This is a genomic window from Jiella sp. M17.18 (assembly GCF_041027365.1).
Taxonomy (GTDB): domain Bacteria; phylum Pseudomonadota; class Alphaproteobacteria; order Rhizobiales; family Rhizobiaceae; genus VKMB-3413.
This window is the reverse complement of the sequence record NZ_JBFTEH010000007.1, coordinates 228,786-282,490: the sequence shown is the minus strand read 5'-3', so window position 1 is coordinate 282,490 and position 53,705 is coordinate 228,786. Positions and strand designations below refer to the sequence as shown.

The following is a 53,705-nucleotide window of genomic DNA, read 5'->3' as shown; positions in this document are numbered from 1 at the left end:
CACCTCGCACCTGCCGCTGAAGCTGAACACCTCGGGCGTCATCCCGCCGATCTTCGCGTCCTCGCTGCTGCTCCTGCCGGTGACGGTGGCGAACTTCTCCAACACGGCGAATCTGCCGGGCTGGGCGACGGCGGTCATCGCCTCGCTCGGGCACGGCCAGCCGCTCTACATGCTGGTCTATGCCGGCCTGATCGCCTTCTTCTCGTTCTTCTACACGGCGGTGGTCTTCGATCCGAAGGACACGGCGGACAATCTGAAGAAGCATGGCGGCTTCATTCCGGGCATTCGCCCGGGCGAGCGCACGGCCGAGTTCATCGACTATGTGCTGACGCGAATCACGGTGATCGGCGCCATCTATCTCGTGCTGATCTGCCTATTGCCCGAATTTCTTATTTCGGCGGCGGGCGTTCCGTTCTATCTCGGAGGAACGTCGCTGCTGATCGTGGTGAGCGTGACGATGGATACGGTCGCGCAGATCCAGGGTCATCTTCTGGCGCATCAGTACGAAGGCCTCGTCAAGAAGGCGAAGCTCAGAGGGGGGAGACGGGGAGCCAGATGAGACTGATTCTGCTTGGACCGCCAGGCGCCGGAAAGGGGACCCAGGCACAGAGACTGGTCGAACGGGAAGGCATTCCGCAGCTGTCCACGGGTGACATGCTGCGGGCGGCGGTCGCCGCCGAGACCGAGGTCGGTCTTCGCGCCAAGGCGGTCATGGACGCGGGACACCTCGTGTCCGACGAGATCGTCAACGCGATCGTCGCGGAGCGGATCGACCAGCCGGACTGCGCCAACGGCTTCATCCTCGACGGCTATCCCCGGACGCTGATCCAGGCCGACGCCGTCGAGGCGATGCTCGCGGAACGCGGCCAGAAGCTCGACCACGTGATCGAGATGCGGGTCGACGACGAGGTGCTGATCCGACGGGTCGCGGGACGGTTCTCCTGCGCCAAGTGCGGGACCGTCTACCACGACACCGATCGCCAGCCGACGGTGGAGGGTGTCTGCGACACCTGCGGCTCGACCGAGTTCAAGCGGCGGCCCGACGACAACGCCGAGACCATGCGCACCCGGCTCTGGAACTACTACAAGGATACGTCGCCGCTGGTCGGCTACTATCACTGCAAGGGCATCTTGAAGACGATCGACGGGATGCAGTCGATCGAAGATGTGACCGACAATATCGACGCCATCGTTTCGCGGTGACGTGGGCCAGGGTCGCGGAACGCGACTCGGTTGACTTGTCAAGGCCCGATGATTTATAGCCTGCGCCATTCGCGAACCGAACGCGGCTGACGCGGGTCTCTCGTTTGGGAGATCGGCATCGGTCGCTATTGGCCGTAGGCGCTCCCGTTCTTGCAATGCGTGGGCCCCGTGTCCATCTAGACCTCAGGAGACAGACGTGGCTCGTATCGCTGGCGTCAACATTCCCTCGAACAAGCGCGTCGTCATCGCGCTGCAGTACATTCACGGCATCGGCCCGGCCTTCGCCAAGGAGATCATGCAGAAGGCGAATCTCGCCGACGAGCGCCGGGTCAACGACCTGACCGACGCCGAGGTTCTGCAGATCCGCGAGCTCATCGACCGCGACTATCAGGTCGAGGGCGATCTGCGCCGCGAGACGGCGATGAACATCAAGCGCCTGATGGACCTCGGCTGCTACCGCGGCCTGCGCCATCGTCGCGGCCTGCCGGTGCGCGGCCAGCGGACGCACACCAATGCCCGCACCCGCAAGGGTCCGGCCAAGGCGATTGCCGGCAAGAAGAAGTAAGACCGCGCCGCCGGCGGGCGCTTCGAGCGTCCGCACCGAGCGGCATGGATGAATGATGCGGCGGCCCGCGACGGGTCGGCCGCGGGTGTAGCCGCCGGCATTACGGCGGTGTCGATATCGAGCAGGATAGAAGCATGGCCAAGGAAGCGCAGCGCGTTCGTCGCCGCGAACGTAAGAACATTTCGTCGGGCGTCGCGCATGTGAACTCGACCTTCAACAACACGCTGATCACGATCACCGACGCGCAGGGCAATGCGATCGCCTGGTCGTCGGCCGGTGCGCAGGGCTTCAAGGGTTCGCGCAAGTCGACGCCGTTCGCGGCGCAGATCGCCGCCGAGGATGCCGCCAAGAAGGCGCAGGAGCACGGCATGCGCACCCTCGAGGTCGAGGTGTGCGGTCCGGGATCGGGTCGTGAGTCGGCGCTGCGTGCGCTGCAGTCGGCGGGCTTCACCATCACGTCCATCCGTGACGTGACGCCGATCCCGCACAACGGCGTGCGGCCGCGCAAGAAACGCCGCGTCTAAGAGCGCTGCGGCCGCAAGGCCGGTGCCCGGCGAGCGGCCGGGCAAGGCGCTTCGGCGGACAATCAACGCCAGGCGCCAGTTTTAGCGGCGAGCGGCCATGACGGCCGCCGTCGCTTTTACCGATTTCCGAGGGTACGAGTTCGCTTGGCGCCGTGTCCCGGTTCAGACCTTTCGCCACGATTGGATGGTGGCGAGGAAACTGAGAGGCATTCCTCATGATTGCTAGCAACTGGCAAGAACTGACCAAGCCCAACCAGCTGGTCTTCAAGAACGAAGGCAGCCGCACCAAGGCGACCTTCGTCGCCGAGCCGCTGGAGCGGGGCTTCGGCCTGACGCTCGGCAACGCGCTGCGGCGCGTGCTCCTGTCCTCGCTGCGCGGCGCGTCCGTCACCGCCGTCCAGATCGACGGCGTCCTGCACGAGTTCTCCTCGATCCCGGGCGTGCGCGAAGACGTGACCGACATCGTCCTGAACGTCAAGGAAGTCTGCATCTCGATGCAGGGCGAGGGCCCGAAGCGCATGGTCCTGCGCAAGCAGGGCCCGGGCGTCGTCACCGCCGGTGACATCCAGACGGTCGGCGACATCGAGGTGCTCAATCCGGAGCACGAGATCTGCACCCTCGACGAGGGCGCGGAGATCCGGATGGAGTTCACCGTGAACACCGGCAAGGGCTATGTCCCGGCCGACCAGAACCGCGCCGAGGATGCGCCGATCGGCCTGATCCCGGTCGATTCGCTGTTCTCGCCGGTGAAGAAGGTGTCCTACAAGGTCGAGAACACCCGTGAGGGTCAGGACCTGAACAAGGACAAGCTGACGATGACGATCGAGACGGACGGCTCGATCTCCGGCGAGGACGCGGTGGCCTATGCCGCGCGCATCCTGCAGGACCAGCTCTCGGTCTTCATCAACTTCGAGGAGCCGCAGCGCGACCAGCGCGCCGGTGGCGGCGTCGGCGCGACCGACGAGCAGATCACCGAGCTCGCCTTCAACCCGGCGCTCCTGAAGAAGGTCGACGAGCTGGAGCTCTCGGTCCGCTCGGCGAACTGCCTGAAGAACGACAACATCGTCTATATCGGCGACCTGATCCAGAAGACCGAGGCGGAGATGCTCCGGACCCCGAACTTCGGGCGCAAGTCGCTGAACGAGATCAAGGAGGTTCTCGCCTCCATGGGTCTCCATCTCGGCATGGAAGTGCCGGCCTGGCCGCCGGAGAACATCGACGATCTGGCCAAGCGCTACGAAGACCAGTACTAAGACCTGACGCCTCGCCCGCTCAATGGTGGGCGGGGCGTTCCCATGACAAATCATTCAAAGGCACGGCGGCCTGTCGCCTCGCGGCAGGGACGCAAAGATACCGACCTCCGGCAACGTCCGGATTCTTGATCCGAAGGAAACACTCCCATGCGCCACGCAAAACGCGGCCGTAAGCTCAACCGTACCGCCAGCCACCGCAAGGCGATGTTCGCCAACATGGCGGTGTCGCTGATCACCCACGAGCAGATCGTCACGACGCTGCCGAAGGCGAAGGATCTTCGCCCGATCGTCGAGAAGCTGATCACGCTCGGCAAGCGCGGCGACCTGCATGCGCGCCGTCTCGCGGCCTCCCGCCTCCAGGACGACGCGGCCACCATCAAGCTGTTCGACACGCTGGCGAGCCGCTATGCCGACCGCAACGGCGGCTACTGCCGCGTTCTCAAGGCCGGCTTCCGGCGCGGCGACAACGCGCCGCTGGCGGTGATCGAGTTCGTCGACCGCGATCCGGACGCCCGCGGCGCCGTCGACCGTGAGCGCCTCGAGGCCGAGGGCGAGCAGGAAGCCGCCTGATCCTTTGCGCTGCGGCGCTTCGATCCGACCGATTCGAGAAAGGGGCCCGCGCGGCCCCTTTGTCATGTCCGGCGGCGGCATCCTTTTGCCGGCGGCGAGCCAGGCCGTCACCTTTCGCCGGACCGCGCTAGATAATCCCCTGTCTTGATTGGCGAGGGGCCGGCGGATGCCCGACGATCGCGTTCTTCTCACCGGCGTGTCCGGTTTCATCGGCAAGCATGTGGCGCTTGCGCTGCTCGGCGCCGGCTACCGCGTGCGCGGAACCGTGCGGTCGGCCGAGAAGGGGCGCGCGGCCGTGGCTGCGCTGGCCGAGGCCGGCGGCGCAGTCGACCGCCTGGAGATCGTCGAGGCGTATCTGTCGGCCGATGCGGGCTGGGACGCTGCGGCAGAGGGCTGCCGATTCGTCCTGCACACGGCCTCGCCGTTTCCGATGCGCCAGCCGCGCGACAGGCGGGCGCTCGTACCGGTCGCGAGGGGCGGGGCGCTGCGGGTGGTGCGCGCGGCGCTGAAGGCCGGGGCGGAGCGACTGGTGCTGACGTCGTCCGTCGCCGCGATCACCTACGGCCACGAGCGGCGCGCCGAGCCCCGCTTCGGCGAGACCGACTGGTCGGATACGGAAAGCCGGTCGATCTCGGCCTATGCGGTGTCGAAGACCGAGGCCGAGCGGGGTGCCTGGGAGTCCGTGGAGGGCACCGGGCTGCAACTCGTCGCGATCAACCCCTCGCTGGTCCTCGGCCCGCTGCTGGGCGGCGAGGCGGGGACGTCCGCCAAGCTGATCCAGATGATGATGACCGGGCGCATGCCGGTCGTGCCGAACGTCTCCTTCGGCATCGTCGACGCGCGCGACGTGGCGGCGGCGCATGTCGCGGCGCTCACCGCATCCGGCGCGTCCGGGCATCGCTTCATTCTTTCGGGCGGCGTGCTGACGCTCATAGAGCTCGCCGGGATCATTGCCCGGGAATATCCCGAATTCGCGCGCCGCCTGCCGCGATACACGCTCCCCGACGCGCTGATCCGTGCCGCGGCGATGGTCGTGCCGCCGGCGCGCGCGCTGGTCGGCGAACTCGGCAGGCGGAAGATCCTGGTGTCGGAACCGGCAGAGCGAATTCTGGGGCTGTCGTTCCGCAGCCCGCGCATAGCGGTGACGGCGACGGCCGAGAGCCTCCTCGCCGCCGGGCTCGTCAGGCGGCCCTGACCCGCCCTGCGCGCCGAGGACGCCGGATCGGTGCCGAGCCTCATGGTTTCCGCAAGAGGGCGTTGCGGCGTTTACCGATTAACCTTTGAAGCTTTGGACTGTGGCTGCGATGTCATGGTTCCGCGCGGCGCCGCATGCGATAGAGCGCCCTGTCACCAAATAGCCGCCGGATAATTTTGTTCGGATTGGGGCAACCAAACGCGTCGTCAGCTATTGTTTGGCCAAAAGGGGCGTGCGCCGCGCAGTCGCGGCAGAGTTTACACGGTTGAAACAACTTTCATGAATGATGCAACGACCATAAGCACCACGGGCCGGAGTTCCATGCGCCGAACAGTGTTGACCCTTCTCGGAGCCATCGCCGCCTTCGGGATCCTGACGGCGAGCTATGCGACCGCCGACCTGCCCGACGACGTTCCCGCCGTCCATGCGGCCAGGACGGCGAGCGATCTCGGCTGACGCCGCTCACCTGACGTGTTGCGAAAGAGGGGCCCTGCGCGGCCCCTTTTTTGCGTCGCCTGTCTGGTCTAGACGCCGTCGCTACCTATCGTGCCTCAGGCGAAGACGAGACAGGAATCCATGCGCTCCATAACACTGGCACTATCCGCGGTCGTGATCGTCGGGGCCGCCCTGGCCGGCTCGCATCTGGTCAACGGAGGCGGGATCTGGGGGCTTCGCGGCGGCACGCCCGAGAGCGCTATGAACGGATCGCCGCCGGCTCAGCCTTTGCCGCCATCGTCATCGCAGTCCGCGGGTGATGCGGCCCGGCAGACGGCCGAGGCCGCGGGAGCGGGCGCAAGGCAGCCCCGGACAGACAAGCCGGTACCGGTCGTGCCGGTGCCGTTGAACAATCCGGCCGCGGACCAGGTGCCCCAGAGCCGGGCGCAGATCCATCTGAGCTTCGCGGCGCTGGTGCGCGAGACGGCGCCCGCCGTCGTCAACGTCTATGCGGCGCGCGCCGTGCCGGCGCAGCAGTCGCCGTTTGCGGGCGACCCGTTCTTCCAGCAGTTCTTCGGCCAGCAATATCGCAGTCGTCCCCGCATGGAGGCGTCCCTCGGCTCGGGCGTCATCATCGACAGGTCCGGCCTCGTCATCACCAACAACCACGTCGTCGAGAACGCCGACGAGGTGAAGATCGCCTTCTCGGACGGGCGCGAATACGAGACCAAGATCCTCCTGAAGGACAAGGACGTCGATCTCGCGGTCCTGAAGATCCAGGGCGGGAAGGGGCCGTTCCCGGTGATGCCGATCGGCGATTCCGACAATCTGCAGATCGGCGACCTCGTGCTCGCCATCGGCAATCCGTTCGGAATCGGCCAGACGGTGACCAACGGCATCGTCTCGGCGCTGGCGCGCAGCCATATCGGCGTCGACGACAGCGGCTTCTTCATCCAGACCGATGCGCCGATCAATCCGGGCAATTCCGGCGGCGCGCTGATCGACATGAACGGCGACCTCATCGGCGTGAACTCGGCGATCTTCTCCCGCTCGGGCGGCTCGAACGGCATCGGCTTCGCCATCCCGTCCAACATGGTGAAGGCCTTCATCGCCGCCGCCAAGGCCGGCCATCCGTTCGAGCGACCCTATGTCGGCGCCGACTTCGCCACGGTCACGCCCGACATTGCCGAGGCGATGGGCCTCAGCGTTCCCACTGGCGCGCTGGTCCAGTCGGTGACGAAATCCGGGCCCGCCGCTTCGGCGGGGCTGAAGGTCGGGGACGTCGTCCTTTCGGTCGACGGGCGCACGGTCGACAATCCGGACGCGCTGGCCTACCGGCTGGCGACCACCGGCATCGGCAACAGTGTCGGACTGGACGTGCTGCGCGGCGACAGGCATGTCCGCCTGACCCTGCCGCTGCAGACGGCGCCGGAAACGCCGCCGCGCGACAAGCGGACGCTGACGGGCAACGAGCCCTTTGCCGGGGCGACGGTGTTCAACCTGTCGCCGCGCGTCGCGACCGACTTCGGCCTGGCGACCGACAAGACCGGCGTCGTGGTGGCGTCGGTCACGGCCGGGTCGCTGGCGCAGCGCGTCGGCCTCAAGCGCGGCGACATCATCCTCTCGGTCAACGGCAATCCGGTCGATTCGACGGCGACTCTGGAACAGCTGGCCAATGCCGATTTCGGCCGCTGGCAGTTCGACATCGAGCGGAACGGCCGCCGGCTGACGCAGGTCATCCAGTGAGATGAGCGACCTGTTCGGCAACGATCCGCCGCCGCCAAGGACAGCCGCGCCGCGCGCCGCGCCGGCCTTGACGCCCGCCGTCGACGACGCGTCGCGCCCGCTGGCGGACCGGCTGCGCCCGAAGCAGCTCGCGGACGTCGTCGGCCAGGAGCATCTGACCGGCGAGGGCGGCGTGCTGTCGCGCATGCTGCAGACCGGCAGCCTCGGCTCGCTGATCTTCTGGGGGCCGCCCGGCACCGGCAAGACGACCGTCGCGCGGCTCCTCGCCGGCGAGGTCGACTACGCCTTCGAGCAGATCTCGGCGATCTTCTCCGGCGTCGCGGATCTGAAGAAGGTGTTCGAATCGGCGCGGCTGCGCCGCTCCAACGGCCGCCGGACGCTGCTCTTCGTCGACGAGATCCATCGCTTCAACCGTGCGCAGCAGGACAGCTTCCTGCCGGTGATGGAGGACGGAACGGTGGTGCTCGTCGGGGCGACGACGGAGAATCCGTCCTTCGAGCTCAACGCCGCGCTCCTGTCGCGCGCCCGCGTCCTGACCTTCCGTTCGCACACGCCGGAGAGCCTGTCGCGGCTGCTCGAGCGGGCGGAGACGGCGATGGGCCGCCCGCTGCCGGTCGACGAACAGGCGCGGGCGGTGCTGCTGCGGCTCGCCGACGGCGACGGCCGGGCCATCCTGACGCTCGCCGAGGAGGTCTGGCGGGCGGCTCGTCCGGACGAGATCTTCACCGCCGAGGACGTGCAGCGCATCGTCCAGCGCCGCGCGCCGATCTACGACAAGAGCCAGGACGGCCATTACAACCTCATCTCCGCCCTGCACAAATCGGTGCGCGGTTCGGATCCGGATGCGGCGCTCTACTGGCTCTGCCGCATGCTCGATGCCGGCGAGGACCCGCTCTATCTCGGCCGCCGGCTGGTGCGCATGGCCGCGGAGGACATCGGGCTCGCCGACCCGCAGGCGCTGGCAGTCACGCTGGCGGCCAAGGACGCCTACGATTATCTCGGCTCGCCGGAGGGTGAACTCGCACTCGCCGAAGCGACCGTCTATCTCGCGACGGCGCCGAAATCGAACGCGGTCTACGTTGCCTACAAGGCGGCGATGCGCGCCGCCAAGGAGCACGGCTCGCTCCTGCCGCCCAAGCACATCCTCAACGCGCCGACCAAGCTGATGCAGAGCGAAGGCTATGGCGGTGGTTACGAATACGATCACGACACGCCTGACGCGTTCTCCGGCCAGGACTATTTCCCCGAAGCGATGGGGCGGCACGAGTTCTACCGTCCGACGGAGCGCGGTCGGGAGAAATTACTGGCAGAGCGCCTAAGGCATTGGTCGGAAATACGGAAACGTCGGGCCGAGAGGGGTTGAACCACAGCGGCAGACGCGTTTTAACCGGTCCAGACGTTGCCGGAGCGCCGAAGCGCCCCACAATCGTGGCAACAGCAAGGCGCTGCGCCGGCTGGAACTGTCCGCCGTGCGCCGCTTCACCCAATTCGCGCCCGTGAGGTTCCGATGTCCGATGAAGCCGGCCAGCTGGCCGAATATTCCGTGACCGACTACGAGGTCGGGCAGGACAACCTGCAGAAATTCGGCCTCGATATCCACAACCCGGTCTTCCCGATCTCGGCCAGCGTCATCATCGCGCTGGTCGCGTTCACGCTGCTGTTTCCCGGCGTTGCGGACGGCTTCTTCGGCTGGCTGCGCCCGGCGATCACCTCGACCTTCGACTGGGTCTTTCTGCTCGCCGGCGACGTCTTCGTCCTGTTCTCGCTGGCGCTGGTCGTCTCGCCGCTCGGCAGGATCCGGCTGGGAGGCGAGGGCGCCGAGCCCGAGTTCGGCTATTTCGGCTGGTTCGCCATGCTGTTCGCCGCCGGCATGGGCATCGGCCTGATGTTCTACGGCGTCTCCGAGCCGGTGACGCACTTCTCCGCCTCGCTGGCGGGCGGCCCCGATGCGCCGCTGATGGGCGCCGCTGGCGACACGGAGGCGGCGCGACGTCTCGGCATGGCCGCGACGATCTACCATTGGGCGCTGCACCCCTGGGCGATCTATGCAGTGGTGGCGCTGGCGCTCGCCTTCTTCAGCTACAACTGGGGCCTGCCGCTGACCATGCGCTCGGCCTTCTATCCGCTGTTCAAGGAGCGGATCTGGGGCTGGCCGGGCCATATCATCGACATCCTCGCCGTCTTCGCGACGCTGTTCGGACTCGCGACCTCGCTCGGCTTCGGCGCGGAGCAGGCGGTGGCCGGCCTGAACCATCTCTTCGGCATTCCCGACACCATGCTGTCGAACATCGTGCTGATCGTGCTGATCACCGGCGTCGCCCTGACCTCGGTGGTGGCGGGCCTCGACAGCGGCGTGAAGCGGCTGTCGGAGATCAACATGGTGCTGGCGCTGCTGCTTTTGCTCTTCGTCTTCTTCGTCGGGCCGACGCTCACGCTGTTGCGCGGCTTCTGGGGCAACACCATCGCCTATCTCACCGACATCGTGCCGCTGTCGAACCCGTTCGGCCGTATGGACGACGGCTACCGCACGGGGTGGACGACCTTCTACTGGGCCTGGTGGATGAGCTGGTCGCCCTTCGTGGGCATGTTCATCGCGCGCGTCTCGCGCGGGCGCACCGTGCGCGAGTTCATCACCTGCGTGCTGATCATCCCGACGGTGGTCTCGATCATCTGGATGACCGTCTTCGGCGGCACGGCGCTGACCGAGACCATCGGCGGCTTCCACGGCATCGTCGAGGCGGCGCTGGAGCTGAAGCTCTTCGTCATGCTGGAGCAGCTGCCGCTGACGACGATCACCTCCTTCCTCGGCATCGTGCTGGTGATCGTCTTCTTCGTCACCTCGTCGGATTCCGGCTCGCTGGTGATCGACACGATCACCGCCGGCGGTAAGGTCGACGCGCCGGTGCCGCAGCGCGTGTTCTGGGCAAGCTTCGAGGGGCTGGTCGCGATCACGCTCCTGATCGGCGGCGGGCTCGGCGCACTCCAGGCGGCGGCGATCGCCACCGGCTTCCCCTTCGCGCTGCTCCTCCTGGTGCTGTGCTGGTCGACCCTGCGCGGCCTCATGCAGGAGCGCCGGCACCCGTTCCTGCNCGGCGGCGATCGCCACCGGCTTCCCCTTCGCGCTGCTCCTCCTGGTGCTGTGCTGGTCGACCCTGCGCGGCCTCATGCAGGAGCGCCGGCACCCGTTCCTGCAGAATGCGCGGGCGGAAGCGGCGGCCGAGCCGAAGCCGGCGGAGTAGGGCAGGCAATCCCGGGGCGGCGCCGGCAATCCGGCCGCCGCGCCGACGCCTCACTGCCCGTCTCGCCCGGCGGTCCTGGCTTTGACGCGAGGCCGCGCCCGGCTATAGGGGGGGCATGCTTCAAGTACTCATCGTCGCGGCGGGCGGCGGCCTCGGAGCCGCGCTCCGTCATCTCGCCGGTCTTGCCGCGGTCCGGCTCCTGGGCGCCGGATTTCCCTGGGGAACCGCCTTCGTCAATGTGGTCGGCTCCTTCCTGATGGGGGTGCTCGTCGAGACCTTGGCAAAGCGTCTCGGGGCATCGGCCGAACTGCGGCTGTTCCTTGCCACCGGCTTCCTCGGCGGCTTCACCACCTTCTCCTCCTTCTCCCTCGACACCGCGGTGCTATACGAGCGCGGCGATCTCGCTCTGGCGGCGGCCTATGTCGCGGGGACGCTGCTCCTCGGCATTGCGGCGCTGTTTGCGGGGCTCGGACTGGTGCGCGCCATCGGGTGATGCCGATCCGCCGCCGTGAACGGATAATCTCCGCCCGGCAGCATCGGCGAGTCTCGCTTTCGCCGTGAAGACGCGGCAAGGACCTGCCGCAAGGCCGCCAATCTCCAAGGACGTTCCATGACCCGCAAGCAGAAGAAGGCGATCCGCCGCTTCGCCATCGCCATCCCGGTTCTCGTGCTCTGCCTGTGGCTGATCCCGATCGTCGCGCTCGTCTGGATCGCGGCCGGCCTGATCGACGTCGCCCGCAACAAGGGTAAGACGAAGCTGATGTACAGCCGCTACTTCATGGGCAACGGCATCCCGACCTGGCTGCTGTCGCCGTTCAACCTCCTGATCGACCTCGTCAGCTATCGCAATCCGGGCGTCTGGACCCTCGACGACTTCCCGCCGGCCTGGCGCGAGGAGATCGAGACGGTGCTGAACACCTTTCGGACCCGCAAGAGCGAGATCATCGCCGACATCGATTCGCAGTTCGCCGAGGGGCGGCGCGGCATGTATGTCTACCAGTGGTACGGCAAGCACTTCGTCGACAACGTCCCGGAGTTCAACCGCGACTTCAAATACGTCCGCACCATCGCGGTCTCGGTCTTCTCCGGCAAGGAATCGACCACCTGGCACTACGGCCCGCTGCGGCTGACGCTGCGGGTGCTCTTGAACCTCGCCCCGGCCGACAGCGACCGGGTGTTCATCGAGTGCAACGGCCGCAAGCACCTGTGGCGCGACGACCCGCTTTACATCTTCGACGACACGCTGTTCCACCAGTCGGTCAACGAGGTGGACGCGCGCCGCTACAACGTCTTCATGGACGTCATCCGCCCGAGCCCGGTGCCGGGCCTGCTCTCGGCGCTGCTCAGCGTGGTGTCGCTGATCGCCGACAAGATCAAGACCATGTTCTACAAGAACTGGAAGATGATCGACCGGCGCCGCGAAGCGGCGAAGACGCCGGCCTGAGGGGGCGGAGGCCGGAAGGCCGGCACGGCAGAAGAGACCGCTGCCCGCTTGCTTTCCCGAGGCTGCGATTTCGGTTAGAAGGTTGCCATGGACGATCTTCGAACAGAAGAGCTCGACGGCTTCCTTCAGCCTCTCCCCGATGGGCAGGTGACGCCGGAGCATCGGGCCTGGATGAACGAGCAGATCGACAGGACCCTCGCCAAGAAGGCGCAGGGCGAGATGACGTACACCTCGCTCGATCAGGTGCGCCGGACCTTCGACGTGGATGCATCTTAGGCTTTCCGACGATGCGGTCGCCGATCCGCAGATCCTGCGCGGCTATCTTCGTCCGCGCAGCCCGCAAGGCTATCGGCGCATCGTGAGCGCGATCTTCGCCGCCTTCGATCAGCTGGAAGTCTTTCCGCTCCTCGGGCGGGACGGCGAGGTTCCGGGAACGCGGGAATTGACGGTGCCGCGGACGCCGTTCCGCATCGTCTACAGCCTGCCCGATGCCTACCACATCGATGTGGAACGGGTGTTGCACGGGCGGCTGAGATATCCGCCGGACGACGTGTAGAACGGGTCTCGACAGGTCGGGCGCTTCTCATGAGACGGCCGGTCGACCGTCGCGGCGATCAGTCCGGTGGAGCAGCGTTGCCGATTGCTCCTCGCTTGGTTAGGACACGGCGCTGACACCGGGAGCAGCGGCGACATTCCGCGTCCGGCAGGACAGACGAGCAAGGCGGACAACGGATGGCATCGGTCGAGCAGCGACGGGTCGAGGAGGACGAGGCGGGGCTGCGGCTCGACCGCTGGTTCAAGCTGCATTATCCCGGCCTCGGCTTCGGCCATCTGCAGAAGCTGCTGCGCTCGGGCCAGATTCGCGTCGACGGCGGCCGGGCGAAATCCGACACGCGGGTCGAGCCGGGCCAGATGATCCGCGTGCCGCCGGTCGGCTCCGACGCCAAGGACGTTTCGACCAGGCCGCTGACCGCGAACACCATGCGCGACCGCCACGACGGCGACGTGCTCTCGCAGATGCTGATCTACGAGGACGACAAGGTCTTCGTCTTCAACAAGCCGGCCGGCCTCGCCGTGCAGGGCGGATCGGGAGTCTCGCGCCATGTGGACAAGATGCTGGAGGCCTGGCGCAACAAGAAGGGCGAGAAGCCGCGGCTCGTCCACCGGCTCGACCGCGACACCTCCGGCATCCTCGTCGTCGCGCGCACCCGCGGCGCGGCGGTGGCGCTGACCAAGGCGTTTCGCGAGCGCGACACCAAGAAGCACTATTGGGCGATCGTGAAGGGCGTGCCGGCGCCGCACGAGGGGCGGATCTCGACCTATCTCGTCAAGGAGCAGACGCCGGACGGCGACCGCATGCGCATCGCCAAGCACGGCGAGCCCGGCGCCGACCACGCGCTGACGCACTACCGGGTGGTCGACCAGGTGGCGCAGAACTTCGCCTGGCTGGAGATGGAGCCCTATACCGGGCGCACCCACCAGCTGCGCGTCCACGCGACGCATCTCGGCCACCCGATCCTCGGCGACCCGAAATATTTCGAGGCCGACACCAACTTCGAATTTCCCGGCGGCGTCCAGAAGCGGCTGCACCTCCATGCGCGGCGGATCGTCATCCCGCATCCAGACGGCGGCGTCATCGACCAGATCGCGCCGCTGCCGCAGCACATGGTGCAGACCTTCAACCTCTTCGGCTTCGACGAGGCGGAGCTCGCCGACTGATGAAGGCGATCCTGTTCGACTGCGACGGCACCATCGCCGACAGCTTTGCGACGATCTGCACGGTGATGCGCCGGGCCTTCGCCGCCGAGGGGCTGCCCGAGCCGGAGGATGCGGCGACGAAGGCGATCATCGGCCTGTCGCTGGAAGTCGCGATGGCCAGGCTGCATCCGGATGGCGTCGATGCGGATCATTCGCGGCTCGCCGCGGCCTATCGCGAGGCGTTCCACGCGACGCGGGCCGAGGCCGGGCATCGAGAGACGCTGTTTCCCGGCATGCGCGACCTCATCGACCGGCTGGCGGCGCGCGAGGACGTCGCGCTCGGCATGGTCACCGGCAAGTCGCGACGCGGCGTTGCCGCGATCTGCGAGGAGCACGGCATGGGCCACGTCTTCATCGCCTCGCGCACGGCCGACGACTGCCCGTCGAAGCCGCATCCGGCGATGGTCGAGGAGTGCTGCGCGGAACTCGGGCTCGAGACGACCGATGCGCTGGTGGTCGGCGACTCGATCTACGACATGGAGATGGCCCGCTCGGCCGGCGCGGCGGCGCTCGGCGTCGCCTGGGGCACGCATCAGGCGGACCGGCTGCTCTCCGCCGGCGCCTTCGCGGTCGCCGAGGATGTCGCTGCTCTCGACCGGCTGATCGGAGACTGGCTCGCCGGCGCCCGGACAGCTGCGACGGCTTGAGGGCCGACGCAGACGGTTCGTCTCGGGTCTTCGAGGCGGAAAATGCCGTTGCATCCCGGCGGCCTGTGCCGCAACGCTGACATTCCACGCGAACCGCAGAAGAGGTGACCGAATGTCCGAGATCGCCCGGCCGGAACTGCCGAAGCGCTTCTACCAGTCGGCGGAAGCGGCGGAGGCCGAGGGCGGCTTCACCGTCCGTCTCGACGGCCGCCCCGTGAAGACGCCGGCCCGCCAGCCGCTGGCTGTGCCGGTGCGCGCGATTGCCGAGGCCGTCGCTGCGGAGTTTGCGGCGCAGGAGGAGCGGATCGACCCCGCGACCATGCCGATGACCCGCCTCGTCAACACGATCGTCGACGGCATCGTGCCGAATCCGGACCCGGTCCGGGACGATATCGGGCGCTACGCCGAGACCGACATGCTGTTCTACCGCGCCGACGGGCCGGAGCGGCTGGTGGAGCGCCAGCGGCAGCGCTGGGACCCGATCCTTGATTGGGCGCATGACGCCTTCGGCGCGCGGTTCCTCCTCGCCGAGGGTGTCATGCATGTGGCGCAGCCCGAAGCCTCGCTCGCGGCGGTGCGCCGGCATCTGGCGGCGGAGACCGAGGCATTCCGCATCGCCGCGCTGCACCAGGCGACGACGCTGACCGGCTCGGCGCTGATCGCGCTGGCGCTCGCGGGCGGCCGCGTCTCGGCCGAGGAGGCCTGGGAGCTGGCGCATCTCGACGAGGACTGGAACATCGAGCAGTGGGGCGCCGACGAAGAGGCGATGGCAAGGCGGGCGCTTCGCTGGGAGGAGATGCGCGCGGCGGCGCTGATTCTCGAGGCGGTGTGACCCGTCTCATTGCTTGGCATAGCCGCCGGGGCCGAAAGTCGGTACCGGCCGCGCCGCCCGCAGCCTGTTCTTTCAGCGGCTGCTCTACGACGCCCTCATCGCCCTGCCGGGCACTTCTCCCCCCGGGGGAGAAGAACGCGGTGTCGGCCGTGGCGCCACTGCCTGCTGCACCTCATCCCCGGATGCGCTAGACAGACGGCGGAGCATGGCGTCTCTCCGCAACGGAGACGCTGGACACGCGGAGGAACGGGCGAATGCGCGACATGCTGGCGGAACTGGAAGCGCGGCGGGAGCGGGCGCGGGCGGGCGGCGGGGAGCGCCGCATCGGCGCCCAGCACGAGAAGGGCAAGCTCACCGCGCGCGAGCGCCTCACGGTCTTCCTCGACGAGGGCTCGTTCGAAGAGTTCGACATGTTCGTGCAGCACCGCGCGACCGACTTCGGCATGGCCGAGCAGCACGTGCCCGGCGACGGCGTCGTCACCGGCTGGGGCACGGTGAACGGGCGCACCGTCTTCGTCTTCGCCAAGGACTTCACCGTCTTCGGCGGTTCGCTGTCGGAAGCCCATGCCGAGAAGGTGCAGAAGGTGCAGGATCTGGCGCTGCGCAACCGCGCGCCGATCATCGGCTTCTACGATGCCGGCGGGGCGCGCATCCAGGAGGGCGTTGCGGCGCTCGGCGGCTATGCCGAGATCTTCCAGCGCAATGTGCTGGCCTCCGGCGTCATCCCGCAGATCTCCGTGATCATGGGCCCGTGCGCCGGCGGCGACGTCTATTCGCCGGCGATGACCGACTTCATCTTCATGGTGCGTGACACCTCCTACATGTTCGTCACCGGGCCGGATGTCGTGAAAACCGTGACCAACGAGACGGTGACGGCGGAGGAACTCGGCGGCGCCTCGATCCACACCGTCAAGTCCTCGATCGCCGACGGCGCCTATGACAACGACGTCGAGGCGCTGTTGCAGATGCGGCGTCTCATCGACTTCCTGCCCTCGTCGAACACCGCGCCGGTGCCGCAGCTGGAATACAGCCAGTCGGTGACTGCGGAGGACGCCTCGCTCGACACGCTGGTGCCGGACAACGCCAACAAGCCCTACAACATGAAGGAGCTGATCGCGAAGACCGTCGACGAGGGCGACTTCTTCGAGATCCAGGCGGCCTTTGCGAAAAACATCGTCACCGGCTTCGGCCGCATCGAAGGCCGCACCGTCGGCATCGTCGCCAACCAGCCGATGGTGCTCGCCGGCGTCCTCGATTCCGACGCCTCGCGCAAGGCGGCGCGCTTCGTGCGCTTCTGCGACTGCTTCTCCATCCCCGTCGTCACCTTCGTCGACGTGCCGGGCTTCCTGCCGGGCACGGCGCAGGAGCAGGGGGGGCTCATCAAGCACGGCGCGAAACTGCTGTTCGCCTATGGCGAGGCCACCGTGCCGAAGGTGACGCTGATCACCCGCAAGGCCTTCGGCGGCGCCTACGACGTCATGGCCTCCAAGCACCTGCGCGGCGACGTCAACTATGCCTGGCCGACGGCGCAGATCGCCGTGATGGGCGCCAAGGGCGCGGCCGAGATCATCTACCGCAAGGAAGCGGGCGATCCGGAGAAGCTCGCCGCGCATACCCGCGAATACGAAGAGCGGTTCCTCTCACCCTTCGTCGCCGCCGAGCGCGGCTATGTCGACGAGGTGATCATGCCGCATTCGACCCGCCGCCGGATCGCCCGGGCGCTGGCCATGCTGCGCAACAAGGATCTGGACAACCCCTGGAAGAAGCACGACAACATTCCGTTGTGAGGAGAGATGGCGGAGTTCAATCCTGCCAGTCTCCGACATATCTTTCGAGGCTCGGAGGGGCATCTTCGGGACACGCCGAGCAATCGGCAACTGCTGTTGGACACGGTCGCTCCTCGCTTTCTGCTCGGATCGGACCAATTCGGATCCACATGGTACGCCCGCGTGATCGGAACAGGGCAGGTTTGGGTTCTCGTCAGGAATGGCTATATCCGCAACGGTGGCATCAACGAGAAACATCGTTCGTTCAACGCGCTGACGGGACTGTCGGCAAAGGAGCCGGGTCATGGCCGAACTGACGACTGACCAAGCCTACCGTGCGATGTTCGAGTTCCTCAAGCGCTACTGGGAGCGGACGGGAGCCGACGATGTCGGTGCGCTGCTCAGCGATCTGCAGCTTTTCGAGGATGGGGTGTCCGGTGATCCGGCCGCGCTCCAGGATTGGCGAGACTGCGTCGCGTACGTCATGAAGACTGAGGGTCGGGAGGCTGCGGAATAGTCTTCCGCCCAACGCAAGTCCGGAGGGGCGTCGTCATCCTCGGGCTTCGTCCCGAGGATCCAGAACCGCGCTGCAGATTTCGACTGCTGGGCCCGGACTCCGAGTGTCTCCAGCGTGTGAGGCCGCAACTGGATCCTCGGGACGGGGCCCGAGGATGACGAAGCGTCGATGTCGGCACTCGTATCTGGAAGCGCTGAACGGCGGCTTCGCCGGATGTCGCGCGTTCGCGAGGGGAGACGGAGACGCGCGCATGAGAGGCGAAGTCCGAGGATGAGGGCCATCCCGGACCCGCAGCCTCAAATCCCCGCGAACCACTCGTAGCCGTTGTCCTCCCAGTAGCCGCCGTTCCCCCGGCCATAGGGCTTCAGCGTGTCGGTCACGGCGATCGCCTTGATGTATTTCGCCATCTTGTAGCCGAGCTGGCGCTCGACGCGGATGCGCAAGGGGGCGCCGTTCGAGACCGGCAGGGTCTGGTCGTTGAGGCCGTAGGCGAGGATCGTCTGGGGGTGGCGGGCGTCGAGGAGGTCGATCGATTCGTAGTATTTGATCGGACCGGCGAAGCCGTTCTCCATCGTGTCGTAGCAGCCGAAGACGACGTAGCGCGCACTCGGCTTCACCCCGGCCTGGTCGAGCACGGGGCCGAGCGGCGTACCGGTCCATTTGGCGATGCAGCTCCAGCCCTCGACGCAGTCGTGCCGCGTGATCTGGCTGCGCGCCGGCATCGCCCGGATCTCGTCGAGCGAGAGGGACAACGGCTTGTCGACGAGCCCGGTGATCGTCAGGCGGTAGTCGGCGAAGTTCGTCTGCACGAGCTGGAGATAGTCGGGGTCCTGCGGGTCGGTCGAGCCGTTCGGCCGCTGCGGCTGGCGGATCTCGCTCGCCGAATATTCCCGCGCGAGGCTGTCGGAGCCGAGCAGGAAGCGCTGCGCCCGGTAGGTCAGCGAGTTCGCCGCCTCCAGCGCGTTTCGGACCGTGCCGTCGCGGTCGCCGGTGAAGTCGAAACAGCCGGAAAGGGGGGCAGCGGAGGCGACCGCGGCGCCGGTCAGGAAGCGGCGGCGGTTGAGTTCGAACTTCGCCATCACTCGGTCTCCGGATCGGTGCGGTACCAGCCGGTGACGATCGAGCGCAGCTCGTTCAGCGGCCCGGCAAGGACCACCATGAGGATGTGGACGAGGAAGAAGAGGACGAGCGCCAGCATCACGACGAAATGGATCGTGCGCGCCGTCTGGCGGCCGCCGAAGAGGTCGAGCAGCCAGGGCGCCCAGGAGTCCATGCCCGGCGACATGGTGAGGCCGGTCGCGATCATCAGCGGCAGCGCGACGAACAGGACGGAGGCGTAGGAGAGCTTCTGCAGGACGTTGTAGCGCCCGTCGTGGTGGAAGCGAAGGCGGGCGTGGTCGGCGATGTCGCGCGGCAGGTTCTGGAGGTCCCGGCCGCGCGGGACGAGTTCGCCGGCGTGGCGGTTGAGAAGGCTGGCGATCAGCCAGACGATGAGCGTTCCGACCAGCACCCAGGCGAAGAAGAAATGGACGACGCGGCCGGTCGCAAGGTCCCGGTATCCCGGGATGGTCATCCAGCCGGGAAAGGTGCTCGGCACGAGGCTGCCGTCCTCCTGGCGCACCGCGCCGAGCCAGCCGGTGGTGTCGAAGCCGTGGCCGAAGAGCACTGTGCGCCCGGCAATCGAGCCGTCATTCGCCTGGACCGCGCCGATCGACAGGATGGAATTGTCGAAGCCGAAGCCCGACTGCTGGCCGATGTAGAGGTCCGGCCGGGCCTGGAAGATCTGCAGCCCGGAGAGCAGCATGAAGAACAGGGTGACCGCCCACAGCCAGTGGGTGATGCGGGTGGCGAGGCGCTGGCGGTAGATCAGCCTGCCGCCGGCCTCCGTTGTGCCCGCGGCGCCGGTCCGGTTCGGCAAGTCGTCCGCGGCCGACTCCTCGGTCCGGGCGAAGGCTCCGGAAGGCACCGCTCGTGCGGTCGCCCCGCGGGCGACGAGGCCGCCGTCCTGACGCATTCGTGTACCGGCGGTCGGCAACAAAAGCGTTTTCAACCGGTTGCGCTGAAACAGCCCAGTCGAGGAACCGTCCTGCATGCCCGTCTCCCATCTGATGCCCCGGATCGCGGGAATCGCGACCGCGGTGCCGCCTCATGCCTTGCCGCAGAGCGAGGTCGTCGCGCATGCCGCCGAGACCTTCGGCAACCGGTTCCGCGATTTCGAGCGCCTGCGCCCGGTCTTCGAGAACACCGGGATCATACAGCGCTATTCGGTACAGCCCTTCGAATGGTTTCACCGATCACAGAATTGGCAACAGCGCACGGAAGCCTACCTCGACGGCGCGACCGATCTCTTCCGCGATGCCGCGTCGCAGGCGATGGACGCCGCGGGCGTGACGGCCGGCGAGATCGATACCGTCGTCACCGTCTCCTCGACCGGCATCGCGACCCCGTCGCTGGAGGCGCGGGCCCATGCCGCGCTCGGCTTCCGGCCGGACGTGCGGCGGGTGCCGGTGTTCGGCCTCGGCTGTGCCGGCGGCGTGACGGGGCTCTCGCTCGCGGCGCGGCTCGCCCGCGCCGATCCGGGCTCCAAGGTGCTGCTCGTCGCCGTCGAGATCTGCACGCTCGCCTTCCGGGACGACGAACTGACCAAGAGCAACATCGTCGCGACGGCACTGTTCGGGGACGGTGCCGCCGGACTCGTGCTGACGGCGGACGAGGGCGAGGGCGCGCGGGTGGTCTCGTCCGGCGAGCATCTGTGGCCGGAGACGCTCGGCGTGATGGGCTGGCAGGTCGATCCCGTCGGCTTCAGCGCGATCTTCTCCGCCTCGATCCCCGACCTCGTCTCGCAGAAGATGCGGCCGGCCGTGGCCGCGTTCCTGGAGCGGCAGGACGAGGCGCTGGACGATCTGTCGGGCTTCGCCTTCCATCCCGGCGGCGCCAAGGTGGTCGAGGCGCTGGAGCAGGCCTTCGCGCTGCCGCAGGGCACGCTCAACGTCGAGCGCGAGACCTTGCGCGACTTCGGCAACATGTCGGCGCCGACGGTGCTCTTCGTCCTGCAGCGCAAGCTGGAGGAGGGGCTGCCGGGCCGCTCGCTGGTCTCGGCGCTCGGGCCCGGCTTCACCGGCAGCTTCGTCCGCCTCGATGCCTGACGCGGCGCTCGGCGCCGGCGCACCGCTCTGGGCGACGGCAGCGATCCTCGGCTACGTGACGCTGCAGCGGCTCGGCGAGTTGTGGATCGCGCGGCGGAACACGGCCCGGCTCCTGGCCGAGGGCGCGATCGAGGTGGCGGCGCCGCACTATGCGCTGATCGTCGCGGTGCATGCGGCCTGGCTGATCCTCCTCTGGATCTTCGCCTTCGGCCAACCGGTCCTCACCCTGCCGCTCGTCCTCTTCGCGCTCGTGCAGGCGCTGCGGTTCTGGACGCTGGCTTCGATCGGCCGCCGCTGGACGACGCGGATCCTGGTGAAGCCCGGCGAGCGGCTGGTCGCGAAGGGGCCCTACCGCTTCTTCCCGCATCCGAACTATGCCGTCGTCGTCCTGGAGATCGCGCTCCTGCCCTGCGTCTTCGGACTGTACGCGCTGGCGATCGCCTTCAGCCTGCTCAACGCCGGCGTTCTGGCGATCCGCATCCCGGCGGAGGAGCGGGCGTTGCGCCAGCACACGCGGGGGCGTCTCCGAGCGTCGGAGCCGGGGTAGCGTTCAGCTGCGTCCGGCCCGCTTGAACATCTGGTCGAGGCTCTGGCGGAAGCGCGAGCGGTCGGCAGGCGTGAAGCTCGCATTGTAGCCCTTCGATTCGCCGGTCTCGCGCAGATGCTGCTTGAAGGCGCGCATGGACAGCGCGTTGCCGATGGTCTCGGGCGTGAACTCGCGGCCGGTCGGTCCGAGTACCGCGGCCCCCTTGTCGAGCGCCCGTGCCGCGAGCGGAATGTCCGCCGTCACCACCAGGTCGCCGGCCTCGGCCGCCTCGACGATCCAGTCGTCGGCGGCGTCCGGCCCTTCCGCGACCGTGACGATGCGCGCATCCGGATAGCGCGACGGGCGCATGCCGCCGTTCGAGACCAGCACCGCCTCCGCGCCGTGCCGCACGGCGATCTCGATCGCCTCGTCCTTTACCGGGCAGGCGTCGGCATCGATCAGAAGTTTCGCCAAGCATCCTCCATTTCCATCGGTTCCTGACGGCACCGCTTCTCCATAGCCGCGGCGCCGGACTTCTGGCATGAGACGCCATGAGCACGATCATCGACCGCCTGGAGAACACACCCGCCGAAGCCCTGCGCGGCATCGTGATCATGGCGACGGCGTCGGCCTTCATCCCGCTGCTCGACGCCTTCGGCAAGATCCTCGTCACCACCTACCAGCTTCCGCCGAGCGAGGTCTCGCTCGTTCGCCTCACGCTTCAGGCGGCGATGATCCTGCCCATCATCCTCCTGCGCCAGGGCTGGAACGGCCTGAAGACGCGGAACCTCAAGGTCAACCTCTTGCGCGGCGCGCTGCTCGGGGTCGGCGGCATCGCCTTCTTCGGCGGCCTGAAGTTCATGCCGCTGGCGGACGCGACGGCGGTCTTCCTGATCGAGCCGATGGTCGTCACGCTGCTCTCGGCGCTGTTTCTGAAGGAGACCGTCGGCTGGCGGCGGATCCTCGCCGTCCTCGTCGGCTTCGCCGGCGCGCTGATCATCATCCGCCCGAGCTACGCCGCCTTCGGTCTCGCCTCGCTGCTGCCGGTCGCGGCGGCGACGGCCGTCGCCTTCTATCTGATCCTGTCGCGCCGGGTCTCGCGCGGCACCGGCGCGCTCGCCATGCTGTTCTATGCCGGGCTCGGCGGCGCGGCCCTGCTGGCGCTGCTGCATCTGGCGGGCTTCGCCCTCACCATTCCCGATCTCGACCTCGTCTGGCCGCGGGAGCCGGCGGCGTTCGCGCTGTTCCTCGTGATGGGGCTCATCGGGACGCTCGGCCACCTGATGTTCATCGAGGCCTACCGGCTCGCGCCGGCCTCGCTGGTCGCGCCGTTCAGCTATATCGAGATCGTCTCGGCGATCTTCCTCGGCTATGTCCTCTTCGCCGATCTGCCCGACGTGCCGAAGTTCCTCGGCATCGCCATCATCGTCGGCTCCGGCCTGTTCATCTATCTGCGCGAGCGGCGGCTGTCGCTGGCGGCCCAGCGCGCCCCGGCCGAGCACTGAGGCCGGCGAGGTCGGGCAGGGCGCGGCGCGCGGAAGCCGGACTGGCGACGCCTCAGCCCGTCGTCGCGTCGACCAGCGCTTCCAGCTGCGCGATCTCCGCCTCGATCGCGTCGCGCCGGCGATAGAGTTCCTCGAGCTTCAGCGCCACCGTGGCTGCGTCCGGATCGACCTCCTGGCGCGCCTCGCCATAGCCGGCCATCAGCCAGGCCGGCCCGACGCCGAGCGCCTCGGCGAGGCGGACCAGCTTCGAGGGCTTCGGCTCCGCCCGGTCCCGCTCCCAGCCGCGCATCGTCTCGGCCTTCACGCCGACCCGGCTCGCGAGCTCGGCGGTCGACAGGCCGAGCTTGCCGCGCATCCTCTGGATCCGTCCGCCCATCGTGTCGTCGTCGGTCCGCATGATCGGCTCGTCCATCGCCGGCAATCCCCTTCCGGTTCGCTTCGCACCCTCGTTTGTCCGTCCCCCGGCTTGCGGGATTTTCGTGCAAAGGTCAAAACCGATGCCTTGCCTTTGGTCACTCAGCGTCCCGGAGCCGCCGTCCCGACATGTTCAAGACCATCCTGATCGCCAACCGCGGCGAGATCGCCTGCCGCGTCATCCGCACCGCCAGAGCCATGGGCATCCGCACGGTGGCGGTCTATTCCGATGCCGACCGGGCGGCCGTGCATGTGGCGATGGCCGACGAGGCGGTGCATATCGGGCCGGCGCCGGCGGCCGAGAGCTACCTGAAGGCGGAGACGATCCTCGAAGCCTGCCGGGCGACCGGGGCCGAGGCCGTCCATCCCGGCTACGGCTTCCTCTCCGAGCGCGCATCCTTCTGCGAGCTTCTCGAAGACAACGGCATCACCTTCATCGGCCCGAAGCCGAAGGCGATCCGCGCCATGGGCGACAAGATCGAATCGAAGCGCTTCGCCGAGGCTGCCGGCGTCAACGTGGTGCCCGGCCATCTCGGCATCATCGAGGACGCCGGCGAGGCGGTGCGGATCGCCTCCGAGATCGGCTATCCCGTAATGATCAAGGCGTCCGCCGGCGGCGGCGGCAAGGGCATGCGCATCGCCTGGAACGACCGGGAATGCCGCGACGGCTTCGACCGCGCCCGCTCCGAGGCGCGATCCTCCTTCGGCGACGACCGGGTGTTCATCGAGAAGTTCGTCGTCGATCCCCGGCACATCGAGATCCAGGTGCTGGCCGACGCGCAGGGCAACGCGATCTTCCTCGGCGAACGCGAATGCTCGATCCAGCGGCGCAACCAGAAGGTCGTCGAGGAGGCGCCGTCACCGTTCCTCGACGAGGAAACGCGTGCGGCGATGGGCGCACAGGCCGTCGCGCTCGCCAAGGCCGTCGACTACCAGAGCGCCGGCACGGTGGAGTTCATCGTCGACCGGGAGAAGAACTTCTACTTCCTGGAGATGAACACCCGCCTGCAGGTGGAGCACCCCGTCACCGAGCTCGTCACCGGCATCGACCTCGTCGAGGCGATGATCCGGATCGCCGCCGGGGAGCCGCTGGAGATCCGGCAGGAGAACGTTCGGCTGAACGGCTGGGCGATCGAGAGCCGCATCTATGCCGAGGACCCGTTCCGCGGTTTCCTGCCCTCGATCGGCCGGCTGACGCGCTACCGGCCGCCGACCCCCGGCCTCGTCGGCGAGGCGACGGTGCGCAACGACACCGGCGTGACGGAAGGCTCGGAGATCTCGATGTTCTACGACCCGATGATCGCCAAGCTCTGCACCCATGCCGCGACCCGCGAGGCGGCCGTCGACGCGATGGGGCGGGCGCTCGGTGCCTTCGAGATCGACGGCATCGAGCACAACATTCACTTCCTCGCCGCCTTGATGCGCCATCCGCGCTGGCGCGAGGGCCGGCTGTCGACCGCCTTCATCGCGGAGGAATATCCGGACGGGTTCGAAAAGCCGGAGCCGAGCCCCGAGACGAAGCGCAAGGCGGCGATCGTCGCGACGACGATCGAGATCGCCCGCAAGCGCCGGCTCGACCGCCATATCGACCGGCTGCGCCCGCATTCCGGCACCCTGCCGCGTGACTGGGTGGCGAAGATCGAGGGCGACTATCTGGGCGTCGCGGTGGAGCGGGCAGGGGAGCCGGCTGGCCAGGAACTGCCCGCCGGCGAGGCCTTCTCTGTCGAATGCGGCGGCCAGCGCTCCGCCGTCGCCACCGGCTATCAGCCGGGCGAATCGCCTTGGACGGGGACGGTCGACGGCGTGGTCGTCACGGCGCAGGTGCGCGACCGGCTGAACGGTGTCGCGCTGTTCCTCGACGGCGTCTGGCTGGAGGCGAGGGTGATGACGCCGAGGGTCGCCGAACTCGACCGGCTGATGCCGGTGAAGCGGCCGCCCGACACCTCGAAGCTCCTGCTCTGCCCGATGCCGGGCCTCGTCGTCTCGATCGCCGTCTCCGAGGGGCAGGCGGTCAAGGCCGGCGAGACGCTCGCCGTCGTCGAGGCGATGAAGATGGAGAACATCCTCAGGGCCGAGCGCGACCTGACCGTCGCCGCCCTCAAGGCGCAGCCCGGCGACAGCCTGTCCGTCGACGCCGTGATCATGGAGTTCGAATAGGAGCGCATCGCGCCTATCCTCTCGGGGGCGAACGAGAGGAAGGTCGGCGATGAGGAAATCCGTGCATGTCGAGGTCTCCGGCCGCGTCCAGGGCGTCGGCTATCGCGCCTGGTGCGAGGCCGAGGCGAAACGGCTCGGCCTCTCCGGCTGGGTGCGCAATCGCCGCTCGGGAACCGTCGAGGCCGTCTTCAGCGGCGAGGCGGACGCCGTGGATGCGATGCTCGCCACGGCGCATGAGGGGCCGCGCGCGGCCCGAGTCGAAGCGGTGACGGTGCTGGGCGACGCGGAGCCGGTCGAGGGCCGGATGACGGTGCGTCCGACCGGCTAGGGTCGGGACGAGCTGAGACGCAATCGCTGCACCGGGCGCCCTCAGCCGGTGTGCGGCCAAGCATCGGAAAGCGAACCCGCCTGCCTCTGCCGCGTTTGCCGACGGTCATAGCCAACCGACGGGATTCGCCATGCCCACCGCATCCGCCTACCAGAATTTCGACAAGCTCTTCATCGCCGGGGAATGGCGCGCCGGCGGCGCAAAGCCGAGAGACGACATCAATCCCTGGACCGAGGAGACGCTGCTCGAGGCTCCGCAGGCCGATGCCGGCGACCTCGATGCCGCTTATCAGGCCGCGCAGAAGGCGCAGCCGGAATGGGCCGCCAAGCTGCCCTCGGAGCGCGCAGCGATCTTTGCCGCGGCGGCGCAAATCATGCAGGCGCGCCGCGGCGAGATCATCGACTGGCTGGTCAGGGAGGCCGGCTCGACGCGGCTGAAGGCGGCGCTGGAGTGGAAGGCGGTCAACGGCGTGATGCTGGAGGCGGCGAGCCTGCCCTATCTCGTCGAAGGCGCCATCCTGCCAAACGACACGCCGGGCAAGGAAAGCCGCGTCTACCGCAAGCCGGTCGGCGTCGTCGGGGTGATCTCGCCCTGGAACTGGCCGCTGCAGCTTTCCGCGCGCTCGGTCGCCCCGGCCATGGCGGTCGGCAACGCCGTGGTCCTGAAGCCGGCCTCGGACACGCCGATCACCGGCGGTCTCATCTTCGGCAAGCTGTTCGAGGAGGCGGGCCTGCCGCCGGGCATCCTCAACATCGTGCCGGGCCCCGGCAGCGAGATCGGCGACGCCTTCGTCAAGCATGCGATCCCGCGGGTGATCTCCTTCACCGGCTCGACGCCGGTCGGGCGCGGCATCGGCCAGCTCGCCTACGAGGCCGACACCATCAAGCGGCTGGAACTGGAACTCGGCGGCGACAGCCCGATGGTCGTCCTCGCCGATGCCGACCTCGATCTCGCCGTGAAGGCGGCGGTCTTCGGCAAGTTCCTGCACCAGGGCCAGATCTGCATGATCGCCAACCGGCTGGTCGTCGAAGCGCCGATCTACGACGACTTCGTCGAGCGCTATGCGGCGGCGGTGCGGGCGCTGAAGATGAACGGCCCGGACGATCCCGAGACGGTCATCGGCCCGATCATCAACCGCAAGCAGCTGGAGAGCGTTGAGGAGACGATCGGCAAGGCGCGCGCGGCCGGCTACCGGCAGATGGCCGGCGGCGACCCAGACGGTCTCGTGCTGCCGCCGCATGTCTTCGCCGGCGTCGAACCGGAGGGCGCGCTGCACCGGCAGGAGATCTTCGGGCCCGTCGCTCCGGTGATTCGTGCCGCCGACGAGGCGGATGCGCTGCGGATCGCCAACGACACCGACTATGGCCTGTCCTCGGCGGTCTTCTCGGGCGATCTGGAGCGCGGCGTGCGCTTTGCCCGCCGGATCCAGGCTGGGATGGCGCATGTGAACGACCAGCCGGTGAACGACTTGCCGTTCAGCCCGTTCGGCGGCGAGAAGAACAGCGGCATCGGCCGGTTCAACGGCCGCTGGGCGGTGGACGCCTTCACCACCGAGCAGTGGGTCTCGGTGCAGCACGCGCCGCGCCCCTATCCGCTGGATGCGCGCGTGCTCGATCCGCAGGGCCCTGCGAGTTCCGGCGGCTGAGCCGAACGCTCCGCCACCACCGCTCGGTCAGGCGGTCGGCCCGAACACCGCTTCGAAGTTTTTCCGCAGCAGGCCGTCGACCTCCGGCATCGAGACGAGGATGCCGAGGTCGGCGAGGCTGGTGACGCCGTGGCCGCGGATGCCGCAGGGCACGATGCCGGAAAAATGCGACAGGTCCGGATCGACGTTGAGCGAGATGCCGTGGAAGGTCACCCAGCGGCGGACCCGGATGCCGATCGCCGCGACCTTGTCCTCCGCGACGGCGCCATCGGCGCCGTGCGCCCGCTCCGGCCGCTGCACCCAGACGCCGACGCGGTCCTCGCGCCGCTCGCCCCGGACCTGGAAATCGGCGAGCGTCGCGATGATCCAGGCTTCCAGCGCCGAGACGAAGGCACGGATGTCCTCGCGCCTGCGCTTCAGGTCGAGCAGCACATAGGCCACGCGCTGGCCCGGTCCGTGATAGGTGTATTCGCCGCCACGTCCGGCGGGGAAGACCGGGAATCGCGGATCAAGCAGGTCTTCGGGCCGCGCGCTCGTGCCCGCGGTGTAGAGCGGCGGATGCTCGACCAGATAGACCGTCTCGGGGGCCGTTCCCGCGGCGATCTCTGCGACCCGGCTCTCCATGAGGGCCAGTGCGTCGGAATAGGCCGTCAGCCCCTCCAGAACCGTCCATGCGACCGGTGGCGAGTCGGACGCCGGCCAGAATCGGTCGGCAGTGACGGCGAGCCGGGGCGATTGCGCCGGCGTATTGAATACGGTGTCCATGCCGCCAATCTAGCATCGTTCCAGACGGATTTTCAGGGGCGGCGCGCATCCTGCAGGAGATGACGAGGCCGCCGGATCATCTATCGTCCGCAAGCCCCTTGTGCGCCGCCGGAAGTCTTGTTACATGCGCGCCACCGATGGCGAAGCGCCCTCGGACACGGCGTGCGGTCGTGGCGGAATTGGTAGACGCGCAGCGTTGAGGTCGCTGTGGGGCAACCCGTGGAAGTTCGAGTCTTCTCGACCGCACCAGCCTTTTTCCTCGACATCATGAGACGGGTTCGACGCAGCGTCTGAGCGCTGCCGATGGCCGATGCGGAACGCGGTCGACCCGGTTTCCGCGGGGCCGGCGCTTGCGATTCGGCCGACGATCGTCGCACGGCCACCGCTCTTGCGCGAATAGCCTCTTACCTAGCGGCCGGCGCTGCCGGCGCACCGCCGTCCTTCGGCAGGATGCTGAGGTTGATTCGGATCGTCACGCGCTGCCGGCCGGCATAGATCATCCCTGAGGGGTCGCTGAGCGAGGTGTTGACCGAGCGAAGGCTGCAGTCGTCCGCGATCGTCTCGAGGAGGAGCCGACACTGGCGCCCCGCCAGCTCGTAGGCCGACCGCAGGAGCGCATCCCGATCCGATGGAGTGCTCCGCTCCGGATCGACATTGGACGTCATCTCCACCTGCACGCTGGCATGGGCGTCGGTCGTCCTGTTCCAGATGAACGGAGGCGCGTCTTTCGCAGCGGCGGTACCGCCCGCCAGTGTGGCGAACGCAGCCAGTGCCAGGGTTCCTGCTCTCATGTCCGCACCTCCCGATCATGCGGATGTTCGGCGGGAGCGATGAAGCCATCATGAATGTTTTCGGCCGAATTACCGAATCGTCGGGATTCGCGAGGCGCGTCAGGCGCGGTCTGATTCCCGCCTCGGGTCCCGCCATGACGGCAGATGCCCCGGACGGATCGGTCGGAACCGGTCCGTTTCGGTCCCGTTCGAGCCGCTTTTGCCGCGCTGCCGAAACTTCGATGACAAGCGCTTGACAGTCCCCGGCGTTCTCCGTAAACGAGCGCCACATCAGCCGCAGCGACAAGCCAGCGGCCGAGCGCGGGTGTAGCTCAGTCGGTTAGAGTGCCGGCCTGTCACGCCGGAGGTCGCGGGTTCGAGCCCCGTCACTCGCGCCATTTTCTTCCAGACGATCATCCAGTGATCTGTGATCAAGGTTCAGCGCGCCCGCGCAGGAGACGTCGCTGTAGCGCCCGTGTGTAACGGCCGCGCGTGTTGTCCGGCTGCTGCGCCGGGCAAGATTGCGCTCCTTCGGATCAGGAATCGCGCAGGCGATCCATCAGCGCCATCGCCGCATGCGGCGCCCGCGGCTTTCCCGACCGGATGAAGTAGACGAAGACGTCGCGCGGGCGATTCGGGGCAGGGTGGTCCGGATCGGCGCGTTGAAGGTCGTCCGGCTGCCCGCCCGCCGCCCAGATCCTTGCCCGCTCAGCCCACCGGTCCAGCGCCTGCGCCGGATAGGCGGTCGGGATCGTCTCGTCGCCCTTCTGGAGCCGGAGATAGACGAAGTCGGCGGTGACGTCCGCGATCTGCGGATAGTCGTCGCTCTCGGCCATCACGATGGCGGCGCCGGCCTTGCGGCAGAGGTCCACGAACTCGGGACAGGCGAAGCTCTGATGCCGCGGCTCGACGACGTGGCGCAGCGGGATCGCGCCCGCCTTCGCCGGCAGGAGCTTCAGGAAGGCCGCGAAGTCGTCGGGGTCGAACTGCTTCGTCGCCGCGAACTGCCAGAGCAGGGGGCCGAGCTTCTCGCCGAGCTCGGCGATGCCGGAATCGACGAAGCGCTGGATCGACTCGCCGCCCTCCGCCAGCACCTTGCGGTTCACCGCGTAGCGTGGCGCCTTCAGCGAAAAGACGAAGCCGTCCGGCACCTGCTCCGCCCAGGCGCCGAAGGTCTCCGGCTTCTGACTGCGATAGAAGGTGCCGTTGACCTCGATCGTCGTGAGCTTGGAGGCCGCATATTCCAGCTGCCGCTTCTTCGGCAGATCGGCGGGATAGAAGGTCTCGTCCCAGGGCTCGAAGGTCCAGCCGCCGATGCCGGTGCGGATTGTGCCGGAGCGCATAAGAGACCCTTTCTTGAACTTAGCTAAGAACAGCGATATCTAGCTAACATGGCCGTATTCAATATGCACCAAGCGAAGTCGGACCTGTCGAAGCTCATCGCCAGGGCCGAGGCGGGCGAGGAAGTCGTCATCGCGCGCCGCGGCAAGCCGGCGGCCAGGCTGGTTCCGCTCGTCGGCGCCGCGGAGCCGAAGGTGCGGCGCAAGCCGGGAGCCCTCGCGCATCTGCGGCCGATCCCGGACGGGCTGTTCTTTGATCCGCTTCCGGACGAGGAACTGCAGGCCTTCGAAAACGGCGACGAGCCTGACATCGCGTCTTGAGACTGCTGCTCGACACCCACGCCCTGTCCTGGTGGCTCTTCGGGAACCGGCGCCTGCCGCCTCGCGTCGCGCAGTTGATCGGGGGTGAAGCCGAAGAGGTCTTCGTCAGCGCGGTCTCGGCATTCGAACTTGCCACCAAGTACCGGCTCGGCAAGTGGCCCGAGGCAAGGACCCTCGTCGAGGGGTTCGAGGCGCTCGTTGGCGCGCAGGATTTCAAGATTCTTCCGATCACGGCGCGCCACGGCCTGCATGCTGGCCTTCTAGCGGGCGACCATCGCGACCCCTTCGACCGGCTGCTCGCTGCACAGGCCAGCCTGGAAGGCCTCACCCTGGTCTCGATCGATCGCGCGTTCCGCTCCCTTGGCGTATCGGCTCTCTGGGAGTGATCCAAGGTTCTGAGTGGGCCGGCGACGCTCGTACCGAGAGCGGCCTTCCGGCGACGCGCGATCAGCGCAATGGGAGTTCAGCAGCACTCGTCGTACCGGCTGGCGGATTCGGCACGGCTACGAAAGTCAGGGGCGAGAGGCGAGTCCCTGCGCTCGGTGACTATAAGCGGTCCCGTGACGTCCGGCGTCTGCTCGCCCCAGGAGGCGAAGGTCTCTGAATTTTGCGCCTGGTGAAACGTGCGGTTTACCTCGATCGTCGTGAGCTTAAAGGCCACATATTCCAGTTGCCGCTTCTTCGACAGGTCCGAAGGGTAGAAGGTCTTGTCCCCAGGGCTCGAAGGTCCAGCCGCCGATGCCGTTGCGGATGTGCGGGACGTGGCCATTTCTTCATCCGCTTAAAGCATCGCAAAGACTGCGCATGCGCTGACCCAACTCGAAAGCAGCCCGGTCGGTCCAACCTCGTTTGCGACTCGCGAAGTGATCAACCTGTCTAATCTCGACAGATGGAATGCGTGCACTCAACATCTGAAAGGCATTGCCATGATGGCAAACTACCAACCTCAGTGCCGGAATCTGTTGGAGCAGCTCGACAAGGTGGGATTGGGTTGCGGGTTGATGCGACGAGATATCCGGACTTGCATCCCAATAGAGGTTTGTTTCGATGCATTTACGGTCGCCGAGTCCGTCTAGGAACAATTCAATCCGCTTGCGAGTTGGGCTGACGGGAGTCCGCCTGCTCTTGCCCGGCTTCAGCGGTTTGCTCCGCCGCTCACTTTTGTAGGTTTCAAACCACCTTGCTTTGTCGAAGCCTTGACCGGGAACCCAGAACTCCCAGAAATCTGCTTCTAGAGCTGTGGCTGGATTATAGCCAACCAGAGCGACGTCACATTCTAGCGGCGAACCCTCGCAGATGAATGGACGGAGGCCGCTTGAGGGTGGAGCGACCTGCAGAAGATACCTTTCAAATTCAGAAAACATCTCTACTCCGCCGCTTCCCGCTTCAGCCGCGGGCGCCGCTCCAGGAGGTCCTTCAGGAATTGGCCGGTGTAGGAGCGCTCGACGGTGATGACGTCCTCGGGTGTGCCGGTTGCGACCACTTCGCCGCCGCCGTCGCCGCCCTCCGGCCCGATGTCGATCAGCCAGTCCGCCGTCTTGATGACCTCGAGATTGTGCTCGATGACCACCACCGTGTTGCCGCGGTCGACGAGGTCGTGCAGCACTTCGAGGAGCTTGGCGACGTCGTGGAAGTGCAGGCCGGTGGTCGGTTCGTCCAGGATGTAGAGCGTGCGCCCGGTCGCCTTGCGCGACAGCTCCTTGGCGAGCTTGACGCGCTGCGCCTCGCCGCCGGACAAGGTGTTCGCCTGCTGGCCGACCTTGATGTAGCCGAGCCCGACCTCGTTCAGCGTCGAGAGCTTGTCGCGCACGGCGGGCACCGCGGCGAAGAAGGCGACGCCTTCCTCGACGGTCATGTCGAGGACGTCGGCGATCGACTTGCCCTTGAAGGTGACCTCCAGCGTCTCGCGATTGTAGCGCTTGCCGTGGCAGACGTCGCAGGTGACGTAGACGTCGGGCAGGAAGTGCATCTCGATCTTGATGACGCCGTCGCCCTGGCAGGCCTCGCAGCGCCCGCCCTTGACGTTGAAGGAGAAGCGGCCGGGCTGGTAGCCGCGCGCCTTCGCCTCGGGAAGCGCCGCGAACCAGTCGCGGATCGGGGTGAACGCGCCGGTGTAGGTGGCCGGATTGGAGCGCGGCGTGCGCCCGATCGGCGACTGGTCGATGTCGATGACCTTGTCGAGATGCTCCAGCCCCTCGACGCGGTCGTGCTCGGCCGGGATGTCGCGCCCGTTCGCGATCCGCCTCGAGGCAGCCTTGAACAGCGTCTCGATCAGGAAGGTCGACTTGCCGCCTCCGGAGACGCCGGTGACGCAGGAGAAGACGCCGAGCGGCACCTCGGCGGTGATGTTCTTCAGATTGTTGCCCCTCGCGCCGACGACCTTCAGCCGCTTGCCCTTCTGCGGCTTGCGGCGCTTGTCCGGCACCGGCACGCCGAGATCGCCGGAGAGATAGCGCCCGGTCAGCGACTTCGGGTTCGCCATGATCTCGCCGGGCGTCCCGGACGCGATCACCTCGCCGCCGTGGATGCCGGCCGCCGGGCCGATGTCGACGACGTGGTCGGCAGCAAGGATCGCATCCTCGTCGTGCTCGACGACGATGACGGTGTTGCCGATGTCGCGCAGGTGCTTCAGCGTGTCGAGCAGGCGCGCATTGTCGCGCTGGTGCAGGCCGATCGACGGCTCATCGAGGACGTAGAGCACGCCGGTGAGCCCGGAACCGATCTGCGAGGCCAGGCGGATGCGCTGGCTCTCGCCGCCGGACAGCGTGCCGGAGGCGCGCGACAGCGTCAGGTAGTCGAGGCCGACATCGTTGAGGAAGCGCAGCCGCTCGCGGATCTCCTTCAGGATCCGCACGGCGATCTCGTTCTGCTTGGCGTTGAAGGTCTCCGGCAGGCCCTCGAACCAGTGCGCCGCGTGCCGGATCGACTGCTCGGTCACCTCGCCGATATGCTTGCCGGCGACCTTCACCGCCAGCGCCTCCGGCTTCAGCCGGTAGCCGGCGCAGGCCGGGCAGGGGGTGGCCGACATGAAGCGCTCGATCTCCTCGCGCATCCAGGCCGAATCCGTCTCCTTCCAGCGGCGCGTCAGATTGGTGACGACGCCTTCGAAGGCCTTCGTGGTCTTGTAGGACCGCAGGCCGTCATTGTAGCGGAACTCGATCTTCTCCTTGCCGGTGCCGTTGAGGATCGCGTCCTTCGCCTCGGCGGAGAGATCCTGCCAGCGATCGGTCTGCTTGAAGCCGTAGACCTGGCCGAGCGCCTCCAGCGTCTGGCCGTAATAGGGCGAGGTCGACTTCGCCCAGGGCGCGATGGCGCCGGCCTTCAGCGTCAGCGCCTCGTTGGGCACGACGAGCTTCGGGTCGACCGCCTGCTCGGCGCCGAGCCCGTCGCAGCGCGGACAGGCGCCGAAGGGGTTGTTGAACGAGAACAGCCGCGGCTCGATCTCCGGGATGGTGAAGCCGGAGACCGGGCAGGCGAACTTTTCGGAGAAGAGCAGCCGCTCGTGCGTCTCGTTCTTGCTGCGGTTGGCGCCGGCGTCGGCGAGCCGCTCCTTCGGAAGCGGCCGGTCGGCGAATTCCGCGACCGCCAGGCCGTCGGCGAGCCCCAGCGCCGTCTCGATGGAATCGGCGAGGCGCGACTTCATGTCCTCGCGCACGACGATGCGGTCCACCACCACGTCGATGTCGTGCTTGTACTTCTTGTCGAGCGCCGGCGCATCAGCGATCTCGTGGTATTCGCCGTCGATCTTGACCCGCTGGAAGCCCTTCTTCTGGAGCTCGGCCAGCTCCTTGCGGTACTCGCCCTTGCGGCCGCGGATCATCGGGGCGAGCAGGTAGAGCCGCGTGCCCTCCTCCAGCGCCAGGACGCGGTCGACCATCTGGCTGACCGTCTGGCTCTCGATCGGCAGGCCGGTCGCCGGCGAATAGGGCACGCCGACGCGGGCGAAGAGCAGGCGCAGATAGTCGTAGATCTCGGTGACCGTGCCGACGGTCGAGCGCGGGTTCTTCGACGTCGTCTTCTGCTCGATCGAGATCGCCGGCGACAGGCCGTCGATCTGGTCGACGTCCGGCTTCTGCATCATCTCGAGGAACTGGCGGGCGTAGGCCGACAGGCTCTCGACGTAGCGGCGCTGGCCCTCGGCATAGATCGTGTCGAAGGCGAGGGAGGATTTGCCCGAGCCGGACAGGCCGGTCATCACGATCAGGCTGTCGCGCGGCAGGTCGAGGTCCACGCCCTTGAGATTATGCTCGCGCGCGCCGCGAATGGAGATCGTCTTCAGTTCGGCCATGAGGCGTTCGCCGGTCCTTGTCTGGGAAGCAACGCACTACTTAAGACTCGCCCCGCCTCCTTCCAAGGCGGTGCGACGCTGCACCAGACGGGTTGTTTGTTCTTCCTTCGTTCTATATGGTCGGCTGTCGCGCAGCAAGCCCGGCCGTCCCAGATTGATGGGGACAGGCGAGGGCGGCGGCGGCTGACGGCGCCGGTTGCGGCTTTCGGGCGCGGGCGCGCTCGGCTAAGGTCGGGCGAGACAGAGATGGAGTTTTCGACATGGCAGGCAGCGTCAACAAGGTGATCCTGGTCGGCAATCTCGGGGCCGATCCGGAGATCCGGCGCCTGAATTCCGGGGATGCCGTCGCCAATCTGCGCATTGCGACCTCGGAGACCTGGCGCGACAAGGCGTCCGGCGAGCGGCGCGAGCGCACCGAGTGGCACAACGTGGTCATCTTCAACGAGAACCTCGTGAAGGTCGCCGAGCAGTATCTGAAGAAGGGCTCGACGGTGTACATCGAGGGCCAGCTGCAGACCCGCAGCTGGGAGGACCAGTCCGGCCAGAAGAAGTACACGACCGAGGTGGTGCTGCAGCGCTTCCGCGGCGAGCTGCAGATGCTCGGCGGGCGCGGCGAGGGCGGCGGCTCCCAGGGTGGTGGCGGCTACGAAGGCGGCGGCTCGCGCGGCGGTGGCGGCGGCTACGAGCGCGGCGGCGGCGGTGGTGGCGGCTACGGCGGCGGATCGTCCGGCGGTGGTGGCTATGGCGGCGGCGGCGGTTCGCGCGATCTCGACGACGAGATCCCGTTCTAAGCCAGGGACAGGTTTCTCCACCTCATCCGCTGCCGGCCGAGCCGGCGGCGGCGAGACCGCATGATGAGGATATCCCGGTCGCGAGGCGGCCGGGATTCGTTGCGCGGGCCCGCTACTCCGCGAGTGCCTCGACCGGCGCGCCGTTGCCGGGGTCGGCGAAGCTCTTGTGGCCCGACTGCGACTGCACCTCGATGTAGACGCGACGCACGATGGGGAAGCGCTGCTTCACGCGCCGCTCGATCTCGCTGACGACCGCCTCGATGCGCTGCGACGGGACGTCGTCCTTGAAGTCCACGCTCATCGTCAGGAGCACGTCGCTCGGCCCGAGGTGGAGCGTGCGCAGCTCGTTCACCGCGACGATCTCGTCGATGCCGGACACCCGGTCGTGGACCGTCTCTTCAATCTCCGGACCGGCGGACTCGCCGATCAGCAGGCCCTTCGTCTCGATGGCGAGGAGGACGGCGGTCACGGCCAGAAGGATGCCGATCAGGATCGAACCGATCGCGTCGAACTGGTGGATACCGGTCGCCCAGGAGAGGCCGATGCCCAGTGCGGCGATGACGACGCCGATGCAGGCGGCCGAATCCTCGAACAGGACGATGAAGATCGACGGGTCCTTCAGGTCTCGGAAGTCGCGGAAGAAGCCGCGGCCCTTGCGGCGCTCCTGAAACTCGCGGAAGGCGACGCTCCAGGAATAGCCCTCGAAGCAGAAGGCGAGGCCGAGCACCACCAGGGCGATGATCGGCGAATCGACGCCGCCGCTTTCCCCGGTCATCAGCGTCTCGACGCCCTCGAAGATCGAGAAGCCCGCGCCGAGGGCGAAGATCAGGATTGCGACGACGAAGGACCAGAAGTAGACCTCGACGCCGTAGCCGAAGGGGTGCTTGTCCGTCGCCGGCTTCTTCGCCCGATGCATGCCGAGCAGCAGGAAGCCCTCGTTGGCCGTGTCGATGACGGAGTGGATGCCCTCCGCCAGCATCGAGGACGAGCCGGTGAACATTGCCGCGCCGAACTTGGTCACGGCAATGGCGAGGTTCGAGCCGATCGCGGCATAGACCGTCGTCTTGCTGCCGTCTTCGTCGGTGTTCTGCTTTGCTTTCGAGCGTGCCATGGACCTCTTCCCGGTTTCGTGAGGCACAACAGCCGAAAGGCGATTTGGTTCGCTTCTCAACTATTCGGCAGGAGAATCCGGCTGGTTCCGACGAGGGCGGCGGCGCCGTCCGCGACGAATTGCACCGCGAGCGCGGCGAGGAGAACGCCGAGCAGCCGCGAGATCACCGCGCGCCCGGTCGCGCCGATGAAGCGGTCGAGACTGTGGGCGAGTGCGAGGCAGGCGAAGGTCGCGGCAAGGGCGACGAAGATGACGAGGAGGAGGCCGGCCTTGCCGACGACCGTCGGCAGGTTGCCGGCGAGCAGGATCACCGCCGAGATCGCGCCCGGTCCCGCCATCAGCGGGATCGCCAGCGGGAAGGCGGCGATATCCGCGGCCTCCGGCTCGTCGACCGCGTGGATGGCGCTGCGGCCTTTGCGTTCGTTGCGCTTTTCGAAGACGAGTTCGAAGCCGATCCAGAACAGGAAGAGGCCGCCCGCCACCCGAAAGGCGCCGAGCGTGATGCCGAGCCCTTCGAGCACCATCGGGCCCGTGAGCGCGAACACGGCGAGGATGGCGAAGGCGATGACCGAAGCGCGAAAGGCGAGCTCCCGGCGTTCCGCAGCCCCCGCGCCGAGCGTCAGCGCGAGAAACATCGGCACGAGACCGAGCGGGTCGAGGATCACGAAGAGCGTGACGAAGCCGCTCAGGAGAAGGTCGAACATCGGGCCCCGCGGGTCGTTCTGCCACGCCACCGGGGTAGCAGGTTCGCCCCGAGCGTCAAAGGCCGTCGGGGCGTGATTCCCGGGTCGCCGGGCCGCGATTCTGCCGATTCACGACGGCTGGCGGAAACGCTTCCCGACGTTTCTTTTCCCGGTCTCGGAAGCCATTGTTTCCGATGGGGAAATTCCCATATTCGAAAGGGCTGGAAATTTGCTCTCCGACCCCCGCCGCGTTATGACGTGGCACCGAATTTGAGGCAGTCAGGACAGCTCCTTGGCCGAAGACGACAAGACACCGCTGCCGCCGGATCCTCCGGGCGGCGGCATCGATTCCATCTCGATCATCGAGGAGATGCAGCGCAGCTATCTCGATTACGCCATGAGCGTGATCGTTTCCCGCGCGCTGCCGGATGTGCGCGACGGCCTGAAGCCGGTGCACCGGCGCATCCTCTACGCCATGCACGAGATGGGCCTCACCTCGACCAAGCCGTACCGCAAGTCGGCGGGCGTCGTCGGCGAGGTGATGGGTAAGTACCATCCGCACGGCGATGCGGCGATCTACGACGCGCTGGTGCGCATGGCGCAGGACTGGTCGCTGCGCGCGCCGCTGATCGACGGGCAGGGCAATTTCGGCTCGATCGACGGCGATCCGCCGGCGGCGATGCGCTACACCGAGTGCCGGCTGGAGAAGATATCCGACCCGCTGCTGGAGGACATCGACAAGGAAACCGTCGACTTCCAGGACAATTACGACGGGCGCGAGCAGGAGCCGGTGGTGCTGCCGGCGCGCTTCCCGAACCTGCTCGTCAACGGCTCCGGCGGCATCGCCGTCGGCATGGCGACCAACATCCCGCCGCACAATCTCGGCGAGGTGATCGACGGCACGATCGCGATGATCGACAATCCGGCGATCACGCTGGACGAGCTGATGGAGATCATCCCGGGGCCGGACTTCCCGACCGGCGCGCTCGTGCTCGGCCGCGCCGGCATCCAGTCGGCCTATGCCACCGGCCGCGGCTCAATCCTGATGCGCGGCAAGGTGCACACCGAGACGCTGCGCGGCGACCGCGAGGCGATCATCGTCACCGAGGTGCCCTACCAGGTCAACAAGTCCTCGATGATCGAGAAGATGGCCGAACTCGTCCGCGACAAGCGGATCGAGGGCATTTCCGACATCCGCGACGAGAGCGACCGCGAGGGCTACCGCGTGGTGATCGAGCTGAAGCGCGACGCCTCCTCGGACGTCGTCCTCAACCAGCTCTACCGCTTCACCCCGCTGCAGACCTCGTTCGGCGCGAACATGGTGGCGCTGAACGGCGGCAAGCCGGAGCAGCTGACGCTGTCCGATATGCTGTCGGCCTTCGTCGCCTTCCGCGAGGAGGTGGTCAACCGCCGCACCAAGTTCCTGCTGCGCAAGGCGCGCGAGCGGGCCCATGTGCTGGTCGGTCTCGCCATCGCCGTCGCCAATATCGACGAGGTGATCAAGCTGATCCGCGCCGCGCCCGATCCGGCGACGGCGCGCGAACAGCTGATGACGCGCGAATGGGACGCCAAGGACGTCGCGCCGCTGATCCGGCTGATCGACGACCCGCGCCACCGCATCTCGGAGGAGGGCACCTACCGCCTCTCCGAGGCCCAGGCGCGCGCCATTCTCGACCTGCGCCTGCAGCGCCTCACCGCGCTCGGCCGCGACGAGATCGGCGACGAGCTGAACAAGATCGGCGAGGAGATCAAGGAGTACCTCGAGATCCTCTCCTCGCGCATCAAGGTGCGCGAGATCATCAAGGCCGAGCTCACCGCCATCCGCGACGAGTTCGCCTCGCCCCGCCGCACGCAGCTGACCGAGGGCGCGGCGGACATGGAGGACGAGGACCTCATCCCGCGCGAGGACATGGTCGTCACCGTCTCGCACGGCGGCTACATCAAGCGCGTGCCGCTCGGCACCTACCGGGCGCAGCGCCGCGGCGGCAAGGGCCGCTCCGGCATGTCCCTGAAGAACGACGAGGATTCGGTGACGCGGCTGTTCGTCGCCAACACCCACACCGCCGTCCTGTTCTTCTCCTCGCGCGGCATCGTCTACAAGGAGAAGGTCTGGCGGCTGCCGCTGGCAACGCCCCAGTCGCGCGGCAAGGCGCTGATCAACCTCCTGCCGCTGGAAAAGGGCGAGCGGATCACCTCGATCCTGCCGCTGCCGAGCGATCCCGACGATTCCGAGCGGCTGAACGTGATGTTCGCGACGACCCGGGGCACCGTCCGGCGCAACAAGCTGTCGGACTTCGTCCAGGTCAATCGCAACGGCAAGATCGCGATGAAGCTGGAGGAGGAGGGCGACGAGATCCTCGCGGTCGCGACCTGCTCGGAGGACGACGACGTTCTCCTCACCGCCTCGTCCGGCCAGTGCATCCGCTTCCCCGTCACCGACGTGCGCGTCTTCGCCGGCCGCAATTCGGTCGGCGTCCGCGGCATCTCCATGGGCAGCGGCGACCGGCTGATCTCGATGGCGATCCTTCGGCATGTCGACGCGACGCCGGCCGAGCGCGCTTCCTACCTCAAGATGCGCCGCGCGGTCGAAGGCGAGGCGGCGGCCGACACCGTGGTCGACGAGGAGGGCGTCGAGGATGTCGCCATCGACGCCGAGCGCTACGGCTATCTCAGCGCCAACGAGGAGTTCGTGCTGACCGTCTCCGAATACGGCTACGGCAAGCGCTCGTCGTCCTACGACTTCCGCACCTCCGGACGCGGCGGCAAGGGCATCCGCGCGACCGACATCAACCGGATGAACGAGATCGGCCAGCTGGTCGCGGGCTTCCCGGTCGAGGACGGCGACGAGATCCTGCTCGTCACCGACCGCGGCCAGCTGATCCGCGTGCCGGTCGACGGCATCCGCATCGCGGGTCGGGCGACGCGCGGCGTCACCATCTTCCGCACGGCGGACGGCGAGCGCGTCGTCTCCGTCGTGCGCATCCCGGATCAGGGCGAAGACGAGGCCGGCGAGGCCGAGGCGGACAGCACCGAGGGTCCGGTGGAGGGACTCGACGGCGGCGACACCGGCGAAGCGCCGCAGACCGGCGCGCCCGAAGGCGGCGACGCGGGCTCCGACGACGGCGCCGCTTCGGGCGATGCCGGCGATCGACCGGACGGCGAGCCCGACGAGGACTAGGAACGAAAAAGGCGGCCGGCAGCAGTGCCGGTCGCCCTTTTGAAGCATGCGATCGATGTCAGGCTGAGTGTCTTAAGACCGATCGATCATCGAAGCGCCATTAGTCCAACGGCGGCGGAACCTTCTTGCCGGAGCGTCGGGTCACCGCAGGCGCGCCGGCCCTCAGTAGAACTTGCGGGACTTCTTGGCGAGAACCTTGACCCGCGATTCCTGCGCTTCATTGTGAAGCGCGATGGCCGTGGCGGTGGCGAGCGTCAGCACCATGGCCATGGACAGAGCGAAAACCATCATTGGGCGATCTCCATATTCGCGCAGACAACCAGATTCCGCTAAAATCGTTCCCAAAGCCGCAATTTGTTTGGTGAACGCGTCGTGTCCGTCGCAAGGTTTGGGCCGGTGGCACGGGGAGTGGGTGATCTGTCCCGCCACATATGGCGTGCGGTGACGCTCGGTTAAAGAGGCAGCAGATCCCATGAAGCGCGCGTTCTATCCCGGCTCCTTCGATCCCCTGACGCTGGGTCATCTCGACATCCTGCGCCAGGCGCTGGCGGCCTTCGACGAGGTGGTGGTCGGGATCGGGGTTCATCCGGGCAAGCAGCCGATGTTCGAGTTCGGCGAGCGCGCCGCGATGATCCGCGAGGCTTTGGCTGCCGACGGGGCGGCGGCCGGCGGGGTAGTGGACGTCGTCGCCTTCGACGGCCTCGTCGTCGAGGCCGCCGGCGAGGCGGGGGCGGTGGCGCTGGTGCGCGGTCTGCGCGACGGCACCGACCTCGATTACGAGATGCAGATGGCGGGAATGAACGGCGCGATGCGGCCGGACATCGCCACGCTGTTCTTTCCGGCTTCGCCCGCGACGAGGCCCATTACCGCCACATTGGTTCGCCAGATCGCCCGAATGGGTGGGGACGTCGCACGATTCGTGCCCGAAAACGTCGCGCGAGCGATACGCTTAAAACTCGGCTGACCCGGAAGCCCGGGCGCCGCCTGGGGGATTTCGAGACATGAAGTTTCTAGCCACGATCGGCCTTGCGGCCGCTGTCGCCGTTGCGGCCTTCGCCGGTCCGGCCGCCGCCCAGAGCGGGCAGGCGCAGAAGGTCGATCCGCAGAACGAACTGGTGATCACCACCAAATACGGCGACATCGACATCCGCCTCCGGCCCGACCTCGCGCCGAACCACGTCAAGCGGATCAAGGAACTGGCGCGCGAGGGCGCCTATGACGACGTCGTCTTCCACCGGGTGATCGCCGGCTTCATGGCGCAGACCGGCGACGTTCAGTACGGCAAGGCGAGCGGCAAGAACTCCGACCTCAGCCAGGCCGGCATGGGCGGCTCGGACAAGCCCGACCTGAAGGCGGAATTCTCCAAGGAACCGTTCAAGCGCGGCACCGTTGGCATGGCGCGCTCGCAGGATCCGAACTCGGCGAATTCGCAGTTCTTCATCATGCTCGCCGACGGCGATTTCCTCGACGGGCAGTACACCGTCGTCGGCAACGTGGTTTCCGGCATGGATGTCGTCGACAAGATCAAGAAGGGCGACCCGGCCCAGAACGGCGCCGTCCAGAACCCGGACAAGATGCTGAAAGTGCGCGTCGCGGCGGACAAGAAATAACCGGCGGATCGGCGTCTATTCGGCCGGAGCGCTTGTGCCGCCGGTCGAATACGCTCAAAGAGACGCCATATCGTCGACGGTCCGGGCAATTCCCGGACCGTTTCGTTAGGAATGATGCGAAGGAGCCCGACATGGCTTACGAGAATCCCGAAGATACCCTCGTCCTCGAGACCACGAAGGGCCGGATCGTCATCAAGCTGCGGCCCGATCTCGCGCCCGGCCACGTGGCGCGGGTGAAGGAACTCGCGCGCGAAGGCGCCTATGACGGCGTCGTCTTCCACCGCGTCATCGACGGCTTCATGGCCCAGACCGGCGACGTCCAGTACGGCAAGAAGGGCGGCAAGGACTTCAACGCCGCGCGCGCCGGCATGGGCGGGTCCGGCAAGCCGGACCTGAAGGCGGAGTTCTCGAGCGAGCCGCACAAGCGCGGCACGGTTTCGGCGGCGCGCACCGCCAATCCGGACTCGGCCAACTCGCAGTTCTACATCTGCTTCGATCGCGCCCCGTGGCTCGACAAGCAGTATTCGGTCTGGGGCGAAGTGATCGAGGGCATGGAAAACGTCGACCAGATCAAGCGCGGCGAGCCGGTGAAGGATCCCGATTCCATCACCACCATGCGGGTCGCAGCCGACCTCTGATCGGCCGGCCCAGGGAAGCCCGATGCGCGTCGACCTGTTCGACTTCGAGCTGCCGGAGGAGCGGATCGCGCTGCGGCCCGCTTCGCCGCGCGAGAGCGCGCGGCTGCTCACGGTGGGCACGGACGGGCGCCTCGGCGACCGGCTGGTGGGAGACCTTCCGGATCTCCTCCAGCCGGGCGATGTCGTCGTCTTCAACGACACCCGGGTCATTCCGGCGCAACTGAGCGGCATCCGTCGCCGCGCGGACGCTCTGCCGGGGCAGGGCGTCGCCGAGATCGACGCGACGCTGCACATGCGCGTCGCGCCGGACCGCTGGCGCGCCTTCGTGCGGCCGGCCAAGCGCGTGAAGGTCGGGGACCGCATCGCCTTCGGACGGAAGGGCGGCAACGCCTGCCTTCTCGGCTCGCTCGACGCGACCGTCGAGGAGCGTGGGGAGGCGGGCGAGGCGCTGCTGCGCTTCGACTTTTCCGGCCCGGCACTGGACGAGGCCATCGCCGCCGTCGGCCACGTGCCGCTGCCGCCCTACATCGCCTCGAAACGGCCGGAGGATGCGCAGGACCGGGCCGATTACCAGACGATCTACGCCCGCGAGAACGGCGCCGTCGCGGCGCCGACCGCCGGGCTCCACTTCACGCCGGAGCTGATGGCGCGGCTCGCCGGGCGCGGCGTCTCCACCGCGTTCCTGACGCTGCATGTCGGGGCCGGGACCTTCCTGCCGGTGAAGGCCGAGGACACGGCCGATCACCGCATGCATGCCGAGATCGGCCACATCGACGCGGCAACGGCCGAGCGGCTGAATGCCGCGCGCGCCAGCGGCCGCCGTCTCGTCTCGGTCGGCACCACGGTGTTGCGCCTCCTCGAAAGCGCCGCGGACGAAGACGGCACGATCCGCCCGTTCTCCGGCCCGACCGACATCTTCATCACGCCGGGCTACCGCTTCCGCGCCGTCGACCGGCTGATGACCAATTTCCACCTGCCGCGCTCGACGCTGTTCATGCTGGTCTCGGCCTTTTCCGGCCTCGAGACGATGCAGGCGGCCTATGCCCACGCGATCGAGACCGGCTACCGCTTCTATTCCTACGGCGACGCCTGCCTGCTCGACCGGCTCTAGGCGACGCGGGATTTGACGATGACCGACCATTTCACCTTCCACCTCATCGCCACCGACGGCAAGGCGCGCCGCGGCGAGGTCTCGATGCCGCGCGGCACCGTGCGCACGCCGGCCTTCATGCCGGTCGGCACCGCCGGCACGGTGAAGGCGATGTATCTCGAACAGGTCCGCGAGCTCGGCGCGGACATCATCCTCGGCAATGTCTACCACCTGATGCTGCGCCCGGGCGCGGAGCGGGTCGCCAAGCTCGGCGGCCTGCACGACTTCGCCCGCTGGCCGTATCCGATCCTCACCGATTCCGGCGGCTTCCAGGTGATGTCGCTCGCCGCGCTCAGAAAGCTCGACGAAAAGGGCGTCACCTTCCGCTCGCATGTCGACGGCTCGGTGCATTCGCTGACGCCCGAACGCTCGATCGAGATCCAGGGCCTGCTCGATTCCGACATCCAGATGCAGCTCGACGAATGCGTGCGCCTGCCGGCCGAGCGGGCCGAGGTCGAGCGGGCGATGGAGATGTCGCTGCGCTGGGCCGAGCGCTGCAAGGCGGCGTTCGGCGACCAGCCCGGCAAGGCAATGTTCGGCATCGTCCAGGGCGGCACCGAGGTCGACCTGCGCCAGCGTTCGGCGCAGGGCCTCGCGGCCCTCGACCTGAAGGGCTACGCCGTCGGCGGCCTCGCGGTCGGCGAGCCGCAGGACGTCATGCTCGCGACGCTGGACGAGACGCTGCCCGTGCTGCCCACGGAGAAGCCGCGCTATCTCATGGGCGTCGGGACGCCGGACGACATCCTGAAATCCGTCGCCCGCGGCATCGACATGTTCGACTGCGTCATGCCGACGCGGGCCGGCCGCCATGGCCTCGCCTATACACGCTTCGGCAAGATCAACCTGAAGAACGCCCGGCACGCCGAGGATCCGCGGCCGCTGGACGAGACTTCCGACTGCCCGGCGACCCGCGACTATTCACGCGCCTATCTCCACCACCTCGTCCGCTCCGACGAGTCGCTCGGCGGCATGCTGCTGACCTGGAACAACCTCGCCTATTACCAGTCGCTGATGGCCGGCATCCGCGGTGCCATCGAGGCCGGCCGGTTTGAGGATTTCGCCGCCGAGACGCAGGACGGCTGGGCGCGGGGCGACCTGCCCGCTCACGCCTGACCTGCGGAATCCTGGAGGACGAAAGGCAAGGGGCGAGGCGCCTCGACAAGGAGTCTGTGCCGGTCAGGCCGAGACGTCGGATCCCTTGCGAAGGGCGCAGCCGGTGATCTTCATCGATCCGTCGGGCTGGCGTTCCAGCGTATAGCTGGCGATCCAGCTCCGGCCCTTCCGGTCGGTCAGATAGACCTCCTGGCGAAACCCCGTTCCCTCCGCGGTGAGCGGGCCGAAGACCGCGTTGCGGGAATGGTAGACGGGGTCGTAGCCGGAGGCGACCATGCCCATGAAGATCTGCGGGGTCGGGAACATCGCCTGGATGTTCGGAGCGGCGTAGGAATAGGCGGTGGCGCCGTCGTCCGCATTCAGCGCCCGAAGCTGCGCCGAGATGACTGCCCGGATGTCCGAGGCGTCGTCGGCTTTCGCCGTCACCGCGAGAGCGAGCAGGGATGCTGCGGCGAGGGCGGCGAGGCGAGAACGCTGCGGCATGGTCGGATCCTCCGGGCTGGCGCGAGGAACATGGGGCCGTTGCGGGCGCGTCGGCCATGGAGGCTGCGCTCAATTCGCCGTGAGCAATCTTCCGGCTTGGCGCGCAGCCTCTCCGGCTGCATATGAGGCGCCATGGCATTGCATCTCATCAAGCTCTGCGTCGGCGTCGATACGCCCGACGAACTCATCGCTTATGTCGAGGGCCGTCTCGCCGCGGCAAGGCAGGCGGGACTTGCGGAAGAGCAGATCCATACGACCCGGATGGTACCGAAGCGCGTCGAGGAACTTCTCGCCGGAGGCTCGCTCTATTGGGTCATCCGCGGACAGGTGCAGGTCCGGCAACGGCTGCTCGATATCCGGCCGTTCACCGATGGCGAGGGGATCGGCCGTTGCCGGCTGGTTCTGGAGCCGGTCTTCACGCGGACGCGCTTTCAGCCCCGCAGGCCCTTCCAGGGCTGGCGCTACCTCAAGAGCGAGGATGCGCCGCCCGATCTCTCCGCCGAGGCCGACGACGACCTTCTGCCGCCCGACCTGTCGCACGAACTGCAGGTTCTGGGGCTCCTCTGAGGCAGGCTCGGTCGGGGCGTGGCGGCTCAGCGGAAGCGCATGCGCACCGCCGGCATTCCGTTCGGCGTTCCGACGCGGATCCGGCTGTGGCTGATCGGCTGCGAGGCGCGCCAGGCCCGCGCGCCATAGGACAGGAGGAGGCCGACGAGTTCCTTGGCCTTCAGCCGGGACCGGCCGTCGCGGGCTTCGCCGAGACGCAGGGCGGCCTGCTGGAGGGGATGCATGCCGGCCGTGGCGGCCGTCGGCGCGGCCAGTGCCTGCGCCGTCTGGTCGAGGCCGAGCCCCTGCTGGTCGATCGACATGTCCAATCCTCTTACGCGCAACGCTTTACTCGGTGATCGGGACGGCCGGGCCCGGAGGCCGGCCGCCTTTTCGGCATGCATCGGTGCGGCTTTTGTCCTTTCGGGCCGCACCCGTTCTGCGATCGTCCCCCGGACGGACTGGCCGCCCGGCGGTCCTGCGGATCAGTTGGCGACTGCGTAGCAGTTGTAGTCGGCGCGCTTCAGGGCGGCACAGGCGTTCCAGGCCTGATCCTTGGAGCCGAAGCCGGCGAAGCGGGCGCGGTAGAGGCTCTGGGCGCCGCTGCGCACCGGCTCGGTGAAGGGCTGGGCCTTGGCGACCGCGCCGCCGACCTTGCGCTGTGCGGCCTTCAGCATCGACATCGCGCTGGTCGGATCATCGGTCGCGGCGATCTGCACGACCCAGGGCGAGGACGGCTGCGCCTGGTCGGCGACCGAACCTGTGGCGTCCTGGTCGAGGCCGCGCTCTCCCGGGATGGCTGCCGGCGGCGTCGGGACCTGCCGCGAGGCGACCGTGCGGACCATCGGGAGGATGGCGTTCGCGGCGCCCGCGGGGCGTTCTTCGACGAGCGCGGCGCGAATGGCGTCACGGCCGAGGATCGGACGGTTGCTCGGCTCCGGCAGGTTGGCGATCTCGGCGGCGGGAGCCGAGCCATAGGCGGCGGCGATCCTGGCGTCGATCGAGGCGGTGCGCATCGGCCGCGAATCCGGGATCGGTCCCTCATCCGGCAGCGCCCCGACGATCGGCGGCGAGGCCTCGACGCTGGCGACCAGCGGACCGGTGTCACGCGTGCTCGCCTCCGGCATGTAGCGGTGCAGCAGCTCGACCATGTGGTCGTCGCGCGAGCGGGCCGACGTGCCGCCCATCACCACCGCGACGACGCTCTTGCCGCCGCGCTTGACCGAGGTGACGAGATTGAAGCCGGAGGCGTTGGTGAAGCCGGTCTTGATGCCGTCGGCACCGTCGACGCGGAAGAGGACGCGGTTGTGGTTGCCGAGGCGCCGGCCGCGGAAATTGTAGGAGCGGGTGGAGAAGTAGCCGTAATACTGCGGAAAATGCTCGCGCAGCGCGATGCCGAGGATGGCCATGTCGTGCGCTGTCGTGTGCTGTTCCGCGTTCGGAAGGCCGTTGGCGTTCCGGAACACCGTGTTGCGCATGCCGAGCTCACGCGCCCGCGCGGTCATGCGGCGCGCGAACGCCTCCTCGGAGCCGCCCTCGTATTCCGCGAGGACCACGGCGGCGTCGTTGGCCGACAGGGTCACGAGGCCGTAGATCGCGTCCTCGACCTTCAGCGTCGAGCCGGGCTTGAGGCCGAGCTTCGTCGGCGGCCGCGACGCAGCATAGGCCGACACCGGCATCTCGTCGGTCTTCTTGATCTTGCCCGCCTTCAGCGCCTCGAAGGTCAGGTACAGGGTCATCATCTTCGTCAGGGACGCCGGGAAGCGCGGCTCGTCGGCGCGATCCTGATAGAGGACGTGGCCGTTATTGGCGTCGATGACGAAGCCGGCATATTTCGGATTGACCGCCGCTGCGGTGCCGGTCTGCGACAGGAGCAGGCCAGCTCCGACCGCTACCATGCCGGCCAGCCGGGAGATCTGACCGGCAGCGGATTTCAGACTTACGAGATTGAATTGCACGCGACTACTCTCGCTGGTCGTGGAATTGCGGCGTGGCGGGAGCAGATCATAAGGAAGCCCTGCTGGCATCCCGTCTTCCACAGCCGATGCACCGAATTGATGACGGCGACGATAATCTCCGGGGGATTACCAATCGGTTTATGGTTGCCGAACCCTTCCGGCGATGCGGCGAATTCCTTTGGCGGGCTTATCGAATTTGTCTCTCGATGCAGGGCGTCGGCGCTCCGACACCGAAGGGAAGGTCGCGCCCTTGCAGATTTTTGTGCAGTGCAATATTTTCATGGCGGGGAAGGAAGACTGTCGGCATCGCCAGACAGCCGCGGGGACGCAAACGGGAACGGAAAGGGCACGCCCATGAACATTTATGAAGACGCCAACAAGCTGAGCCAGGAAGCCATGGACAACGCGCTGAAGTCGCTGTCCGCGATGAGCCGGGGCTTCCAGCAGATCACCACCGAGACCTCGGACTTCACCAAGCAGTCCTACGAGCGCCACACGGCGATGATCGAGAAGCTCATGCAGGCCAAGACGCCGGACAAGGTGATCGAGGTGCAGAACGAATACGCCCGGGGCACCTATGAGGGCTGGATGTCGCAGATGACCCGCCTGCGCGACCTCTACGCGCAGATCGCCAAGGAGACCTATCGCCCGTTTGAGCAGGCGACGACGCGCGCCTCGAATGTCGGCGGGCAGGCCACGCGCGAGGCGGCGAGCGAAAGCGGCGACATCATCGACAAGAAGGTCGCCGCCTAACGGTTCCGACCGGCGGCGCCGCATCGCGGCGCTCGCCCCGGCCATGGTGCCGACCGACGATCAAATTGCGCGAGGCCCGGTTCCAGCCGGGCCTTTTTGCGTTAGTCTTCCGGCAAGGCTGCAATGTGCCGGATCAGAGGTTTCCCGGCGCCTTTGCCGCGGTGTGACGCCATCTTAAAATCCGGCGAACGGCACATACATAGACGCGATGACGATGGTGGTGGAATTGAACGAGGGCGCCCTGACAAAGGCAGAAGCAAGGGGCGTCGTGACGTCGCAGGCCGACAAGAGCGACGGGCCCGGCACCGACCGCGGCACGTCGGTCATCACGCGAACGAAACCGAAAACCAAGCGGCCGAGCCTTTACAGAGTCCTCCTTCTGAACGACGATTACACGCCGATGGAGTTCGTCATCCACGTGCTCGAACGGTTCTTCCAGAAGGATCGCGAGGCGGCCACCAGGATCATGTTGCATGTGCACAACCATGGGGTTGGCGAATGCGGGGTCTATACATACGAGGTTGCGGAGACCAAGGTCACGCAAGTGATGGATTTCGCCCGCCAGCACCAACATCCGCTGCAATGCGTGATGGAAAAGAATTGAGGTGAAGCTTGCCGACATTTTCGCAAAGCCTTGAGAAGTCGCTTCATCAGGCCCTGACTTTTGCCAACGAGCGCCGCCAAGAATTTGCGACGCTGGAGCATCTGCTTCTGGCGCTTCTCGAGGACAAGGATGCTGCCGCCGTGATGCGGGGCTGCAGCGTCGACATCGATCTTCTCAGAAAAAATCTGACCTCCTACATCGACACCGAACTCGCCAATCTCGTCACCGGGCACGACGAGGATTCCAAGCCGACTGCCGGGTTCCATCGCGTGATCCAGCGGGCGGTCATCCATGTCCAGTCTTCCGGCCGGGAAGAGGTGACGGGCGCCAACGTGCTCGTCGCGATCTTCGCCGAGCGCGAAAGCCATGCGGCCTATTTCCTGCAGGAGCAGGAGATGACCCGTTACGACGCCGTGAATTTCATTTCGCATGGGATTTCGAAGCGTCCGGGCGCATCCGAGAGCCGGCCGCTGCGCGGGGCGGAGGATGAACAGTCGACCGTGGGCCAGGACGAGGACGGCAAGCGCAAGACCGCGCAGGACGCGCTCAGCGCCTATTGCATCAACCTGAACGAAAAGGCCCGCAACGGCCGGATCGATCCGCTCATCGGTCGCGCCGAGGAGATCAACCGGACGATCCAGGTGCTCTGCCGGCGCTCCAAGAACAACCCGCTCTATGTCGGCGATCCCGGCGTCGGCAAGACGGCGATCGCCGAGGGCCTCGCCAAGCGCGTCGTCGAGGGCGACGTGCCGGAAGTGCTCGCCGACGCGACGATCTTCTCGCTCGACATGGGCACGCTGCTCGCCGGCACGCGCTATCGCGGCGACTTCGAGGAGCGGCTGAAGCAGGTCGTGAAGGAACTCGAGGAGTATCCGGGCGCGGTCCTGTTCATCGACGAGATCCATACGGTGATCGGCGCCGGCGCGACGTCGGGCGGCGCGATGGACGCGTCGAACCTGTTGAAGCCGGCGCTCTCCTCCGGCGCGATCCGCTGCATCGGCTCGACGACCTACAAGGAGTACCGGCAGTTCTTCGAGAAGGATCGGGCGCTCGTCCGGCGTTTCCAGAAGATCGACGTCAAGGAGCCGTCGATCGACGACGCCGTGTCGATCCTCAAGGGGCTGAAGCCGTATTTCGAGGACTTCCACAAGGTGAAGTACACCAACGACGCCATCAAGTCGGCGGTGGAACTCTCGGCCCGCTACATCAACGACCGGAAGCTGCCGGACAAGGCGATCGACGTGATCGACGAGACCGGGGCCTCGCAGATGCTGCTGCCGGAGAACAAGCGGAAGAAGCAGATCGGGGTCAAGGAGATCGAGGCGACGGTCGCGACCATGGCGCGGATCCCGCCGAAGGCGGTCTCCAAGGACGACGAGGAGGTGCTCGCCCATCTCGACGAGCAGCTGAAGCGTGTCGTCTACGGCCAGGACGCGGCGATCGAGAACCTCACCTCGGCGATCAAGCTCGCCCGGGCGGGCCTGCGCGAGCCGGACAAGCCGATCGGCTCGTACCTGTTCTCGGGGCCGACCGGCGTCGGCAAGACCGAGGTCGCACGCCAGCTGGCGTCGGCCCTCGGGGTGGAGCTCCTGCGCTTCGACATGTCGGAGTACATGGAGCGGCACACGGTGTCGCGGCTGATCGGCGCCCCTCCGGGCTATGTCGGCTTCGACCAGGGCGGCCTGCTGACCGACGGCATCGACCAGCATCCGCACTGCGTGCTGTTGCTGGACGAGATCGAGAAGGCGCATCCGGACCTCTTCAACATCCTTCTGCAGGTCATGGACCATGGCAAGCTGACGGACCACAACGGCAAGCAGATCGACTTCCGCAATGTCATCCTGATCATGACGACGAACGCGGGCGCGGCCGACATGGCCAAGGCCGCGATCGGCTTCGGGCATTCCAAGCGAACCGGTGCGGACGAGGAGGCGATCAACCGCCTGTTCACGCCGGAGTTCCGCAACCGCCTCGACGCGATCATCCCGTTCGGGGCGCTGCCGACGCCGGTGATCCACCAGGTGGTCGAGAAGTTCGTCATGCAGCTGGAGGCCCAGCTCTCCGAGCGTGGCGTCATCTTCGAGCTGTCGCCGGAGGCGATCGCCTGGCTCGCCGAGAAGGGCTACGACGAGAACATGGGTGCGCGTCCGCTCGGCCGCGTCATCCAGGAGCACATCAAGCGGCCGCTGGCCGACGAGGTGCTGTTCGGCAAGCTGAAGCGCGGCGGCACGGTCAAGGTGACCGTGACCGAGGGCGAGGACGGCGCGAAGAAGCTCGCGCTGGAAGCGATTGCGGACGAACTGCCGCCCGGCAAGGCGAAGAAGGGTGAAGCGAAGCGCCGCGCGAAGGTCGCGGCCGATGGCTCCGACTTCGACGAGGATGAGGGCGACGAGGAGTTCGACGAGGACGACGGCGATGACACCGCCGAAGCGGAGGACGAAGGCGACGGCGCTCGCGCCGAGCGCCGGACCAGCGCCGTCCCGCGGGTGCCCCGCCGCTCCTGATCCGAATTACCCATGACATGAAAAAGGGCCGTCCTTCCGGGCGGCCCTTTTTGCATTTTGGGGATCGTCAGCGTTTTCCGGCTTCCGGCCGCTCGCTCCGCCGCAGCCTTAGCTCGGTGGCCGGGCGCCTCGGCCTGCGAGGTAGAAGTGGCCTCAGCCCGCGTTCAGCGCGGCGCGGATCTTCTCCGCCTGCTCGGCGAGCGCGGCCTTGTCGGCGCTGCGGTTGCTGTGCAGGTCCAGCTCGACGCCCTCGTACATCGGCAGGATGTGGAAGTGCAGGTGGAAGACCGTCTGCCCGGCCGCCGGCTCGTTGAACTGCGCGATGCGCACCCCGTCCGCCTGCATGGCGGCCTTGGCCGCGCGGGCGAGCTTCGCGACCAGCGGCATGACCGCCGAGAGCGTCTCGTCCGAGGCGTCGAGGAGGTTGCGCGAGGGCGCCTTCGGGATCACCAGGCAGTGGCCCCGGGTCTGCGGCATGATGTCCATGATCGCGACGGCGTTCGCATCCTCGTAGAGCTTCTCGCTCGGGATCTCGCCCTTGATGATCTTGGAAAAGATGTTGCCGTCGTCATAGGCGGTCATGGCCGATTCCTCCGTCTGGCTCGTGCCGGCGGACGTTAGGCGATGGCGCCCGGCCGGCCAAGCCTCGGCCGCCGCCGGATAAGCGGGCGACGGCCTCGCAGCAGAGGTCAGTCGTCGCTCTTCTTGTACGGCGTATGGCCGGAGAGGATCTCGCCGACCTCTTCCACTTCGGCGCGCTCGGCTTCGAGATAGGCCTCGATCGCATGGCGCAGGCCCGGATGCGCGATGAAGTGGGCCGAGTGGGTCGTCACCGGCTCATAGCCGCGGGCGAGCTTGTGCTGACCCTGCGCCCCGGCCTCCACGACCGCCAGCTTGTGCTCGATCGCATAGTCGATCGCCTGGTGGTAGCAGACCTCGAAATGCAGGAAGGGGTGGTCCTCGATGCAGCCCCAGTTGCGACCGAAGATCGTGTCGGCGCCGAGGAAGTTCAGCGCGCCGGCGATGTAGCGCCCCTCGCGCTTCGCCATGACGAGGAGGATGCGCTCGGGCATCCGCTCGCCGATCAGGCTGAAGAAGCGGCGGTTGAGATAGGGGCGGCCCCATTTGCGGCTGCCGGTATCCATGTAGAAGGTGAAGAATGCGTCCCAGGCCGCCTCGGTCAGGTCGCGGCCGGTCAGCCATTCAATCGTGATGCCGTCCGCCAGCGCGTCGCGCCGCTCCTTGCGCAGGTTCTTGCGCTTGCGCGAGGCGAGCGTTTCCAGGAAGTCCTCATAGCTGCCGTAGCCACGGTTCCTGAAGTGGAACTGCTGGTCGGTGCGGTGCAGCCAGTCGGCTCCGGTCAGTGCCTCGAGATCATGCCCGGACAGGAAGGTCGCGTGGACCGAGGAAGCGCCGGTCTTGGCGAGATACGCCTTGGCGCCCTCGGCGAGCGCCCGGCGCCGGACCTCCGCACCCGGGCCCGCGCCGACGAGCAGCCGCGGCCCGGTCGCCGGCGTGAACGGCACCGACATCTGAAGCTTGGGATAGTAGCGCCCGCCCGCGCGTTCGAAGGCGTCGGCCCAGCCGTAGTCGAAGACGTATTCGCCCTGGCTGTGGCTCTTCAGATAGGCCGGCGCGACGGCGAGCGGCGTGCCGTCGTCGCTCTCCAGAACCAGGTGCTGCG

General features: G+C 67.4%; 56 protein-coding genes, 2 tRNA genes and 1 pseudogene (2 of these 59 cut by a window edge). 41 read left to right on the top strand and 18 right to left on the bottom strand.

Annotated elements, in window-relative coordinates; genetic code table 11:
- From secY to AB5S17_RS15065, 20 genes and pseudogenes are all read left to right on the top strand, one after another.
- Positions 1–559, top strand: the 3' end of a protein-coding gene (gene secY / locus AB5S17_RS15160; RefSeq protein ID WP_369240794.1) for a preprotein translocase subunit SecY. It extends 785 nt beyond the left edge of the window; 559 of the gene's 1,344 nt are visible here — the last part of the coding sequence; its start codon lies off the left edge, out of view; it ends in the stop codon at positions 557–559.
- Positions 556–1,203 (top strand): adenylate kinase, encoded by a 648-nt coding sequence (locus AB5S17_RS15155; protein WP_369240792.1) that lies wholly within the window; start codon positions 556–558, stop codon positions 1,201–1,203. The genes secY and AB5S17_RS15155 overlap by 4 nt, the downstream gene beginning before the upstream one ends.
- A 196-nt stretch (positions 1,204–1,399) precedes the next feature.
- Positions 1,400–1,768, top strand: a complete 369-nt coding sequence (rpsM, locus tag AB5S17_RS15150; protein ID WP_369240790.1) for a 30S ribosomal protein S13 — start codon at positions 1,400–1,402, stop codon at positions 1,766–1,768.
- A gap of 134 nt (positions 1,769–1,902) precedes the next feature.
- Positions 1,903–2,292 carry a 30S ribosomal protein S11 gene (rpsK, locus tag AB5S17_RS15145; RefSeq protein ID WP_255338631.1) on the top strand — a complete coding sequence of 130 codons (390 nt, stop codon included), beginning with the start codon at positions 1,903–1,905 and terminating at the stop codon, positions 2,290–2,292.
- A gap of 215 nt (positions 2,293–2,507) precedes the next feature.
- Entirely contained in the window at positions 2,508–3,545 is a 1,038-nt protein-coding gene (locus AB5S17_RS15140; RefSeq protein WP_369240787.1) for a DNA-directed RNA polymerase subunit alpha, read from the top strand.
- Positions 3,546–3,692: 147 nt separating this feature from the next.
- Entirely contained in the window at positions 3,693–4,115 is a 423-nt protein-coding gene (gene rplQ, locus AB5S17_RS15135; RefSeq protein ID WP_369240785.1) for a 50S ribosomal protein L17, read from the top strand.
- Between the two features lie 166 nt (positions 4,116–4,281).
- Entirely contained in the window at positions 4,282–5,310 is a 1,029-nt protein-coding gene (locus AB5S17_RS15130; protein ID WP_369240783.1) for an NAD-dependent epimerase/dehydratase family protein, read from the top strand.
- Positions 5,311–6,138: 828 nt separating this feature from the next.
- The gene (locus tag AB5S17_RS15125; RefSeq protein ID WP_369240781.1) at positions 6,139–7,491 is read left to right on the top strand and encodes a Do family serine endopeptidase; all 1,353 of its coding nucleotides are present in this window, start codon (positions 6,139–6,141) and stop codon (positions 7,489–7,491) included.
- A gap of 1 nt (position 7,492) precedes the next feature.
- Positions 7,493–8,854: a replication-associated recombination protein A gene (locus AB5S17_RS15120; protein ID WP_369240779.1), complete on the top strand. Its 1,362-nt coding sequence runs from the start codon at positions 7,493–7,495 to the stop codon at positions 8,852–8,854.
- A 144-nt stretch (positions 8,855–8,998) separates the two neighbouring features.
- Positions 8,999–10,567, top strand: a pseudogene (locus tag AB5S17_RS15115) (BCCT family transporter); the annotation flags it as partial.
- Between the two features lie 278 nt (positions 10,568–10,845).
- Positions 10,846–11,223, top strand: a complete 378-nt coding sequence (crcB, locus tag AB5S17_RS15110) for a fluoride efflux transporter CrcB (protein ID WP_369240777.1) — start codon at positions 10,846–10,848, stop codon at positions 11,221–11,223.
- A gap of 117 nt (positions 11,224–11,340) precedes the next feature.
- Positions 11,341–12,174, top strand: coding sequence for an aspartyl/asparaginyl beta-hydroxylase domain-containing protein (locus AB5S17_RS15105; protein ID WP_369240775.1), 834 nt, complete (start codon positions 11,341–11,343; stop codon positions 12,172–12,174).
- A gap of 87 nt (positions 12,175–12,261) precedes the next feature.
- Entirely contained in the window at positions 12,262–12,450 is a 189-nt protein-coding gene (locus AB5S17_RS15100; protein WP_369240773.1) for a hypothetical protein, read from the top strand.
- On the top strand, positions 12,440–12,730 hold the full coding sequence (locus AB5S17_RS15095) for a type II toxin-antitoxin system RelE/ParE family toxin (protein WP_369240771.1): 291 nt from the start codon (positions 12,440–12,442) through the stop codon (positions 12,728–12,730). Before AB5S17_RS15100 ends, AB5S17_RS15095 begins: the two co-directional genes overlap by 11 nt.
- Before the next feature lie 176 nt (positions 12,731–12,906).
- Positions 12,907–13,893: an RluA family pseudouridine synthase gene (locus AB5S17_RS15090; RefSeq protein WP_369240769.1), complete on the top strand. Its 987-nt coding sequence runs from the start codon at positions 12,907–12,909 to the stop codon at positions 13,891–13,893.
- Complete coding sequence (locus tag AB5S17_RS15085) at positions 13,893–14,579, top strand: HAD-IA family hydrolase (RefSeq protein ID WP_369240767.1); 687 nt, start codon at positions 13,893–13,895, stop codon at positions 14,577–14,579. The genes AB5S17_RS15090 and AB5S17_RS15085 overlap by 1 nt, the downstream gene beginning before the upstream one ends.
- Positions 14,580–14,691: 112 nt before the next feature.
- On the top strand, positions 14,692–15,411 hold the full coding sequence (locus AB5S17_RS15080) for an ATP12 family chaperone protein (protein WP_369240765.1): 720 nt from the start codon (positions 14,692–14,694) through the stop codon (positions 15,409–15,411).
- 254 nt (positions 15,412–15,665) lie between these two features.
- On the top strand, positions 15,666–17,198 hold the full coding sequence (locus AB5S17_RS15075) for an acyl-CoA carboxylase subunit beta (protein ID WP_369240763.1): 1,533 nt from the start codon (positions 15,666–15,668) through the stop codon (positions 17,196–17,198).
- Positions 17,199–17,204: 6 nt separating this feature from the next.
- Positions 17,205–17,501, top strand: a complete 297-nt coding sequence (locus AB5S17_RS15070; RefSeq protein WP_369240761.1) for a hypothetical protein — start codon at positions 17,205–17,207, stop codon at positions 17,499–17,501.
- Positions 17,482–17,694 carry a hypothetical protein gene (locus AB5S17_RS15065; RefSeq protein ID WP_369240759.1) on the top strand — a complete coding sequence of 71 codons (213 nt, stop codon included), beginning with the start codon at positions 17,482–17,484 and terminating at the stop codon, positions 17,692–17,694. The genes AB5S17_RS15070 and AB5S17_RS15065 overlap by 20 nt, the downstream gene beginning before the upstream one ends.
- Positions 17,695–17,990: 296 nt before the next feature.
- Here AB5S17_RS15065 and AB5S17_RS15060 read toward each other — a convergent pair whose 3' ends face one another.
- Together AB5S17_RS15060 and AB5S17_RS15055 are read right to left on the bottom strand one after the other, a co-directional pair.
- Complete coding sequence (locus AB5S17_RS15060) at positions 17,991–18,773, bottom strand: molybdopterin-binding protein (RefSeq protein ID WP_369240757.1); 783 nt, start codon at positions 18,771–18,773, stop codon at positions 17,991–17,993.
- A complete protein-coding gene (locus tag AB5S17_RS15055) occupies positions 18,773–19,612 on the bottom strand; it encodes a cytochrome b/b6 domain-containing protein (protein ID WP_369240755.1) in 840 nt (279 codons plus the stop codon). The genes AB5S17_RS15060 and AB5S17_RS15055 overlap by 1 nt, the downstream gene beginning before the upstream one ends.
- A gap of 172 nt (positions 19,613–19,784) precedes the next feature.
- On the opposite strand from AB5S17_RS15055, the gene AB5S17_RS15050 reads away from it, so the two are divergent.
- Together AB5S17_RS15050 and AB5S17_RS15045 are read left to right on the top strand one after the other, a co-directional pair.
- Positions 19,785–20,840, top strand: coding sequence for a type III polyketide synthase (locus AB5S17_RS15050; protein ID WP_369240753.1), 1,056 nt, complete (start codon positions 19,785–19,787; stop codon positions 20,838–20,840).
- Positions 20,833–21,387, top strand: a complete 555-nt coding sequence (locus tag AB5S17_RS15045; RefSeq protein ID WP_369240751.1) for an isoprenylcysteine carboxyl methyltransferase family protein — start codon at positions 20,833–20,835, stop codon at positions 21,385–21,387. The genes AB5S17_RS15050 and AB5S17_RS15045 overlap by 8 nt, the downstream gene beginning before the upstream one ends.
- A gap of 3 nt (positions 21,388–21,390) precedes the next feature.
- Here the strand turns inward: AB5S17_RS15045 and AB5S17_RS15040 are convergent, their stop codons facing one another.
- Positions 21,391–21,840 (bottom strand): YaiI/YqxD family protein, encoded by a 450-nt coding sequence (locus tag AB5S17_RS15040; RefSeq protein WP_369240749.1) that lies wholly within the window; start codon positions 21,838–21,840, stop codon positions 21,391–21,393.
- A gap of 77 nt (positions 21,841–21,917) precedes the next feature.
- On the opposite strand from AB5S17_RS15040, the gene AB5S17_RS15035 reads away from it, so the two are divergent.
- Complete coding sequence (locus tag AB5S17_RS15035) at positions 21,918–22,871, top strand: DMT family transporter (RefSeq protein ID WP_369240747.1); 954 nt, start codon at positions 21,918–21,920, stop codon at positions 22,869–22,871.
- A 52-nt stretch (positions 22,872–22,923) separates the two neighbouring features.
- Here the strand turns inward: AB5S17_RS15035 and AB5S17_RS15030 are convergent, their stop codons facing one another.
- Positions 22,924–23,283 (bottom strand): helix-turn-helix domain-containing protein, encoded by a 360-nt coding sequence (locus AB5S17_RS15030; RefSeq protein WP_369240745.1) that lies wholly within the window; start codon positions 23,281–23,283, stop codon positions 22,924–22,926.
- A gap of 131 nt (positions 23,284–23,414) precedes the next feature.
- Between AB5S17_RS15030 and AB5S17_RS15025 the strand changes: the two genes are divergently transcribed.
- From AB5S17_RS15025 to AB5S17_RS15015, 3 genes are all read left to right on the top strand, one after another.
- Entirely contained in the window at positions 23,415–25,442 is a 2,028-nt protein-coding gene (locus tag AB5S17_RS15025) for an acetyl-CoA carboxylase biotin carboxylase subunit (RefSeq protein ID WP_369240743.1), read from the top strand.
- Between the two features lie 49 nt (positions 25,443–25,491).
- Positions 25,492–25,770 carry an acylphosphatase gene (locus tag AB5S17_RS15020; protein ID WP_369240741.1) on the top strand — a complete coding sequence of 93 codons (279 nt, stop codon included), beginning with the start codon at positions 25,492–25,494 and terminating at the stop codon, positions 25,768–25,770.
- Between the two features lie 130 nt (positions 25,771–25,900).
- The gene (locus tag AB5S17_RS15015; protein ID WP_369240739.1) at positions 25,901–27,415 is read left to right on the top strand and encodes an aldehyde dehydrogenase family protein; all 1,515 of its coding nucleotides are present in this window, start codon (positions 25,901–25,903) and stop codon (positions 27,413–27,415) included.
- 27 nt (positions 27,416–27,442) lie between these two features.
- Here AB5S17_RS15015 and lipB read toward each other — a convergent pair whose 3' ends face one another.
- Positions 27,443–28,180 carry a lipoyl(octanoyl) transferase LipB gene (lipB, locus tag AB5S17_RS15010; RefSeq protein ID WP_369240737.1) on the bottom strand — a complete coding sequence of 246 codons (738 nt, stop codon included), beginning with the start codon at positions 28,178–28,180 and terminating at the stop codon, positions 27,443–27,445.
- Between the two features lie 164 nt (positions 28,181–28,344).
- Here lipB and AB5S17_RS15005 point away from each other — a divergent pair.
- Positions 28,345–28,429 (top strand) — tRNA-Leu (locus AB5S17_RS15005).
- A 155-nt stretch (positions 28,430–28,584) separates the two neighbouring features.
- Here the strand turns inward: AB5S17_RS15005 and AB5S17_RS15000 are convergent.
- On the bottom strand, positions 28,585–28,971 hold the full coding sequence (locus AB5S17_RS15000; protein WP_369240735.1) for a hypothetical protein: 387 nt from the start codon (positions 28,969–28,971) through the stop codon (positions 28,585–28,587).
- Between the two features lie 300 nt (positions 28,972–29,271).
- On the opposite strand from AB5S17_RS15000, the gene AB5S17_RS14995 reads away from it, so the two are divergent.
- A tRNA-Asp gene (locus AB5S17_RS14995) sits at positions 29,272–29,348 on the top strand.
- A gap of 138 nt (positions 29,349–29,486) precedes the next feature.
- On the opposite strand, the gene AB5S17_RS14990 is transcribed toward AB5S17_RS14995, so the two are convergent.
- Positions 29,487–30,293 carry a DUF72 domain-containing protein gene (locus AB5S17_RS14990; RefSeq protein ID WP_369240733.1) on the bottom strand — a complete coding sequence of 269 codons (807 nt, stop codon included), beginning with the start codon at positions 30,291–30,293 and terminating at the stop codon, positions 29,487–29,489.
- Positions 30,294–30,341: 48 nt separating this feature from the next.
- On the opposite strand from AB5S17_RS14990, the gene AB5S17_RS14985 reads away from it, so the two are divergent.
- Positions 30,342–30,611 carry a type II toxin-antitoxin system Phd/YefM family antitoxin gene (locus AB5S17_RS14985; RefSeq protein ID WP_369240731.1) on the top strand — a complete coding sequence of 90 codons (270 nt, stop codon included), beginning with the start codon at positions 30,342–30,344 and terminating at the stop codon, positions 30,609–30,611.
- Entirely contained in the window at positions 30,608–30,997 is a 390-nt protein-coding gene (locus AB5S17_RS14980) for a type II toxin-antitoxin system VapC family toxin (RefSeq protein ID WP_369240729.1), read from the top strand. Before AB5S17_RS14985 ends, AB5S17_RS14980 begins: the two co-directional genes overlap by 4 nt.
- A 77-nt stretch (positions 30,998–31,074) precedes the next feature.
- On the opposite strand, the gene AB5S17_RS14975 is transcribed toward AB5S17_RS14980, so the two are convergent.
- The 3 genes from AB5S17_RS14975 to uvrA are packed head-to-tail and all read right to left on the bottom strand — an operon-like array spanning position 31,075 to position 34,899.
- Complete coding sequence (locus AB5S17_RS14975) at positions 31,075–31,380, bottom strand: DUF72 domain-containing protein (RefSeq protein ID WP_369240727.1); 306 nt, start codon at positions 31,378–31,380, stop codon at positions 31,075–31,077.
- Between the two features lie 4 nt (positions 31,381–31,384).
- Positions 31,385–31,975 carry a hypothetical protein gene (locus AB5S17_RS14970; protein WP_369240725.1) on the bottom strand — a complete coding sequence of 197 codons (591 nt, stop codon included), beginning with the start codon at positions 31,973–31,975 and terminating at the stop codon, positions 31,385–31,387.
- Between the two features lie 2 nt (positions 31,976–31,977).
- A complete protein-coding gene (gene uvrA, locus AB5S17_RS14965; protein ID WP_369240723.1) occupies positions 31,978–34,899 on the bottom strand; it encodes an excinuclease ABC subunit UvrA in 2,922 nt (973 codons plus the stop codon).
- A 260-nt stretch (positions 34,900–35,159) separates the two neighbouring features.
- Between uvrA and ssb the strand changes: the two genes are divergently transcribed.
- Positions 35,160–35,690 carry a single-stranded DNA-binding protein gene (gene ssb, locus AB5S17_RS14960; protein WP_369240721.1) on the top strand — a complete coding sequence of 177 codons (531 nt, stop codon included), beginning with the start codon at positions 35,160–35,162 and terminating at the stop codon, positions 35,688–35,690.
- A 112-nt stretch (positions 35,691–35,802) separates the two neighbouring features.
- Here the strand turns inward: ssb and AB5S17_RS14955 are convergent, their stop codons facing one another.
- A complete protein-coding gene (locus AB5S17_RS14955) occupies positions 35,803–36,801 on the bottom strand; it encodes a cation diffusion facilitator family transporter (RefSeq protein WP_369240719.1) in 999 nt (332 codons plus the stop codon).
- Between the two features lie 56 nt (positions 36,802–36,857).
- Positions 36,858–37,505, bottom strand: a complete 648-nt coding sequence (locus AB5S17_RS14950) for a MarC family protein (RefSeq protein WP_369240717.1) — start codon at positions 37,503–37,505, stop codon at positions 36,858–36,860.
- A 295-nt stretch (positions 37,506–37,800) separates the two neighbouring features.
- Between AB5S17_RS14950 and gyrA the strand changes: the two genes are divergently transcribed.
- The gene (gene gyrA / locus AB5S17_RS14945; RefSeq protein ID WP_369240853.1) at positions 37,801–40,662 is read left to right on the top strand and encodes a DNA gyrase subunit A; all 2,862 of its coding nucleotides are present in this window, start codon (positions 37,801–37,803) and stop codon (positions 40,660–40,662) included.
- Between the two features lie 162 nt (positions 40,663–40,824).
- On the opposite strand, the gene AB5S17_RS14940 is transcribed toward gyrA, so the two are convergent.
- Positions 40,825–40,953: a hypothetical protein gene (locus AB5S17_RS14940; protein WP_369240715.1), complete on the bottom strand. Its 129-nt coding sequence runs from the start codon at positions 40,951–40,953 to the stop codon at positions 40,825–40,827.
- Positions 40,954–41,134: 181 nt separating this feature from the next.
- Here AB5S17_RS14940 and coaD point away from each other — a divergent pair, with 181 nt between their 5' ends.
- The 5 genes from coaD to tgt all read left to right on the top strand — a co-directional run bounded on the left by coaD (position 41,135) and on the right by tgt (position 45,173).
- The gene (coaD, locus tag AB5S17_RS14935) at positions 41,135–41,626 is read left to right on the top strand and encodes a pantetheine-phosphate adenylyltransferase (protein WP_369240713.1); all 492 of its coding nucleotides are present in this window, start codon (positions 41,135–41,137) and stop codon (positions 41,624–41,626) included.
- A 37-nt stretch (positions 41,627–41,663) separates the two neighbouring features.
- Positions 41,664–42,272, top strand: coding sequence for a peptidylprolyl isomerase (locus tag AB5S17_RS14930; RefSeq protein ID WP_369240711.1), 609 nt, complete (start codon positions 41,664–41,666; stop codon positions 42,270–42,272).
- Between the two features lie 131 nt (positions 42,273–42,403).
- Entirely contained in the window at positions 42,404–42,910 is a 507-nt protein-coding gene (locus AB5S17_RS14925) for a peptidylprolyl isomerase (RefSeq protein ID WP_369240709.1), read from the top strand.
- A gap of 22 nt (positions 42,911–42,932) precedes the next feature.
- Positions 42,933–44,021, top strand: coding sequence for a tRNA preQ1(34) S-adenosylmethionine ribosyltransferase-isomerase QueA (gene queA, locus AB5S17_RS14920; RefSeq protein ID WP_369240707.1), 1,089 nt, complete (start codon positions 42,933–42,935; stop codon positions 44,019–44,021).
- An 18-nt stretch (positions 44,022–44,039) separates the two neighbouring features.
- Positions 44,040–45,173: a tRNA guanosine(34) transglycosylase Tgt gene (gene tgt / locus AB5S17_RS14915; protein WP_369240705.1), complete on the top strand. Its 1,134-nt coding sequence runs from the start codon at positions 44,040–44,042 to the stop codon at positions 45,171–45,173.
- A 63-nt stretch (positions 45,174–45,236) separates the two neighbouring features.
- On the opposite strand, the gene AB5S17_RS14910 is transcribed toward tgt, so the two are convergent.
- Positions 45,237–45,656 carry a DUF4864 domain-containing protein gene (locus AB5S17_RS14910; RefSeq protein WP_369240703.1) on the bottom strand — a complete coding sequence of 140 codons (420 nt, stop codon included), beginning with the start codon at positions 45,654–45,656 and terminating at the stop codon, positions 45,237–45,239.
- 132 nt (positions 45,657–45,788) lie between these two features.
- Here AB5S17_RS14910 and AB5S17_RS14905 point away from each other — a divergent pair, with 132 nt between their 5' ends.
- Positions 45,789–46,223, top strand: a complete 435-nt coding sequence (locus AB5S17_RS14905; RefSeq protein ID WP_369240701.1) for a DUF1489 family protein — start codon at positions 45,789–45,791, stop codon at positions 46,221–46,223.
- A 26-nt stretch (positions 46,224–46,249) separates the two neighbouring features.
- On the opposite strand, the gene AB5S17_RS14900 is transcribed toward AB5S17_RS14905, so the two are convergent.
- Both AB5S17_RS14900 and AB5S17_RS14895 read right to left on the bottom strand, forming a co-directional pair.
- Positions 46,250–46,525, bottom strand: a complete 276-nt coding sequence (locus AB5S17_RS14900) for a hypothetical protein (RefSeq protein ID WP_369240699.1) — start codon at positions 46,523–46,525, stop codon at positions 46,250–46,252.
- A 162-nt stretch (positions 46,526–46,687) separates the two neighbouring features.
- Complete coding sequence (locus tag AB5S17_RS14895) at positions 46,688–48,100, bottom strand: serine hydrolase (RefSeq protein ID WP_369240697.1); 1,413 nt, start codon at positions 48,098–48,100, stop codon at positions 46,688–46,690.
- 414 nt (positions 48,101–48,514) lie between these two features.
- On the opposite strand from AB5S17_RS14895, the gene AB5S17_RS14890 reads away from it, so the two are divergent.
- The 3 genes from AB5S17_RS14890 to clpA all read left to right on the top strand — a co-directional run bounded on the left by AB5S17_RS14890 (position 48,515) and on the right by clpA (position 52,021).
- Positions 48,515–48,913 carry a phasin family protein gene (locus tag AB5S17_RS14890; RefSeq protein ID WP_369240695.1) on the top strand — a complete coding sequence of 133 codons (399 nt, stop codon included), beginning with the start codon at positions 48,515–48,517 and terminating at the stop codon, positions 48,911–48,913.
- A 208-nt stretch (positions 48,914–49,121) separates the two neighbouring features.
- Positions 49,122–49,517 carry an ATP-dependent Clp protease adapter ClpS gene (gene clpS / locus AB5S17_RS14885; protein WP_369240693.1) on the top strand — a complete coding sequence of 132 codons (396 nt, stop codon included), beginning with the start codon at positions 49,122–49,124 and terminating at the stop codon, positions 49,515–49,517.
- Positions 49,518–49,525: 8 nt separating this feature from the next.
- Complete coding sequence (gene clpA / locus AB5S17_RS14880) at positions 49,526–52,021, top strand: ATP-dependent Clp protease ATP-binding subunit ClpA (protein WP_369240691.1); 2,496 nt, start codon at positions 49,526–49,528, stop codon at positions 52,019–52,021.
- A 153-nt stretch (positions 52,022–52,174) separates the two neighbouring features.
- Here clpA and AB5S17_RS14875 read toward each other — a convergent pair whose 3' ends face one another.
- Positions 52,175–52,603: an HIT family protein gene (locus AB5S17_RS14875; RefSeq protein ID WP_369240689.1), complete on the bottom strand. Its 429-nt coding sequence runs from the start codon at positions 52,601–52,603 to the stop codon at positions 52,175–52,177.
- 107 nt (positions 52,604–52,710) lie between these two features.
- Positions 52,711–53,705, bottom strand: partial view of a GNAT family N-acetyltransferase gene (locus AB5S17_RS14870; protein WP_369240687.1) — the 3' portion only. Its footprint extends 223 nt past the window's final position; 995 of the gene's 1,218 nt are visible here — the last part of the coding sequence; the start codon falls outside the window, past its right edge; it ends in the stop codon at positions 52,711–52,713.

What these genes read in the sequence shown, in the direction of transcription:
- AB5S17_RS15120 (WP_369240779.1), top strand. Translation starts at nt 7,493, where the DNA reads ATGAGCGACCTGTTCGGCAACGATCCGCCGCCGCCAAGGACAGCCGCG.
- AB5S17_RS15155 (WP_369240792.1), top strand. Translation starts at nt 556, where the DNA reads ATGAGACTGATTCTGCTTGGACCGCCAGGCGCCGGAAAGGGGACCCAG.
- AB5S17_RS15070 (WP_369240761.1), top strand. Translation starts at nt 17,205, where the DNA reads ATGGCGGAGTTCAATCCTGCCAGTCTCCGACATATCTTTCGAGGCTCG.
- AB5S17_RS14900 (WP_369240699.1), bottom strand. Translation starts at nt 46,525, where the DNA reads ATGTCGATCGACCAGCAGGGGCTCGGCCTCGACCAGACGGCGCAGGCA.
- AB5S17_RS15090 (WP_369240769.1), top strand. Translation starts at nt 12,907, where the DNA reads ATGGCATCGGTCGAGCAGCGACGGGTCGAGGAGGACGAGGCGGGGCTG.
- AB5S17_RS15085 (WP_369240767.1), top strand. Translation starts at nt 13,893, where the DNA reads ATGAAGGCGATCCTGTTCGACTGCGACGGCACCATCGCCGACAGCTTT.
- tgt (WP_369240705.1), top strand. Translation starts at nt 44,040, where the DNA reads ATGACCGACCATTTCACCTTCCACCTCATCGCCACCGACGGCAAGGCG.
- AB5S17_RS14990 (WP_369240733.1), bottom strand. Translation starts at nt 30,293, where the DNA reads ATGCGCTCCGGCACAATCCGCACCGGCATCGGCGGCTGGACCTTCGAG.
- clpS (WP_369240693.1), top strand. Translation starts at nt 49,122, where the DNA reads ATGACGATGGTGGTGGAATTGAACGAGGGCGCCCTGACAAAGGCAGAA.
- AB5S17_RS15025 (WP_369240743.1), top strand. Translation starts at nt 23,415, where the DNA reads ATGTTCAAGACCATCCTGATCGCCAACCGCGGCGAGATCGCCTGCCGC.
- AB5S17_RS15060 (WP_369240757.1), bottom strand. Translation starts at nt 18,773, where the DNA reads ATGGCGAAGTTCGAACTCAACCGCCGCCGCTTCCTGACCGGCGCCGCG.
- coaD (WP_369240713.1), top strand. Translation starts at nt 41,135, where the DNA reads ATGAAGCGCGCGTTCTATCCCGGCTCCTTCGATCCCCTGACGCTGGGT.
- lipB (WP_369240737.1), bottom strand. Translation starts at nt 28,180, where the DNA reads ATGGACACCGTATTCAATACGCCGGCGCAATCGCCCCGGCTCGCCGTC.
- rpsK (WP_255338631.1), top strand. Translation starts at nt 1,903, where the DNA reads ATGGCCAAGGAAGCGCAGCGCGTTCGTCGCCGCGAACGTAAGAACATT.
- AB5S17_RS15045 (WP_369240751.1), top strand. Translation starts at nt 20,833, where the DNA reads ATGCCTGACGCGGCGCTCGGCGCCGGCGCACCGCTCTGGGCGACGGCA.
- AB5S17_RS14970 (WP_369240725.1), bottom strand. Translation starts at nt 31,975, where the DNA reads ATGTTTTCTGAATTTGAAAGGTATCTTCTGCAGGTCGCTCCACCCTCA.
- AB5S17_RS14910 (WP_369240703.1), bottom strand. Translation starts at nt 45,656, where the DNA reads ATGCCGCAGCGTTCTCGCCTCGCCGCCCTCGCCGCAGCATCCCTGCTC.
- AB5S17_RS14975 (WP_369240727.1), bottom strand. Translation starts at nt 31,380, where the DNA reads ATGGCCACGTCCCGCACATCCGCAACGGCATCGGCGGCTGGACCTTCG.
- AB5S17_RS14895 (WP_369240697.1), bottom strand. Translation starts at nt 48,100, where the DNA reads ATGGTAGCGGTCGGAGCTGGCCTGCTCCTGTCGCAGACCGGCACCGCA.
- AB5S17_RS14875 (WP_369240689.1), bottom strand. Translation starts at nt 52,603, where the DNA reads ATGACCGCCTATGACGACGGCAACATCTTTTCCAAGATCATCAAGGGC.
- AB5S17_RS15035 (WP_369240747.1), top strand. Translation starts at nt 21,918, where the DNA reads ATGAGCACGATCATCGACCGCCTGGAGAACACACCCGCCGAAGCCCTG.
- ssb (WP_369240721.1), top strand. Translation starts at nt 35,160, where the DNA reads ATGGCAGGCAGCGTCAACAAGGTGATCCTGGTCGGCAATCTCGGGGCC.
- AB5S17_RS14940 (WP_369240715.1), bottom strand. Translation starts at nt 40,953, where the DNA reads ATGATGGTTTTCGCTCTGTCCATGGCCATGGTGCTGACGCTCGCCACC.
- AB5S17_RS14905 (WP_369240701.1), top strand. Translation starts at nt 45,789, where the DNA reads ATGGCATTGCATCTCATCAAGCTCTGCGTCGGCGTCGATACGCCCGAC.
- AB5S17_RS14930 (WP_369240711.1), top strand. Translation starts at nt 41,664, where the DNA reads ATGAAGTTTCTAGCCACGATCGGCCTTGCGGCCGCTGTCGCCGTTGCG.
- AB5S17_RS14925 (WP_369240709.1), top strand. Translation starts at nt 42,404, where the DNA reads ATGGCTTACGAGAATCCCGAAGATACCCTCGTCCTCGAGACCACGAAG.
- AB5S17_RS15065 (WP_369240759.1), top strand. Translation starts at nt 17,482, where the DNA reads ATGGCCGAACTGACGACTGACCAAGCCTACCGTGCGATGTTCGAGTTC.
- queA (WP_369240707.1), top strand. Translation starts at nt 42,933, where the DNA reads ATGCGCGTCGACCTGTTCGACTTCGAGCTGCCGGAGGAGCGGATCGCG.
- AB5S17_RS14985 (WP_369240731.1), top strand. Translation starts at nt 30,342, where the DNA reads ATGGCCGTATTCAATATGCACCAAGCGAAGTCGGACCTGTCGAAGCTC.
- crcB (WP_369240777.1), top strand. Translation starts at nt 10,846, where the DNA reads ATGCTTCAAGTACTCATCGTCGCGGCGGGCGGCGGCCTCGGAGCCGCG.
- AB5S17_RS15100 (WP_369240773.1), top strand. Translation starts at nt 12,262, where the DNA reads ATGGACGATCTTCGAACAGAAGAGCTCGACGGCTTCCTTCAGCCTCTC.
- AB5S17_RS15075 (WP_369240763.1), top strand. Translation starts at nt 15,666, where the DNA reads ATGCGCGACATGCTGGCGGAACTGGAAGCGCGGCGGGAGCGGGCGCGG.
- AB5S17_RS15140 (WP_369240787.1), top strand. Translation starts at nt 2,508, where the DNA reads ATGATTGCTAGCAACTGGCAAGAACTGACCAAGCCCAACCAGCTGGTC.
- AB5S17_RS14955 (WP_369240719.1), bottom strand. Translation starts at nt 36,801, where the DNA reads ATGGCACGCTCGAAAGCAAAGCAGAACACCGACGAAGACGGCAGCAAG.
- AB5S17_RS15130 (WP_369240783.1), top strand. Translation starts at nt 4,282, where the DNA reads ATGCCCGACGATCGCGTTCTTCTCACCGGCGTGTCCGGTTTCATCGGC.
- rplQ (WP_369240785.1), top strand. Translation starts at nt 3,693, where the DNA reads ATGCGCCACGCAAAACGCGGCCGTAAGCTCAACCGTACCGCCAGCCAC.
- AB5S17_RS14890 (WP_369240695.1), top strand. Translation starts at nt 48,515, where the DNA reads ATGAACATTTATGAAGACGCCAACAAGCTGAGCCAGGAAGCCATGGAC.
- AB5S17_RS15105 (WP_369240775.1), top strand. Translation starts at nt 11,341, where the DNA reads ATGACCCGCAAGCAGAAGAAGGCGATCCGCCGCTTCGCCATCGCCATC.
- AB5S17_RS15030 (WP_369240745.1), bottom strand. Translation starts at nt 23,283, where the DNA reads ATGGACGAGCCGATCATGCGGACCGACGACGACACGATGGGCGGACGG.
- AB5S17_RS15050 (WP_369240753.1), top strand. Translation starts at nt 19,785, where the DNA reads ATGCCCGTCTCCCATCTGATGCCCCGGATCGCGGGAATCGCGACCGCG.
- AB5S17_RS14950 (WP_369240717.1), bottom strand. Translation starts at nt 37,505, where the DNA reads ATGTTCGACCTTCTCCTGAGCGGCTTCGTCACGCTCTTCGTGATCCTC.
- AB5S17_RS15000 (WP_369240735.1), bottom strand. Translation starts at nt 28,971, where the DNA reads ATGAGAGCAGGAACCCTGGCACTGGCTGCGTTCGCCACACTGGCGGGC.
- AB5S17_RS15020 (WP_369240741.1), top strand. Translation starts at nt 25,492, where the DNA reads ATGAGGAAATCCGTGCATGTCGAGGTCTCCGGCCGCGTCCAGGGCGTC.
- AB5S17_RS15080 (WP_369240765.1), top strand. Translation starts at nt 14,692, where the DNA reads ATGTCCGAGATCGCCCGGCCGGAACTGCCGAAGCGCTTCTACCAGTCG.
- AB5S17_RS15095 (WP_369240771.1), top strand. Translation starts at nt 12,440, where the DNA reads ATGCATCTTAGGCTTTCCGACGATGCGGTCGCCGATCCGCAGATCCTG.
- AB5S17_RS15015 (WP_369240739.1), top strand. Translation starts at nt 25,901, where the DNA reads ATGCCCACCGCATCCGCCTACCAGAATTTCGACAAGCTCTTCATCGCC.
- uvrA (WP_369240723.1), bottom strand. Translation starts at nt 34,899, where the DNA reads ATGGCCGAACTGAAGACGATCTCCATTCGCGGCGCGCGCGAGCATAAT.